At 48.4% G+C, this 57,671-nt stretch carries 48 protein-coding genes and 1 tRNA gene (1 of these 49 running past the window's edge); 6 read left to right on the top strand and 43 right to left on the bottom strand.

Annotated elements, in window-relative coordinates:
* Positions 1-613, top strand: the 3' portion of a protein-coding gene (locus KZE55_RS02880; protein WP_261313295.1) for an LCP family protein. 428 nt of this gene lie to the left of the window's left edge; only the last 613 of its 1,041 coding nucleotides appear in the window; the start codon falls outside the window, past its left edge; the stop codon is at positions 611-613.
* A 251-nt stretch (positions 614-864) separates the two neighbouring features.
* Here the strand turns inward: KZE55_RS02880 and smpB are convergent, their stop codons facing one another.
* From smpB to gap, 11 genes are all read right to left on the bottom strand, one after another.
* Positions 865-1,338, bottom strand: a complete 474-nt coding sequence (smpB, locus tag KZE55_RS02875; RefSeq protein ID WP_222259144.1) for an SsrA-binding protein SmpB — start codon at positions 1,336-1,338, stop codon at positions 865-867.
* A gap of 18 nt (positions 1,339-1,356) precedes the next feature.
* On the bottom strand, positions 1,357-3,726 hold the full coding sequence (gene rnr, locus KZE55_RS02870; protein WP_222259142.1) for a ribonuclease R: 2,370 nt from the start codon (positions 3,724-3,726) through the stop codon (positions 1,357-1,359).
* Positions 3,710-4,486, bottom strand: a complete 777-nt coding sequence (locus KZE55_RS02865; protein WP_222259140.1) for an alpha/beta hydrolase — start codon at positions 4,484-4,486, stop codon at positions 3,710-3,712. Before KZE55_RS02865 ends, rnr begins: the two co-directional genes overlap by 17 nt.
* Positions 4,487-4,554: 68 nt before the next feature.
* Complete coding sequence (gene secG, locus KZE55_RS02860; RefSeq protein ID WP_047769351.1) at positions 4,555-4,794, bottom strand: preprotein translocase subunit SecG; 240 nt, start codon at positions 4,792-4,794, stop codon at positions 4,555-4,557.
* 64 nt (positions 4,795-4,858) lie between these two features.
* Complete coding sequence (locus KZE55_RS02855; RefSeq protein WP_222259138.1) at positions 4,859-6,400, bottom strand: ClC family H(+)/Cl(-) exchange transporter; 1,542 nt, start codon at positions 6,398-6,400, stop codon at positions 4,859-4,861.
* A gap of 118 nt (positions 6,401-6,518) precedes the next feature.
* Positions 6,519-7,901 (bottom strand): amino acid permease, encoded by a 1,383-nt coding sequence (locus KZE55_RS02850; RefSeq protein WP_222259136.1) that lies wholly within the window; start codon positions 7,899-7,901, stop codon positions 6,519-6,521.
* Positions 7,902-8,092: 191 nt separating this feature from the next.
* Positions 8,093-9,817, bottom strand: a complete 1,725-nt coding sequence (gene ptsP / locus KZE55_RS02845) for a phosphoenolpyruvate--protein phosphotransferase (protein ID WP_222259134.1) — start codon at positions 9,815-9,817, stop codon at positions 8,093-8,095.
* Between the two features lie 185 nt (positions 9,818-10,002).
* Positions 10,003-11,325 (bottom strand): phosphopyruvate hydratase, encoded by a 1,323-nt coding sequence (eno, locus tag KZE55_RS02840; protein ID WP_222259132.1) that lies wholly within the window; start codon positions 11,323-11,325, stop codon positions 10,003-10,005.
* Between the two features lie 88 nt (positions 11,326-11,413).
* Positions 11,414-12,166, bottom strand: a complete 753-nt coding sequence (gene tpiA, locus KZE55_RS02835; RefSeq protein WP_222259129.1) for a triose-phosphate isomerase — start codon at positions 12,164-12,166, stop codon at positions 11,414-11,416.
* Between the two features lie 169 nt (positions 12,167-12,335).
* The gene (locus tag KZE55_RS02830) at positions 12,336-13,541 is read right to left on the bottom strand and encodes a phosphoglycerate kinase (protein ID WP_222259128.1); all 1,206 of its coding nucleotides are present in this window, start codon (positions 13,539-13,541) and stop codon (positions 12,336-12,338) included.
* An 85-nt stretch (positions 13,542-13,626) separates the two neighbouring features.
* Positions 13,627-14,640, bottom strand: a complete 1,014-nt coding sequence (gene gap / locus KZE55_RS02825; RefSeq protein WP_222259125.1) for a type I glyceraldehyde-3-phosphate dehydrogenase — start codon at positions 14,638-14,640, stop codon at positions 13,627-13,629.
* Between the two features lie 252 nt (positions 14,641-14,892).
* Here gap and KZE55_RS02820 point away from each other — a divergent pair.
* Positions 14,893-14,964: transfer RNA gene (locus KZE55_RS02820), tRNA-Arg, on the top strand.
* A 132-nt stretch (positions 14,965-15,096) separates the two neighbouring features.
* Here KZE55_RS02820 and KZE55_RS10225 read toward each other — a convergent pair.
* Positions 15,097-15,228, bottom strand: coding sequence for a hypothetical protein (locus KZE55_RS10225; protein WP_261313294.1), 132 nt, complete (start codon positions 15,226-15,228; stop codon positions 15,097-15,099).
* 665 nt (positions 15,229-15,893) lie between these two features.
* On the opposite strand from KZE55_RS10225, the gene clpP reads away from it, so the two are divergent.
* Entirely contained in the window at positions 15,894-16,487 is a 594-nt protein-coding gene (clpP, locus tag KZE55_RS02815; RefSeq protein ID WP_047769336.1) for an ATP-dependent Clp endopeptidase proteolytic subunit ClpP, read from the top strand.
* 69 nt (positions 16,488-16,556) lie between these two features.
* Here the strand turns inward: clpP and KZE55_RS02810 are convergent, their stop codons facing one another.
* The 24 genes from KZE55_RS02810 to KZE55_RS02695 form a co-directional block, all read right to left on the bottom strand.
* The gene (locus tag KZE55_RS02810) at positions 16,557-17,210 is read right to left on the bottom strand and encodes a histidine phosphatase family protein (protein ID WP_222259123.1); all 654 of its coding nucleotides are present in this window, start codon (positions 17,208-17,210) and stop codon (positions 16,557-16,559) included.
* 24 nt (positions 17,211-17,234) lie between these two features.
* Positions 17,235-18,101: a class II fructose-1,6-bisphosphate aldolase gene (fba, locus tag KZE55_RS02805; protein ID WP_222259121.1), complete on the bottom strand. Its 867-nt coding sequence runs from the start codon at positions 18,099-18,101 to the stop codon at positions 17,235-17,237.
* Positions 18,102-18,117: 16 nt separating this feature from the next.
* Positions 18,118-18,891 carry a triose-phosphate isomerase gene (gene tpiA / locus KZE55_RS02800; protein WP_222259119.1) on the bottom strand — a complete coding sequence of 258 codons (774 nt, stop codon included), beginning with the start codon at positions 18,889-18,891 and terminating at the stop codon, positions 18,118-18,120.
* Positions 18,892-18,906: 15 nt separating this feature from the next.
* Positions 18,907-20,682 (bottom strand): right-handed parallel beta-helix repeat-containing protein, encoded by a 1,776-nt coding sequence (locus tag KZE55_RS02795; RefSeq protein WP_222259117.1) that lies wholly within the window; start codon positions 20,680-20,682, stop codon positions 18,907-18,909.
* Positions 20,683-20,704: 22 nt separating this feature from the next.
* Positions 20,705-23,086, bottom strand: a complete 2,382-nt coding sequence (ppsA, locus tag KZE55_RS02790) for a phosphoenolpyruvate synthase (RefSeq protein WP_222259115.1) — start codon at positions 23,084-23,086, stop codon at positions 20,705-20,707.
* Between the two features lie 349 nt (positions 23,087-23,435).
* Complete coding sequence (whiA, locus tag KZE55_RS02785; protein ID WP_222259113.1) at positions 23,436-24,374, bottom strand: DNA-binding protein WhiA; 939 nt, start codon at positions 24,372-24,374, stop codon at positions 23,436-23,438.
* A 14-nt stretch (positions 24,375-24,388) separates the two neighbouring features.
* Complete coding sequence (locus KZE55_RS02780) at positions 24,389-25,375, bottom strand: gluconeogenesis factor YvcK family protein (RefSeq protein ID WP_222259103.1); 987 nt, start codon at positions 25,373-25,375, stop codon at positions 24,389-24,391.
* Between the two features lie 14 nt (positions 25,376-25,389).
* Positions 25,390-26,259: an RNase adapter RapZ gene (gene rapZ / locus KZE55_RS02775; RefSeq protein WP_222259854.1), complete on the bottom strand. Its 870-nt coding sequence runs from the start codon at positions 26,257-26,259 to the stop codon at positions 25,390-25,392.
* 162 nt (positions 26,260-26,421) lie between these two features.
* Positions 26,422-26,853 carry a 2-thiouracil desulfurase family protein gene (locus KZE55_RS02770; protein ID WP_261313293.1) on the bottom strand — a complete coding sequence of 144 codons (432 nt, stop codon included), beginning with the start codon at positions 26,851-26,853 and terminating at the stop codon, positions 26,422-26,424.
* Positions 26,854-27,106: 253 nt separating this feature from the next.
* Entirely contained in the window at positions 27,107-29,971 is a 2,865-nt protein-coding gene (gene uvrA, locus KZE55_RS02765; protein WP_222259101.1) for an excinuclease ABC subunit UvrA, read from the bottom strand.
* Between the two features lie 14 nt (positions 29,972-29,985).
* Positions 29,986-32,031 (bottom strand): excinuclease ABC subunit UvrB, encoded by a 2,046-nt coding sequence (gene uvrB, locus KZE55_RS02760; RefSeq protein WP_222259099.1) that lies wholly within the window; start codon positions 32,029-32,031, stop codon positions 29,986-29,988.
* 204 nt (positions 32,032-32,235) lie between these two features.
* Positions 32,236-33,963: a phospho-sugar mutase gene (locus KZE55_RS02755; RefSeq protein ID WP_222259097.1), complete on the bottom strand. Its 1,728-nt coding sequence runs from the start codon at positions 33,961-33,963 to the stop codon at positions 32,236-32,238.
* A 119-nt stretch (positions 33,964-34,082) separates the two neighbouring features.
* Complete coding sequence (trxB, locus tag KZE55_RS02750; protein ID WP_222259095.1) at positions 34,083-35,015, bottom strand: thioredoxin-disulfide reductase; 933 nt, start codon at positions 35,013-35,015, stop codon at positions 34,083-34,085.
* A gap of 135 nt (positions 35,016-35,150) precedes the next feature.
* A complete protein-coding gene (galU, locus tag KZE55_RS02745; protein ID WP_222259093.1) occupies positions 35,151-36,059 on the bottom strand; it encodes a UTP--glucose-1-phosphate uridylyltransferase GalU in 909 nt (302 codons plus the stop codon).
* A gap of 62 nt (positions 36,060-36,121) precedes the next feature.
* Entirely contained in the window at positions 36,122-37,138 is a 1,017-nt protein-coding gene (locus KZE55_RS02740) for an NAD(P)H-dependent glycerol-3-phosphate dehydrogenase (protein WP_222259091.1), read from the bottom strand.
* Positions 37,139-37,154: 16 nt separating this feature from the next.
* Positions 37,155-37,976, bottom strand: coding sequence for a prolipoprotein diacylglyceryl transferase (gene lgt / locus KZE55_RS02735; RefSeq protein WP_222259089.1), 822 nt, complete (start codon positions 37,974-37,976; stop codon positions 37,155-37,157).
* Positions 37,976-38,929 (bottom strand): HPr(Ser) kinase/phosphatase, encoded by a 954-nt coding sequence (gene hprK / locus KZE55_RS02730; protein ID WP_222259087.1) that lies wholly within the window; start codon positions 38,927-38,929, stop codon positions 37,976-37,978. Before hprK ends, lgt begins: the two co-directional genes overlap by 1 nt.
* A 13-nt stretch (positions 38,930-38,942) precedes the next feature.
* Complete coding sequence (locus tag KZE55_RS02725; protein ID WP_222259085.1) at positions 38,943-39,299, bottom strand: phage holin family protein; 357 nt, start codon at positions 39,297-39,299, stop codon at positions 38,943-38,945.
* Positions 39,299-39,640, bottom strand: a complete 342-nt coding sequence (locus tag KZE55_RS02720; protein WP_222259083.1) for a PspC domain-containing protein — start codon at positions 39,638-39,640, stop codon at positions 39,299-39,301. Before KZE55_RS02720 ends, KZE55_RS02725 begins: the two co-directional genes overlap by 1 nt.
* Before the next feature lie 55 nt (positions 39,641-39,695).
* Positions 39,696-40,812, bottom strand: a protein-coding gene (gene prfB / locus KZE55_RS02715) for a peptide chain release factor 2 (protein WP_396442464.1) whose coding sequence is annotated in 2 segments (ribosomal slippage) — positions 39,696-40,739 and positions 40,741-40,812 — 1,116 coding nt in all. Because the reading frame shifts where the segments join, the coding sequence is not laid out codon by codon here.
* A gap of 81 nt (positions 40,813-40,893) precedes the next feature.
* Positions 40,894-43,257 (bottom strand): preprotein translocase subunit SecA, encoded by a 2,364-nt coding sequence (gene secA, locus KZE55_RS02710; RefSeq protein WP_222259071.1) that lies wholly within the window; start codon positions 43,255-43,257, stop codon positions 40,894-40,896.
* A 244-nt stretch (positions 43,258-43,501) separates the two neighbouring features.
* The gene (hpf, locus tag KZE55_RS02705) at positions 43,502-44,044 is read right to left on the bottom strand and encodes a ribosome hibernation-promoting factor, HPF/YfiA family (protein WP_222259069.1); all 543 of its coding nucleotides are present in this window, start codon (positions 44,042-44,044) and stop codon (positions 43,502-43,504) included.
* Positions 44,045-44,176: 132 nt separating this feature from the next.
* Positions 44,177-44,683: a ComF family protein gene (locus KZE55_RS02700; protein ID WP_261313292.1), complete on the bottom strand. Its 507-nt coding sequence runs from the start codon at positions 44,681-44,683 to the stop codon at positions 44,177-44,179.
* A 148-nt stretch (positions 44,684-44,831) separates the two neighbouring features.
* On the bottom strand, positions 44,832-46,172 hold the full coding sequence (locus tag KZE55_RS02695; protein WP_222259065.1) for an ATP-dependent helicase ComFA: 1,341 nt from the start codon (positions 46,170-46,172) through the stop codon (positions 44,832-44,834).
* Between the two features lie 66 nt (positions 46,173-46,238).
* Here KZE55_RS02695 and KZE55_RS02690 point away from each other — a divergent pair, with 66 nt between their 5' ends.
* Complete coding sequence (locus KZE55_RS02690) at positions 46,239-46,883, top strand: YigZ family protein (protein WP_222259063.1); 645 nt, start codon at positions 46,239-46,241, stop codon at positions 46,881-46,883.
* 272 nt (positions 46,884-47,155) lie between these two features.
* On the opposite strand, the gene KZE55_RS02685 is transcribed toward KZE55_RS02690, so the two are convergent.
* The 5 genes from KZE55_RS02685 to KZE55_RS02665 form a co-directional block, all read right to left on the bottom strand.
* On the bottom strand, positions 47,156-47,416 hold the full coding sequence (locus KZE55_RS02685; RefSeq protein WP_222259061.1) for a hypothetical protein: 261 nt from the start codon (positions 47,414-47,416) through the stop codon (positions 47,156-47,158).
* Between the two features lie 12 nt (positions 47,417-47,428).
* Complete coding sequence (locus KZE55_RS02680) at positions 47,429-49,267, bottom strand: APC family permease (protein WP_222259059.1); 1,839 nt, start codon at positions 49,265-49,267, stop codon at positions 47,429-47,431.
* A gap of 182 nt (positions 49,268-49,449) precedes the next feature.
* Positions 49,450-51,069 carry a chaperonin GroEL gene (groL, locus tag KZE55_RS02675; protein WP_222259057.1) on the bottom strand — a complete coding sequence of 540 codons (1,620 nt, stop codon included), beginning with the start codon at positions 51,067-51,069 and terminating at the stop codon, positions 49,450-49,452.
* 60 nt (positions 51,070-51,129) lie between these two features.
* Positions 51,130-51,414, bottom strand: coding sequence for a co-chaperone GroES (gene groES / locus KZE55_RS02670; protein ID WP_222259055.1), 285 nt, complete (start codon positions 51,412-51,414; stop codon positions 51,130-51,132).
* Between the two features lie 366 nt (positions 51,415-51,780).
* A complete protein-coding gene (locus KZE55_RS02665; RefSeq protein WP_222259053.1) occupies positions 51,781-52,422 on the bottom strand; it encodes a redox-sensing transcriptional repressor Rex in 642 nt (213 codons plus the stop codon).
* Positions 52,423-52,653: 231 nt separating this feature from the next.
* Between KZE55_RS02665 and KZE55_RS02660 the strand changes: the two genes are divergently transcribed.
* Complete coding sequence (locus tag KZE55_RS02660) at positions 52,654-54,594, top strand: ABC-F family ATP-binding cassette domain-containing protein (protein WP_222259051.1); 1,941 nt, start codon at positions 52,654-52,656, stop codon at positions 54,592-54,594.
* A 62-nt stretch (positions 54,595-54,656) separates the two neighbouring features.
* Here the strand turns inward: KZE55_RS02660 and KZE55_RS02655 are convergent, their stop codons facing one another.
* Positions 54,657-55,832 carry a pyridoxal phosphate-dependent aminotransferase gene (locus KZE55_RS02655; RefSeq protein ID WP_222259049.1) on the bottom strand — a complete coding sequence of 392 codons (1,176 nt, stop codon included), beginning with the start codon at positions 55,830-55,832 and terminating at the stop codon, positions 54,657-54,659.
* Between the two features lie 12 nt (positions 55,833-55,844).
* Positions 55,845-56,630 (bottom strand): carbon-nitrogen family hydrolase, encoded by a 786-nt coding sequence (locus tag KZE55_RS02650; RefSeq protein ID WP_222259047.1) that lies wholly within the window; start codon positions 56,628-56,630, stop codon positions 55,845-55,847.
* A 201-nt stretch (positions 56,631-56,831) separates the two neighbouring features.
* Between KZE55_RS02650 and proC the strand changes: the two genes are divergently transcribed.
* The gene (proC, locus tag KZE55_RS02645) at positions 56,832-57,602 is read left to right on the top strand and encodes a pyrroline-5-carboxylate reductase (RefSeq protein WP_222259045.1); all 771 of its coding nucleotides are present in this window, start codon (positions 56,832-56,834) and stop codon (positions 57,600-57,602) included.
* The last annotated feature ends 69 nt before the right edge of the window (positions 57,603-57,671 follow it).

Here is a 57,671-nt window from a genome sequence, read left to right as displayed (position 1 = left end):
GATTAATTTTTACGCCCTTACTAACATGGGGACTCTAAAAACGGTCGTCAATGCCGTGGGCGGGGTTAACGTCAATAATCCTTTCGCCTTCACCTATGAAGGACACCACTTTAAGAAGGGGTGGCAACATCTAAACGGTAAGGACGCCCTGAAGTATTCACGGATGCGCTACGACGATCCAAATAACGATTATGGGCGACAAAAGCGGGGCCAACAAGTTCTCCAATCAGTCATCAGCTCTTTCAAGCAGCGGGGCTCTTTAAAGGCCGCCAATGAAATTATCACGGCCGCAAAAGACGGAGTCAGAACTGACCTCCCCCTTAACCACCTTTCTAGTCTCTACATCAATTACCACTCCGCAATGGGTCACACCAGTAAAGACCACCTCCAAGGTAAAGATGCCCAAATCGACGGGAACGATTTCCAAATTGCCACGGCCAGCGAAATTAACCACGTCTCTAAGGAGCTTTGCCAATCATTGGACCTTCCATTCCACCGGGTTGTTAACAATGAGACCCGGATGAACAAGGACCAAAAAAGCTGGAATGGCTACAACCAGCTTAACTACCACCTCCCGGATGGGGCCCACTACAATGTCCTGATTCAAAAATAAAGAAACAAGAGGGGTTGTGAGATAAGTTTCCTGTATAGCTGTGCTACAGCGCAGTACATAAAGAGGGCTCTAGTGTTCGGATTTTCCGAACACTAGAGCCCTCTTTATGTTTGACTTGCTTTACTTCGCCAGGGATTCCCTACAGGCTAGCTTCGTGTCTAGCGCTGTGTAACAAGCCCATCGATTACGGAGCACTCTAATGCTTTTCTACGCAAAGTCAAACAAAATATTTCTACGCTTCGCTTTCTTTCTTAGTAGTGCTTCATTACCCGTTCAATTTCACGATTTTGCTCACGGCGCTTAATTGCTTCCCGCTTATCATACTGGTGTTTCCCCTTGGCAACACCCATCAAAACCTTGGCATAGCCATGTTTGATGTACATCTTAAGAGGAATTAAGGTAACTCCCTTATCCTGCAGAGCGCCCACCAGACGGTGAATCTCCTTCTTATGAAGGAGGAGCTTACGGTTACGAAGCGGATCCTGGTTAAAGATGTTTCCATTATCGTACTCGCTAATGTGAACATTCATCAGCCAGGCCTCGCCGTTTTTTATCTGGGCAAAACCATCCTTGAGGTTAACCCGGTGGGCGCGAACAGATTTAATCTCCGTCCCAGTCAGCACCAGGCCAGCCTCAACCGTGTCCGTCACAAAATAGTCGTGACGGGCCTTTTTATTTTGGGCAATCAAGTTGTCATTATTCTTTTGTTGGGATCTTTTTGCCATTTTATCCCTCCGTTAATTTTAATGGCGCCGCCCTTGTGAATGGTGGTCGCGTGAATTATTGTGGTGACGCGTTTGCCCCCGGTTAATCTGCCGGTTATTAACGTGCCCATTGTGCTGGTTATGATCATGGCGCTTGACGTGACCATGGTTACCCCGCCGCCGATTCCGATTTCCGCGACGACGGTTATCATGTTCGTGAGGGACCCGGATCTTGGTCTTCGGCGCGTCCTGCGGGTTAACCAGCTCAAAGTCGATTTCCCGGAGGTCCTTGTCGACCCGCAGTAACTTAACCTTTACCGGTTGTCCGATTTGGAAGATCCGGTGGGTCTTGCGCCCAATCAAGGCCATGTGCTTTTCGGAGTACTCGTAATAGTCATCATTCATCACGCTGATATGGATAAGTCCTTCAACGGTGTTTTCTAGTTGGACAAAGAGGCCGAACTTCATGACGGAACTGACCACGGCATCGAAAGTTTCTCCAACATGGTCTTCCATGTATTCAGCCTTCTTCATGCTGTCAACGTCCCGCTCGGTGTCAATCCCTCGCCGTTCGGTGACGGATGTATGTTCCGCAATCTCCGGTAGTTTATCACGCCAAGCGGCCTTGGCCTTTTCACCCTTACCGTGTTGGGCATACCACTTTATCAGCCGGTGAACCGTGTCATCCGGGTACCGCCGAATTGGCGACGTAAAGTGGGTGTAATACTTAGCGCCCAGGCCAAAGTGCCCCAGTTCCTCGTCAGAGTACTTGGCCTGTTGCATACTCCGCAGCATCGTTACCTGAACCATCTGCTCTTCCGGCTTTCCGGCAACGTCTTTCAGGACGTTTTGCAGCATCTTGGGCTTAACATTGTTCACGTCACCATGGACGTTGATCCCAAAGACACTCAAGAAGTCAACAAACGACTTAATCCGGTCCTTATCCGGGGTCTCGTGGATTCGGTAAAGGAAGGGAACGTGCTCATCAAAGTAGTGGTGGGCAACCGTTTCATTGGCCGCCAACATGAATGATTCAATCATCCGTTCAGCCAGTCCCCGTTCACGGAGCTGGATGTCAATTGGGTGCCCCTTATCATCAACAATAATCTTTGCTTCCGGCGCTTCAAAGTCAATTGCCCCCCGCCGTTTCCGATTCTTCAAAAGAATCTTGTGAAGTTCTGCCATGGTTTCAAACATTGGCACGAGGTCCTTGTAGCGGTTAATTGTCTTTTGGTCATGGGCTTCCAGGATCCGGTTAACGGCCTTGTAGGTCATCCGGGCATGAGATTTCATGACACTGGGGAAAATGCGGTGCTTAACAATCTTCCCTTGGTCGTTGATTTCCATTTCACAACTCATTGAGAGCCGCTCTTCACCCGGGTTTAAGGAACAAATACCATTGGACAGGCGCTTCGGCAGCATCGGGACGACCCGGTCCGTCAGGTAAACCGATGTCCCCCGCTTGAAGGCTTCCTTGTCGAGCGGGGTCCCCGGTTGAACATAGTGGCTGACGTCCGCAATATGAACCCCAAGGTGGTAGTTACCGTTATCAAGCTTCCAAGCAACGACAGCATCGTCCAAATCCTTGGACTCAATGGCATCAATGGTTACCAGGGGCTGGTTGGTAATGTCCTTGCGCCCCTTCTTTTCTTCGGGAAGAACGTGCAACGGAATTTTATTTGCCTGCTCCATTGCTTCCTTAGGAAATTCATGGGGAACATCATGAGCATAGATAACCGAGAGAATATCAATTCCCGGTTCATCCTTGTTCCCGATTACCTCTGTAACGGCCCCGGTGAGGACCTGGGGTGACTCGTCGTCGGGATAGGTCTCAACGGTCGCGGTCACGACCTCGCCGTCCATGGGCTTGAGACCCTTGTCAGTGACAAAGAAGCGGAACTGACTTAGTTTCTTATCCTTCAAGAGGATCTCACCGATGTAGTTACCAACGGTTTCCTGCTTGAATTCACCCACGACCCGTTCGTAGTTGTGTTCCAGGATCTTGGTAACCATTGCTTCTGGGCCCTGGCCCGCTGCGGGGTCACCGGCCTTCAAGGCCTTGACTTCCACCTGGTCGCCATTAAGGGCATGCAAGGTGTGGTCGGGATTAATAAACATGTCAGGCAAGTCGGGGTCGTATTCTACGAAGCCGAAGCCCTTGTCGTTTCCATGGAACGTCCCCGTAATCGGTTCTTGTTTAATAACCGCCTCAAACTCGCCCTTATCGGTTACCCGGACCTTCTTATCCCGTTCAAGCTGGGCAAGGGTCTGGACGATTGGCGTGAATTGCTCGGCATTATCCATATCGAGCGCGTGCGCAATCCGCTCAGCGGAGTAACTGATTCCGGCGTTCTTCGTCAGGAAATCGAGAATATTGTCTTTTAATTTCGTCTTATTGTTGATTGTCATTTGTTACCTCAAATAAATTATTCAAATAGTTTTCAACGTCGCTAAAGAGCTGACGGTGTGCTGAATTTACGGTTAGTAAGTGGGTGGCATCCGGATAGTAGTGAAAGTCAACTGGTGTCCCCTGGGCAAGTAAACGGTCACGGAGCTGGGCCCCTGAATTGGGGTCAATCATTTCGTCCTTACCGCCCTGGGCAATAAAAAACGGCCGGTGAATCCGGTTAAGGTTGACGGCCAGTTGACGGGCAAGCTTTTTAATATCATTGAGCTGGGCGGGTAACCGCTCATTAAGCCATGCTAACCGTTCACTAATCAATTCCGGCTCTGTATGTACCCGCCGGTAGTACTTTTCGGCGAGTGTCGGAAAATATTGGGGAACATTTGAATCTCCCCAGGTTGTTATTGGTGAGGCAAAAACACCCCCACCAAGTAAGGACGGGTCCTCTTCTAAGGCCCACGTTGCCAGCAGGCCCCCTAGTGAAAGGCCAAAGATGGCAATCTGGTCCACCCCCGTGTCCCGCAGGTGGAAAATAGCCATCCGGGTATCATCCTGCCAGTCAGCCGGGCTCCCCTTTTTGAGGATCTCGCGGGGATCGCCCCCGTGTCCCGTAAAAAGTGGTGCACAGACCGTGTAGCCAGCCCAGTTAAGCTGCCGACCAAGCATCCGGACGTCGTTGCTATTACCCGTGTAGGCATGCAGCAGGATCACTCCCTTCTTCCCGCTGTGCGGAAAGAAGAAGGTTTCACCAGTATAGGTCTTCATCTCACCATCCCCACTTCTTAATAAAAAGACCCCCTGAAACTGCTCCAGGAGGCACAAACTTAGAAAACCTAATGTGACGATACGTAAACTAAGGCAAGCGCCAAGATGAAGAAAAGTGCCCCACAGATTGTGGTCACAATTTGCATGACGGCTTCAAATCCCCGGGCCTTGCGCCGGGAGAAAAGATCACCGGCACCACCAGTCAAGGCAGACATCGCATCGTTATCGTTTTTAGCTGGTTGCATCATTACACATGCAATCATGATTACACATACAATTAAAAAGATTGTCATTAAAGTATTATACAAGGATCTTCCTCCTAATTTATACCGGCTATATCTCTAATATCATATCATATTACAACCGTGATTTCTATACATTCGCATAGTGCGCCGCCCGGCTGATCCGTTTATAGGCCTGGTTATTATTTGTTTGGACGGCGTGAACGATGATTGTGTCACCGGCAGCAAGAACCGTCTGGCCATTCGGAATAATCCGCTCTTCACCCCGGTAGATGGTCGTGACGATACTCGAGTACGGCCAAACAAAGTCGGCAATTTTCTTACCGTCCAGGATGGATCCCGCGTAAATCGTCACTGACATCTCAACCTCGTGTTGAACAGCAGGGGTGTGCTTACCGATAAAGTTATTGAACATTGCGGTATAAACCGGCTCCCCATGAAGGCCATCAACAACCAGGTAAGCGACCATGGCCACGATTGCCAGGGGCATCAGGTGGGCCAGTGAGCCGACCATTTCCGTAATCAGCAAAATGGCGGTAAAGGGGGCCTTACTGATGCAGGCAAAGTAACCAGCCATCGCGTAAATAATAAAGTTCGGTAGGTAGCGAACCGGCAGCAAGCCCAAGCGAACCATCAAAGCACAGTAGACGGCCCCCAGTACAGCTCCCAGGGTCAGGATCGGTAAAAAGATTCCCCCGGGAAGCTGTGAGCTATAACTAATCATTGAAAAGACAAAGCGGAGGACGAAAAGTCCGACAAATAGGCTCAACGAAAACGGGAGGTTGGTCAGCCCGGTGATCAGCTGGTTCCCCCCACCCAGGGTGAGCGGGAAGTACCAGGCAACCGGCATGACTAACAGAAACGGTAATACGGGATACGCGTAAGGGGGAACCCACTTCAGCTTCCCGGTCCACTTATCAAGGTTCAAAATGATCACCTGGTAGAAACGCCCTAACAGGCCCAGTACCAGGCCAAGGACGACCAGCTGCCAATAGAGGCCTGTCGGTAGCATGTGGTGATAGGGCACCGCTAATACCGGCTGCAAGCCAAAGAAGGTCATCGACACCATGTTGGAGCACAGGGAACTGACAAAGGTCGCCAGCCAAATCAAAGGCGAAAAGTTGTGGTAAACCTCCTCCAAGATAAAGATCGTGCTGGCAATCGGGGCGTTAAAGGCAGCGGCCAAACCGGCAGCGGCCCCACTGGCAATCCCCAGCTGGCGGTTTAGCTTGCCAGCGTGGAAGCTCTCGGCCAACCCCTGGCCAACTGCGGCCCCGAGTTGGATTGACGGTCCTTCCCGACCGAGGTAGAGCCCGGACCCAATCGCCAGGATTCCCCCGATGAACTTTCGCCAGAGGACCGGCCACCATTTTTCGTCAAACTGACTAGTCAACTGCCCCTCAATCTGCGGAATCCCGGACCCCTTGATATTCGGGTAACGCTGGGTCATGATTCCCAGGATTAGAGCCAAAATCACGGAAGCCAGTGCCCACCAAATCAGCCCCGTTGGGTGGTGGTGAAAGTAGCGGAAACTAACCGTGACAAAGCCCAGCAAGTGTTGGATGGATAGGCGAAAGACGCTAACCACGAGGCCCGTCAAAAGGCCAATTAAGATGGCGCACAAAACCTGGACGAGCTGGTTATGACGATGAATAAATTCTCCTCTGTTCATAAATAGGTCCCTTCAGAATAAGCTAAAGGATATTGTACTACAAAAGCGGCCAAGTGCCACGCCCCCGCAAATAAAAAAAGAGCACCGTCATTATACTAGTGCTCCTTAGTCTAAATTTTTAAGCCTTTTCCCGGCTCAAGCCATGCCGCAAGAGGTAAATCAGGACTGCCAGGATGAGAACCACTGCCCCCACAATGACCGATACCCGGGTATCCGGGTTGATGAACATGAAGACCACAATGACGATCAACATGATAAAGGCGAAGTAGTTGGAGAATGGGTACAGTGGCAGCTTAAACGGGTGATTCGTCATTAAATCGGGGTTGTTGTGCCGGAAGCGCAGTTCCGCCAGTAGGATGACAAACCAGGGAATCATCCCCGGAAGGACAGACGAGCTGAAGACAATCACGAACATGTCTGCCGTAGACTTACTGTAAATAGACGCAACAATATCAACGATAAAACCAACTAGGATTCCACCTGAAATTCCTAAGATAGCGGCATCTGGAACGACCCGCTTGGAAAGGCGACCAAAGATACTTGGTGCATCCCCTTCGTGAGCCAATTTAAAGAGCATCCGGCTGGAACTGTAAATTCCAGAGTTTGCCCCCGAAAGCGCCGCCGTTAGCACAACAAAGTTAATAATGGAAGCGGCCGCCGTAATTCCCACCTTGGCAAAGGTAGAAACGAATGGTGAACCAACACTGCTCAGCTTATTCCACGGGTAAATTGTAACAATTACAAAGATTGCGCCAATGTAGAAAATCAAAATTCGGAACAAAACGGACTTAACGGACTTAACAATTGCCTTTTGGGGGTTGGCAACTTCACCAGCGGAAATTCCCAGCAGTTCAATTCCTTCGTACGAACCAACAATAATCGACATGGAGAAGAAGAATCCGCTCACCCCGCCAGTAAAGAAGCCACCGTGGGACCAGAGGTTGCTAAAGCCGGTTGGCTTGCCGCCGTTCCCGAAGCCAAAGAAGATTACCAAGAAGCCAAGAATAATCATGAAGATAATTGTAATCACCTTAATCATTGCAAACCAGAATTCCAGTGAACCATAGGCTTTCGCACTGGCAAGGTTAGCCAGAACCAAGAAAATAATGATGACAATTCCGGCAATCCAGGTATGCATGTGGGGCCACCAATATTTAAGGTATTCCGTGGCGGCCACTACTTCCGACATCCCAACGACAATGTATTCGAAGACGTTTGCCCACTTAGCGATGTAACCAGCTAAAGGGTGAACGTACTCGGTTGCGTAGTCAGCAAACGACCCGGTCCCGGGGTTAATGTAAATCATCTCCCCGAGCGCCCGCATCACGATATACAAGATTAAACCAACAAAGGCGTACGCCAGCAGGACAGACGGTCCCGTCCACTTGATTGTGGAAGTGGCCCCCATAAATAGACCGACCCCGATGGCACCACCAAGTGAAATCATTTCCATCTGGCCGGCAGTCATCGACCGACGCAACTTCGGTGCTGAATTCTTCATACTAATCGATTCCCTTCCGTAATCAGTTAACAGTTACAAAGTATATTATAGTTTCCCGTGATTTTCTATATTCTTCTCATCATTTTTTAACTTATTAGTGGAAAGTTCAGTTGACACTTTATTTAAAAAGCAAAACAGCTGGTAAAAATAATTTAAATTAGCTTCACTAGCTATTATTGTCATTTCTTCGCTTAGTTGTTAGCCAGCCAGTCACGGACCAGTTGCTCGACTTCTTCATTAGTGACGCAATTATTAACTGCCTCATTAACCAGGTCGCTGCACTTCTGCGTGTCGAGCTTGCTCATCATCATCCGGGTTTGGAGGATTGAAGGAGCGGACATGGAATACTCATCCAGCCCCATCCCCATTAACAGGGGTAGTGCCAAGCGGTCACCCGCCATCTCGCCGCACATCGCCACCTTGGTATTATGACGGTGACCGGCATCAATCACGTGTTGGATCAGCCCCAGGAAGGCCGGATTGAGTGGCTGGTAGAGGTTAGCCACCGCATCATTCCCCCGGTCGGCAGCAAAGTTGTACTGAATCAGGTCATTCGTCCCGATGCTGAAGAAGTCAACCTCCTTTGCAAACTGGTCAGCGTTGATTGCCGCTAGGGGAACCTCAATCATCATTCCCAACTTGATGTCGTCACCGAGCCCCGGCTGGTCCGCCTGGAGCTCTGACCGGCACTCATTAAAGATTTTTTCTGCTGCCCGCAGTTCAGCAATCGTCCCGATCATCGGAAACATGATGGAAAGGGGGCCAAACTGCGAAGCCCGAATCAGAGCCCGTAGTTGGGTTTTAAACATGTCCGGGTGCTGAAGACTAATCCGGATAGCCCGGTAACCTAAGAAGGGGTTCATTTCCCGTGGCAAGGGAAGGTACGGCAAGGGCTTATCGCCCCCGATATCAAGGGTCCGCACCACAACGGGTTTGCCTTCCACCCCGCTTACGGCTTGGCGGTAGGCAGTAAACTGCTCTTCTTCGGTTGGCATATGGTCGCTTTCCATGTAGAGAAATTCCGAGCGAAAGAGGCCAACCCCATCCGCTCCCTGCCGGGTAGCATCTGCAACATCATCAGGATTACCAATATTAGCCTCAATGGCGAAGCGCTGACCGTTTTTGGAGACAGAGGGCGCATTAACTAGCTGGGCCCAGTTTTGCCGCTCCTCCGTCAGTTCGTGAGCCTTGTCCCGGTAGCTCGTAACCTTGTCCTGAGTTGGTTCGACGAAGACAACCCCGCGAAGGCCATCGACAACCATCAGTTGGCCATCCCGGGTTAATTCGGCCGCGTGTTCCGTCCCGACCACCGCCGGGATCCGCAGCGTCCGGGCCATAATAGCGGCATGGCTGGTCCGCCCACCGATATCTGTAACAATACCCTTGATGAATTTCTTATCCATCTGCGAAGTATCAGAGGGGGTCACTTCATGGGCAACAAGGATTACCGGATGATCGATTGTTGAAATGTCCGGGAGCTTCTTGCCCATCAAGTTAGCCATGGCCCGTTTGGCAACATCCTTAACGTCACCAGCCCGTTCTTTAAAGTAGGGGTCGGTCATCTGGACCATGGTCTGAGCAAAGCGGCTGGTTACCCGGTCAACCGCCTCTTCGGCACATAGTTGCTGCTGGTCAATCAGCTGCTTAACCTGGCCGAGTAACTCGGGGTCCGAAAGAATGGCGATATGGGCATCAAATACTTGGAGGTCTTCATCAGCGAGGCGCCCGCGAGCGTTTTTCTTAATGCGCCGTAATTCATCGGTGGATTCATTGAACGCCTGTAGCACCCGCTTGTATTCCGTCAAGGTATTATTGACCCGCCGCTTCTGGTAATGTAGGTCGGGTTCCACCAGGCGGTAAACCGGGGCAATTCCAATCCCTTCACTAGCGGCAATCCCTTTAATCTCTTTGGCCATCGTATTTCCTCCTCTGTTGGTCGGTCCTAAACGACCATTCCTTAACATTATAGCGCAGGTCAACCAAAAACGAAGCGGTTTCAATAATTTAGTCTGCCAGCATTATCATTTAAAAACAAAAGTAGCCTCACCAACCTGGTCGTTCTCCAGATTAGTAAGGCCACCTGGCCAATTAATTACTTAAATTAACGGTTTTCAATATCTTGACGAGCTTGTTCACTCAGGTTGTAGAAGGAGTGAATGCCCTTGTATTGAGCAACATCGCCAAGGTTGTCTTCGATCCGCATCAATTGGTTGTACTTAGCAAGACGGTCAGTCCGGCTCATGGAACCAGTCTTGATTTGACCGGCGTTAGTAGCAACAACCAGGTCAGCGATTGTCGTATCTTCAGTTTCACCAGAACGGTGGGAAACAATAGCCGTGTAGCCGGCTTCCTTAGCCATTTCGATAGCTTCAACAGTTTCGGTCAAAGTACCAATCTGGTTCAACTTGATCAGGATGGAGTTAGCAGCACCCATCTTGATACCCTTCTTCAGGTAATCAGTGTTGGTTACGAAGAAGTCGTCACCAACTAATTGAACCTTCTTACCAAGTTCCTTGGTTAAGGTTACCCAGTCATCCCAGTTGTTTTCGTCAATTGGGTCTTCAACAGAAACGATTGGGTACTTTTCAATAATTCCAGAAAGGAACTTAATCCATTCGTCAGTGGTGTATTCTTCACCGGTGGACCAACGAAGCTTGTACTTCTTGGTGTCGTCATCCCAGAGTTCGGAAGCGGCCACGTCAAAGGCGATGGCAATATCCTTACCTGGCTTGTAACCAGCATCCTTAATAGCCTTCAGGAGGTATTCGAATGGTTCTTCATTGTTAGCAAAGTCAGGAGCAAATCCACCTTCGTCACCAACAGAGGTTACCTTACCAGCGTCTTCCAATTCCTTCTTCAGGGCGTGGAAAGTTTCGGAGCCCCAACGAATGGCTTCACGAACAGTTGGTGCACCAACTGGCATGATCATGAATTCTTGGAAGTCAACCTTGTTATCGGAGTGGGCACCACCGTTGATAACGTTCATCATTGGTGTTGGCAATACGTGCGCATTGAAACCACCAAGGTAGTTGTAAAGAGGTACTTGCAATTCATCAGCAGCGGCCCGTGCAGCAGCTAATGAAACGGCCAAGATAGCATTGGCACCAAGCTTACCCTTGTTAGGAGTACCGTCTAACTTAATCATTGCCTTGTCGATGGCGATTTGGTCAGTAACTTCCATCCCCACGATTTCTTTAGCAATAACGTCATTAACATTAGCAACGGCCTTCAGTACACCCTTGCCGCCAAAACGGTTCTTGTCGCCATCACGAAGTTCAACGGCTTCGTGTTCACCAGTAGAAGCACCTGATGGAACAATTCCACGGCCAACACCGCCAGCTTCAGTATAAACTTCAGCTTCAACGGTTGGGTTACCACGTGAATCAAGAACTTCACGTGCATAAATATCTGTAATAAGTGACATTTGATGAATCTCTCCTCTGTCTTAAATTCGATAGCAATCGCGCTACTTCATTAACATTGTATTATTTTGCACAACTAAAAACAAGCATTTAATGGTTAACTATTTCTAAAAAAGTTTCTGCGTCCAGACTATCCGCACCAACAAGGACACCATCAATATCAGCGGTCGCCATCAGTGCACTGGTGTTTTCTGGAGTGACACTCCCACCGTAAAGAATCCGGACGTCATCGGCCACCGCATCACCGTACATATCGCTAATTGTTTGGCGAATCAGGTAACACCCCTCCTCAGCCTGGTCAGGATTGGCACTCTGACCACTACCAATTGCCCAGCTGGGCTCATAGGCAACGGTAACTTTACGAATATCGTTGGTGGTTAGTCCCTTTAAGTCAGCAAGAATCCGGCCGACAACCCAGTGGACCTTATCATCCTTAGCAATCCGGCGTCCCATCGTGTCATCACAGCAGACAATCGGGCAGAGGCCATTGTCAAGAGCCGCTTTCACCTTTTTATTGATCAGTTCATCGTCCTCATGAAAATACTTCCGGCGTTCAGAATGGCCAAGAATAACATGGTGGATTCCTGCCTGGTACAGAGCAAAAGGACTCGTTTCCCCCGTATAGGCCCCAGCATTCTTGTAAAAACAGTTTTCCGCCATTAATTTCAGTGGTGAACCGGTTGCCGCCCGCATCATTGGCATCAGGCACAGAGTTGGTGCCGCCAGGGCCGTTTGCAATTGGTTAGCTGGTGGCAGCCGATCCTTAATTTCTTTAACAAACGTAACGGCTTCATCAACGGTCTTGTTCATTTTCCAGTTACCGGCAATAATCGGAATACGCATAAAATCCCCCCTATTTTGGTGGGTGATCAGTACCCTTGAGTAACTGCCCACGTTGCCGTTCTTAAATTTCCTGGACATTACATAAAGAGGTTCCACCGCTTCACAATCTTCAGCGGTGGAACCTTATTTATTATCACAGGAGGCCAAAAGTGTCCTCTTGTCTAATCAATTATTTTTCAGAAATTGCGGCAATTCCTGGCAAAGTCTTCCCTTCGAGGTAGGTCAGTGAAGCACCACCACCAGTAGAAATGTGGGTCAACTTGTCAGCAACACCCAACTGCTTAACGGCAGCAGTGGAGTCCCCGCCACCAACGATGGTAGTTGCGTCGTCTAGGGTACCGAGGAACTTTCCGATTTCCAGTGTTCCCTTAGCAAAATTAGACATTTCAAAGACACCCATTGGGCCGTTCCAAACAACCGTCTTGGCGTCCTTTAGAACGTCTTCATACAGTTTGATAGTCTTAGGGCCAATGTCAAGGGCCATCCAGCCATCGTCAATATCGCCTTCAACAACCTTGGTGTTGGCGTCATTATTAAACTTGTCAGCAACCACATTGTCAACTGGTAGTACCAGCTTGTCGCCAGCCTTATCCAGGATTTCCTTGGCAACATCAATCTTGTCCTTTTCAACTAAGGAGTTACCAACCTTAATTCCCTTGGCAGCGTAGAAGGTGTAAGCCATCCCACCACCAATGATGATCTTATCAGCCTTGTCTAACAAGTGGTCAATAACACCAATCTTGTCAGAAACCTTGGCACCACCAAGGATAGCAATGAATGGGCGTTGTGGGTCATCAACAGCGTTCCCCAAGAACTTGATTTCCTTTTCCATCAGGTAACCAGCGGCAGCCTTGCCTGGCATGTTGGTGGCAATTCCAACGTTAGAAGCATGCTTCCGGTGAGCAGTACCAAAGGCATCATTAATGAAGACATCACCGAGTGAAGCCCAGTACTTACCTAATTCAGGGTCGTTACCAGATTCACGCTTGACATATTTGCCATCCTTAACATCTTCATAACGGGTGTTTTGAACCAGTAGAACATCACCGTTATTCATGTTGTCAATGGCATCTTCGAGTTGCTTACCTTCAGTTACAGGAACAAAGGTAACTGGCTTATTCAGTAGGTTGGAAAGCCGTTCAGCAACCGGGCGCATTGACAGGCCTGGCTTGTCTTCCTCCATCTTAACCCGACCTAAGTGGGAGAAGAGGATTGCCCGACCACCGTGTTCAATGACATACTTGATCGTTGGCAAAGCAGCCACGATTCGGTTGTCATCACCAACAACGCCATCCTTAATCGGCACGTTAAAATCAACACGCATTAATACTTTTTTACCTTCTAATGGTAAATCTTCAACAGTAAGTTTAGCCATGTTTATTAGCTCCTCCTTTAAGAAAAAAAGTGGTTGGAGTTTCCTCCTCCCACCTTTTGTTTAGTACTTTTAGCTAAATGTCGGATTAGAGTTCAGCAAAGTGAAGCAGGGTCCGAATCATGTTGCTAGTAAAGCCGTTTTCGTTGTCGTACCATGCAACGGTCTTAACTAATTGAGTACCATCTTCAGCTTCCATGATTTCAGTTTGAGATGGGTCAAATACAGAACCGAAAGTAGAACCAATGATATCACTAGATACGATTGGGTCTTCAGTATAACCGTAAGCAGGGTTGTTCTTAGTAGCTTCCTTCATAGCGTCGTTAACTTGGTCAACAGTGACCTTCTTGTTCAGAACAGAAACAAGTTCAGTCAAAGAACCAGTAGGAACAGCAACACGTTGTGCGTGACCAGAAAGCTTACCGTTCAATTCAGGAATAACCAGGCCGATAGCCTTAGCAGCACCACTTGAGTGAGGAATAGTGTTAATAGCTGCAGCACGGTTGTTACGGAACTTCTTGCCACGTGGTTGGTCAAGGACAGCTTGGCTACCAGTGTAAGCGTGGATAGTAGTCATCGTACCAACCTTGATACCGAAGTTCTTGTTAAGGAAGTATGCCATTGGGGCAAGGCAACTAGTGGTGCAAGAACCCGCTGAAACAATCTTGTCATCAGCCTTTAAAGTATCCAAGTTAACACCAGGAACAACAGTTGGAATGTTACCAGCAGGTGCGGAAATCAGAACACGCTTTGCGCCGGCATCCAAGTGTGCTTGTGACTTTTCTGCAGAAGTGTAGAAACCAGTACATTCAAGGACAAAGTCAACACCGTCGTTCTTTACCCAAGGAATGTTACGTGCGTCACGTTCTGCGTATACAGGGTATTCCTTACCATCAACAACGATACCCTTGTCAGTAGCGGAAACTTCACCGTTAAACCGGCCTTGGGTTGAGTCGTACTTAAGCAGGTAAGCCAACATTTCTGGTGAAGTCAAGTCGTTAATAGCAACAACTTCAATGTCATCAGTGTTGAGTTCGTGAATACGACGGAATGCTAAACGACCGATACGGCCGAAACCATTAATACCAATTTTTACAGTCATACTGCAAATTCCTCCTTTAGGAAAAACATAATAAGTGTCTCATCTAACGAAATTAATGGTTGAAAACCACCACACTATTCCGTCAGACAAGGTACAAAGCCTTACGCTCTTAATAATACTCATCTTGTTTGGAATTGTCTATTCAATCACCTCAGAAATTTAGTTTTTTCTTGTGAAAACGTTATCTTGATTAAAAAATTCAAATAATGCTTGCATTTTAATATTGGATAAGATATTATAGTATTCGTTGACGCGCCCTTAGTGTAATGGATCGCACGTGAGATTCCGGTTCTCGAGATCCGAGTTCGACTCTCGGGGGGCGCACTTTTGTTTAAGAAAAGCTGACGGATTTATCTTCCGCCAGCTTTTTTATTTTACAAAGCGAACCCCGAAAAAAGGAGGGTAGGAAACGCTTCTCTGCGTTTCCTACCCTCCTTTTTATATTAAAATTACTTTTTACTTTTCTTCAGCTGGCTTTTCCTTAGCCCACTTACGAATAGCTTCAATCTTCTTTTCTTTTAATGCTCGCTTGTACTTAGGAGCAACTGGGCGACGGCCTTGTACGCCGTATGGGTGTGCTTTACGCATAGCTATATGCCTCCTTATTGTGTTCGTAAATGAATTAACGTTCCAATTATACCGGGCTACGGTATAAAAAGCAAGTCCTGACAAAATTATGCTCCCTAACGATGAATTTTCTCTCTAGTAACCATCATTTTCTGAGAAACGACAACCCTTACCAGACAGCACTTCAGGATAACAGCCTAGACCAATTTATAAAATATCTTGAAAAATATTGCTATATTAGGTATTGCAAATCAGACCAATTTAGTGTACTATTCTAAATGAACTTAAAGAGCGAACTTAAAAAGAAATAAAATAACTGACTGCTCTAGGAGGATTTTATTATGACTAATACTAACGAATTAAATGTTTTTGTAACCACCACTGATTGGAAGGCCCTTGACCACCAAAGTGCTAATGCTGAGTTGAGCCTGTTATGCGCTAACATTAATAAGAAATAATAAATACCAGCAGCTGGCCCGCGTTGGCCAGCTTTTTTATTTACACTTTATTAAATAATGATAAAGGTCAATCATCTTTCTTCCTTGTTATGGGTGAAAATGGCATAATATTAGCGGTCAGTATAAATAGGTGGTAAATTATTTGACCTTTTTTGACCAATCGAGTATAGTATTAATATCAGTTAGCAACTATTGCTAACGAGTGCTAATTAACAAGGAGGCCACAATATGAACTTAGTTCCAACTGTCATTGAGCAGTCTTCACGTGGCGAACGTGCCTATGATATCTACTCACGGCTTCTGAAGGACCGGATTATCATGCTTTCTGGTCCAATCGAAGACGACATGGCAAACTCAATTGTTGCGCAGCTCCTCTTCCTGGATGCGCAAGACTCAACTAAAGACATTTACCTATACATTAACTCACCTGGTGGTGTTGTTACTTCCGGAATGGCCATCTACGACACGATGAACTTTATCAAGTCAGATGTGCAAACAATCGTTATCGGGATGGCGGCTTCAATGGCCAGTGTCCTGGTTTCATCCGGAACAAAGGGTAAGCGGTTCGGCTTACCACACTCCCAAGTCTTGATTCACCAGCCATCTGGTGGCGCTCAAGGTCAACAAACTGAAATTGAAATTGCGGCAACCGAAATTCTGAAGACCCGGAAGATGATTAACGGCATCTTGGCAAAGAATTCTGGTCAACCAATTGAAAAGATCAACCGTGATACTGAACGTGACCACTACTTAACCGCTCAAGAAGCGGTTGACTACGGTCTGCTTGACGGGATCATGGAAAACAACTCCAGCTTGAAGTAATTTGATTACTGAATTGAAAAAATGCAAGCGGGAAGGAAACCTTTGTGGATTTCCTTCCCGCTTTTTCTATTAAATTGCGAACTGATTATAGCCCGCCACGCGTGCGTGGTGGTCTTTGATAATTAACTTCATTAATGCCCCATTAGCGGGGTTTTCGTACTGATCCCGATTACCAAACACCGTCGCCAGGTACTGAATGATAGAACCATGACTAGCAACAACGACATTACTTTCTGGCGGCAAAGATGCGAAGAGATCGAGCATCTGACCTACCCGTTGGTCCAACTCGGCACTATCCTCAGCCAGGTGGGCCGGGTCGGCCTGCTTGAGAAGATCATGGGCCTTCTTGACCCCAAACTCAGCCACTAAATCACCAATCCGGCGGAACCGTTTGCCGCCGAGGTAACTGGCCCAAATTGCCCCCTCTTCATTACTGTGCCCTTCGAATGACCCGTAGAAGACCTCCCGAAAGTATTTTTTCTGCGTTGGGTGACTGATATTAGGGAATTTAAGCTGGTCAATTATGATTTGGGCGGTGTCAATCGCCCGCTTCAAATCACTGGAAAAGAAGTAGTCAATCTTCAATGGTGCCAGCACCTTGGCGATTTTGACCGCGTCATCGTGTCCCTTAGCGGTCAATGGGGTATCTGACCACCCCTGGAGCCGGGCAAAGCGATTAAAGTAGGTCTCCCCGTGTCGAATAAAATATACAGTTGTTGCCATCGTTATTCTTCCTCCACAAGTTGATTAAGCGACCGCGGGGGTCCCCAGCCACTCGATCATTTCCTTCATCTTATTGGTAATTGCTTCCGTCCCCGGTAAGAGCAACTTCCGCGGGTCATATCCCTTGTGGTCCTTGTCAAGGTCGCGGGCCGCCTCAATATAGGCCCGGGTGGCATCTTGAAAGGCCAACTGGAACTCAGTGTTGATATTCACCTTTGCAATTCCCATTGAAATTGCCTTTTGAACCTGTTCCTTGGGGATTCCTGAGCCGCCATGCAGGACAAGGGGAATATCAACAGCATCCGCAATGGCAGCGAGGCGGTTAAAGTCCAGGCCCCGCCAGCCAGCGGGATAGATTCCATGGATATTACCAATTCCACACGCCAGCTTGTCGACTCCCAGGCCGGCAAACGCCCGGGCATCCTCCACTGAAGCCAGTTCCCCACTATTAGTGTCTTGGTTCTCACCAACCTTGCCGATTTCGGCCTCGACGGAAATTCCCCGCTGGTGGGCCGCACGGACGACTTCCTTTGTCCGCGCATAGTTCTCCTTTACCGGTAACTTATGTCCATCATACATCACTGAGGAGTAACCGAGTTCAATACATTTCATGGCGGCATCATAGTCACCATGGTCAAGGTTCAAAATTACCGGGACTGTAATGTTCATCGCGTCCATCTGGTCAGCAACCATGTCACGGACAAACTTAAAGCCGCCCATGTACTTTGCCGCTCCCATTGATACCTGGACCAGGACGGGCGTCTTAGTTTCATTTGCTGCCCGTAAAATTGCCCGAGTCCACTCCAAATTATTTATATTATAGGCCCCGACCGCGTAGTGCTTTGCCCGGGCGTCCGCAAAAATCTTGTTACCATTATCAAAGTATGCCATTATGTTATTTCCTTTCTTACATCACATTTGAAACTGGTTGTTGCCAGTTCACCATTTCCAAGAAGTCATCGGGCCGCAAGCTAGCACGACCAATAAGGGCACCATCTACATCCGGTTGGGCCATGATGGCACTAATATTTTGCGGATTTACGCTTCCCCCATAGAGAATCCGTACCTGGTCGGCTAGCAGGCTACCATACAGGTTACAAACGGTTTGTCGAATCCGCTGACAGCCCTGCTGAGCAACCTTGGGATTAGCGGTTTGGCTACTGCCCACTGCCCAACTCGGTTCATAGGAAAGGACAATCTTTTGAAGGTGGGCCGGTGCCACATCCCTTAAGACCCCTTTCAGCTGGTCAAAGACGTAGTGAATTTCACCATTGACCTCTGCCTGGACCATCTTGTCATCGGTACAGATAATTGGGGTAATTCCTGTCGTCAGCGCCGACCGGACCTTTTGGTTGATAATCTGGTTGTCTTCATGAAATAAACGCCGGCGTTCCAAGTGCCCCAGCATGACATAGGATGCCCCGGCATCCGCCAAGGAACGGGCACTAATTTCGCCCGTATACGGTCCCGCCAGTTCACTAGCAGCATTCTGGGCAATAATTTGGAGGTTGGTACCCCGGGCAGTCTGTTTCATGCTCGACAGGGCCACCGCCTGGGCCGCGATCCCCACTTCTTCATCCGATACTTGGGGAAGGGCAGCCTTAATCTGGTTAATAAAGGCGACTGATTCTTCAATGTTCTTATGCATTTTCCAGTTTGCGATAATAAATGGTTTGCGCATTTTGTCCTCCTTCAGTTAGGCCATTGCCCGAAACAGGCAGGACGTGTATTCAGCCTTGTGGTCTAATGGACCTGGGGTTACCCGGTAGCCTTCCCGGTGATGGCCAGCGAAGTCAGTATCAATTGTCCGTGCTGACTTCTGTCCCACCATGGTGAGGAGACGACAGATGTCTTCAGCTAATACTTGACTTAGGTCTCCCTTCAAGAAAAAGCCCCGACGCCGGTTTTCAACCACTAGCTTGACCGGACGCGTAGTACCAACAAAGCAGTTCCCTTCCTTATTAGCATTTAGCCGGACCAGCTGGTTATCGCGGGTGGTAAAGAACTTGTTTGGCCCTTCTGCTTGACCCAGCTTTTTATGATGTTGGTCGACCTGTTTACCAATCAATGCCTTCATCGCAGAACGCAATTCCTTCTTAACAAAGAGGTTGTTGTAAAAGTAGGAGGTCAACTTATTTTGCGCGTCCCCCTGGTTGATACGGTGGTAAAGCAAGTCACCGGACTGCTCAGCCTGGTTGGACTGCCAGGCAACTCGTCCATTAATAAGGTTGTGAGTTAGCAGAATTTCATAACTTTCCAGACGAAGGGCACAGTCTGACAGAAGGAAGTTATTATCAATGGTCGTCAAGCCAACTGAATTTTCTACCTGAATATCCTCACCCAAGCGAGCCAACAGGTCCTGCTGATTCTTGTCGGTTAGCTTGAAATCACCGGGTAGGCTATTGTTATACATCAAGTTCCGACTGACCTGCGTCTTTTCTACCCGGCCTCCCAGCCAGATTCCCCGTGTGCAGTCGTGGATACAGTTTCGCAGGATCTTAGCACCAATTGCCGGAAGCAGGTTAATGGCACTGACGGTTTCACCAACGAGGTTAAAGCGGGTATTGATGCGGAAGAAATGATTGTGTTCAATTACTGGTGCTGGGTTGCCATCAACCCCCAGGACCCCGGCCTGACCACAGTCAAAGATCCGGTTGTTCTTAATGTAATGCTTAACGGGGTGACCTTTTAGTTCCTTGTCAGCTGGCACTACTGGGTAACGTCCCAAGGAAATTCCGGCACACTTAGCGTGGGAAACATTACAATTCAAAATTTTCCACCCCTGGGCATGGTTAGTCCCGACTACCGCTTTGTTATAGTCGTCCCCGGCCCACCGACTAGCGGCTTTAGTCAGGGTAAAACCGGAGAGTACTAGGTAGTCAATCTGTGCTTGTTGGGGGTAGAAACAGGTCTCCCGGAAGGTTACTTCCACGTTGGACCGGTTCGGATCCTTTCCCTGGAAGTTAGCGTAGATAACCGTCGTGTTCATCTTCTGGTCCTGGCATGTATACCAAACATACTGCCGTTCTGGATTTTGGTTGATTGTGCCCATCTTCGGTGCCTTAACCTTAGCCAGACTATCGACCTCGTAAAGGGCCCGGTTATTCAAGAAGACTTCCCCGGTATGCTGGAAGTCGCCATCTGTCTGAACATGGGTCGTGTAGGGATTATACTTACCGAAACGCTGGTTAGCAATCACCGTCCGCCAAACATCGACCCCGACCGGTTCCCAATCGTTGATCTTTTCGGCCCCAGTGATGATCGTCAGGTTCTGTTTCACTGCTTGGTAAAGGATGGGCTTATCCTTAGTCCCCGTAAAACGCGGATCAACACTTTCCCGATAAACACCGGGCATTACCTTAACGAGGTCTCCAGGACGGGCAATAGCGGCTGCTTCCTGGATGCGTTTGAATGGCAGTTGCTTTGTTCCGTTTCCATCGTGTTCAGCATGGACATCAACATAAATTTGCATTTTTATTTTCCTTTCTTCTGTTTTACCAGTTAATTTCATCAACTAATTGCCGGCCCCGACCAGTCGCCTGGTCGAGAAGGATTCGTTGCTCAAAGTGGGCCACGTTTTTCTTCGTTTCCTTGACCATATCCGGGTTGACGGATACGTAGTCAATCCCGCTGCGAATCAGGAACTCAGTGAATTCAGGGTATTCCGAAGGGGCCTGACCACAAATCGAAACCGTTTTGCCATCGCGGTGAGCAACCGTGATGAGGTGGAAGATGGCCCGCTTAACTGCTAAGTTCCGTTCGTCAAACAGTGACGAAACGGTGTCATTATTGCGATCACAGCCAAGGATTAGCATCGACAGGTCATTGGAACCAATCGAGTAACCATCAACATAACGGTTGAACTGATCCGCCAAAATAATGTTGGACGGGATCTCTGCCATCATGTAAACCTTGAAATCGGCACTCCGTTTCAGACCGTTCTTAGCGATTAGTTCAGTTATCTTGGCCATTTCATCGACCGTCCTGACAAAGGGAATCATGACGTTCAGGTTGGTCAAGCCGAGTTCCGTTCGGACCTTCTTCACCGCCGCTAATTCGAGTTTAAATGCTTCAATAAAGTGGGGATCATAGTAGCGAGCCGCGCCCCGCCAGCCGAGGAGGTCGGCAGGTTCATGCGGTTCGAACTCTTCTCCGCCCTTTAAGTGGCGGTACTCACCGGACTTGAAATCTGAGAAACGGAGGATCATTGGCCGGGGTGCCATCGCCCGGGCAACCTTAGCAATTCCAGCAGCCAGACCATCGACGACCTTCTCTGGATGCCCCGTCTTGATTAAGTAGAGGGGGTGCTCATGAATGGCGGTTGTCCAGATGAACTCTTCCCGCATCAGACCGATCCCATCCGCTGGCAGACTAGCATACCGCTTGGCGAGGTCGGGATCACCCAGGTTCATCATTACGCGGGTAGCTGTCGGGGCAAAGTATTCGACTGCCGCTGTAGATGCTGCAGGTGTTTGCTCTTTTGGTGCCAGTTCCTTCATGAGGTCCCCAGCATAGACAACCCCATTTTTGGCATCTACCGTCACCTGATCACCATCGTGGAGGATATCCATCGCAGCGGTCCCACAAGCGGCAGTCCCAACCAAGCAAGGGATCTGCATTTCCCGCGAAACAATCGCCGCGTGACAGGTCATCCCCCCGTTATTAGTGATTATAGCTGCCGCCTTCTTCATCGCGGGAACCCAGTCCGGTGACGTCATTTTGGTCACCAGAACCTCGTCATTTTGGAAATCATCAATATCCCGCGGGTCGGCAATTACGTGAACCTTCCCGCTGGCTAAACCGGGGCTGGCTGGTAATCCCTTTAGAATTGGCTGGGCATTTTTCATCTTTACTTCCCCCGTTTCTTTCTTTTCCTTTTTTTTGTTTGACCACACCGTCTCCGGGCGGGCCTGTACTAGCCATAACTTGTTGGTTGGTCGGTCGAGGGCAAATTCCATGTCCATATAGCAGCCATAATGTTTTTCAATCTGCTTAGCATAACCGGCGAGTTCTTTGACTTGGTCGTCAGTAAGGGCGGCCTGCTTTGCCCGGTCGGCTGGTACCTTCCGTTCATAGGTTCCACTACCGGGTCTTTGTAGGAGTTCAATTGGCTTGTTAGTGATTGTGCGATCAATAATTTTGCCGCTGTCCTTATCGATAACGTAATGGTCTGGGGTTACCTTACCCAGTACGATGTATTCACCTAGGCCCCAAATAGCATCAATTACCATCTGTTGGTCATTTCCGTTCGCCACGTTAACTGAAAACATGATTCCGGCTGCCTTAGAGAAGACCATCATCTGGATTGCGGCTGATAAGGCCACCTTCTCGTGGGGAAAATGCTGCTTATGCCGGTAGTAAGTTGCCCGGTCTGTAAAGAGCGATGCGTAGCACTCCTGGACCTTCTTGACCACCAGGTCGGCGCCCTGAACATTGAGGTAGGTTTCCTGCTGACCCGCAAATGAGGCGTTCGGCAAGTCCTCGGCGGTGGCACTAGACCGGACCGCCACGAAGGGATTCGTTTGCTCCATCTTGACCGCCAATTGCTGGTATGCTTTTTTTATCGTCGTTGCTAACTCGGCGGGCATCTCCGCATTAACAATCAAGGAGCGAACATTTGCACATACCGTATGCAGTTCATCTGTATCCTCGTAGTCCTTGATCGTCGCTAGCAATTGGTTAATTTGTTCGTTCAAACCAGTTGCCGCCATAAATGCCTTGTAAGCATGGGTCGTTGTCGCAAAGCCATACGGTACCGGGATTCGAGTCGCCGAGGTCAATTCTCCTAGAGAGGACGACTTACCACCAACGAGGTCTACATCCTGGCGATGCAATTCATCAAACCATAAAACATCCTTTTGCTCTCGCTCTACCATTGCGGCATCTCCTTTTCTTGAGTGTGCTTATTTCCTAACTGGTATTTGCCAAACTGTCAACCATATTCTTTAAAAGTGTCTATTTGGGCAACGGTTTGCACTGGCGTGATGATACGACAGAGAGATTAGTAAATTTTTCTTTTTTACCCCCTTTTTACCAGCACTTGTTCATTTATTAATTTGGATTCTTTTCCAAAAGCATTAATTGGTATGGCTAATTTTGCTTTATTTAACAGCAAAATAGATAAATTGGTCTAATAAACAGGGCGTAATAAGGCAAAAAAAGACGTCATGGATTTGGTAAAATTCCCTATCCATGACGTCTTTTAAAAGGTGCCCTGAGTAATTATTAAATTGTCTTGCTCGTCCGTAGCTCATCAGCGTACGCATTCAACTTCCGCAAGCGGTGGTTGACCCCGGACTTCGAAATGGGCCCGCCAGGAACAAGCTGGCCAAGCTCCTTTAGGCTAACCTCCTGGTGGTTCAGCCGTGTCTGCGCAATCTCGCGAAGCTTATCCGGTAGGCTTGCCAACCCAACCGTGTTCTCAATCAACTTAATATTTTCAATCTGCCGGGTTGAGGCGTTGGCGATTTTGTTCATATTGGCGTTTTCACAATTAACCAGCCGGTTGACTGAGTTCCGCATGTCCCGAACGATTCGGACGTTTTCAAACTGGAGCATCGAATTTGTCGCCCCAATGAGGGACATGAAGTTAGCAATTTTTTCGGCTTCCTTCAGGTAAACGATGTAGCCACTTCGTCTGGCCGTCGTTTGGGCGTTCAGGCCGAACTTATTCATCATCTGGGCAATCATCTCGTTATGTTCCTCGTACAAGGAATAAATTTCCAAGTGGTAACGGGAAGTCTCCGGATTATTAACTGATCCTCCAGCAAGAAAGGCCCCCCGTAAGTAGGAGCGGACCATCCATTCGTCCTTCAGCAATTCTACCGGTACCCGTTCCTTGATCTGCAGGTTCTGTAAGATCCCCAGGTCATCCAGTACCCGCTGAGCAGAGTAGCGAAGGCGGACAATGTACTGGTTGTTCTTTTTCAGTTTCATCTTCCGGCGAACCACAATGTCACTCTCCACGTGGTAAAACTGCTTCAGTAAGGAATAAATTCGCCGGGCAATTGCCGGGTTCTCCGTTTGAATATTAAGGACCAGCTGGTGGTTGGCAATAGCAATACTACCGTTCATCCTAATCAGCGCCATCAGTTCCGCCTGCGCATTCTTTTGGTGAACCTTGATCGACGTTAATTCCTTCTTGACATCACTAGCGTATGACAAGGCGGTCACCCCCTTTAATCGTGGACTTCATGCAAGCGATTCATTAATTCAGCAACGACCCGGTCACGGTCATGAAAGGCCCCGTTATCCTTTAGCCGCAGGAAATTCGAGCTGATTACCCGGCAGCCCTGCTGGCGCAATCCTTGGAAGTCGTGGCCGACCGGCTGGGAAATTTCATTCCACTGCTTGAAGTCCAAGTAGTTCTTCGGGACTGGCTGGATATTTACCAGGACAGTATCAATAAAATTCTTTCCCAGATGGTCATTTAAGACCCGGACGTGGTCGGCATCAGTAAAGTGGTCCGTCTCACCTTTTTGGGTCATGATATTACAAATATAGACGACCTCAGCCTTACTCTCACAGATTGCATCGCCAACCTCCTTGATCATCAAATTAGGGAGGATACTGGTAAACAGGCTTCCCGGCCCGATTACGATCTGATCAGCCTCATGAATCGCCTGGATGACTTCGGGAACTGGTTTAACCGGGTGACCATCCTGGTCGTTTGATGGGGTGACCCAGACCCGCTTGATCTGCTTATGAGCAGCGGAGATTTCCGATTCCCCGCTGAGCTTTGTTCCATCGGTAAACTCCGCATTCAAAGTCAGTGGCTCATTAGCCACCGGATAAATGTGACCCCGAATCCGCATCATACTGGACAGTTCTTGAACGGCTGGGAAGATACCATCCTTCATCTCCGAAAGAGCAGAGATAATTAGGTTACCGATAGCGTGACCAGCAAAGAACTGGTCCGAGCTCCGGAAACGGTACTGGAAAACATCCAATTCCAGCTGGGGCAATTCCGACAAAGCCACCAGGACATTGCGGATATCACCAGGCGGGACAACGTTGATGTAATTGCGCAAAATTCCTGACGACCCACCATCATCGGCAACGGTAACAACGGCGGTCACGTCCGCATCCTGGTCCCTCAAGCCACGCAGGATGACGGGCAACCCCGTTCCACCACCAATCACCACTATTTTCGGTTTATGGAACATTAAATCTCTCCTTCCTATTTGGCCTTGTCGGCATCACGATGGTACAAGTTAACATGGTACCCAGCAGTCTGAAGGTCCTTCGCAAGTTTGTTGGCAATTGTCACTGAGCGGTGTTGCCCCCCGGTACAACCGATGGCGACCGTTAAACTGCTCTTCCCTTCCCGAATGTACCCTGGTAGGGCATTCTTCAAAAGAGAGAGGAGATGGGCATAAAACTCCTGGGCCCCCTTGTTTTTCATCACGTATTCCTGGACCGCCCGATCATTCCCGGTCAGGTGCTTGAGCTCCGGAACATAGAAGGGGTTCGGCAAAAAACGCACATCCATTACAATATCGGCATCCAAGGGGAGCCCGTATTTAAAGCCGAATGACATGACTTCGACGAAGAAGTTGCTACCCTCACCATGACTAAAGAGCTTATTAATCCTTAACTTAAGGTTCCGCGGGGTTAGATCAGTCGTATCAATGATTACGTCTGCCCGACTTTTTAACTCGGTTAACAGTTTTCTTTCCCGTTCAACCCCATCCAAGATTCTTCCCTGGCGTGCAAGGGGGTGCAGACGACGCGTTTCTTCATAGCGGGAAACCAGGGTAACGTTATCAGCGTCAAGGAAGAGGACCCGGACAGCCAGGTCATCGCGCTGGCGTAGCTTTTTCAAGCTTGGTAAAACCTGGTCATAGAAACCGCGGGAGCGTAAATCGGTAACCATCGCAATTTTATTGAATTCCCCCGATTCTTCAATCACGTCAACGAACTTTTCAGCTAAACTGGGCAACATATTATCAATCACGAAGTAGCCAAGGTCCTCAAAGTTGTGGATGGCCAGTGTCTTGCCGGCACCACTCATTCCAGTGATGATTACGACTTTCATTTTCTCCGTCATCATCAATCCCCTCTCCTCTTAATACAATACTTAGCAATTGTAACACATCGTGCCGGGCGTGTCCTCTCCAGACTCCTTTATGACCGTAAATTATCGTTTTCCAGCAGGTCGACCGTCCCCTGGTCTAAATAGGGCCGCAAAGTGTCAATGGTCAGGTCTTCATCACCGAACACCGTAAATCCCCCTTTGGTGGAGCAGGGCCGCCGTAACGCCCAAGCCAGGTATCCGCTTGCCAGAGAAGGAACCGTCATAGACGAGCTTGGTTCCACAGGCAGGACTCTTTTGCTTTAGAAAGGCCACATGAACATCATTATTCTGGGCAATCTGCAGGACCCGGTGGGCGCTTATTAGGTAGCGTTTTGTAACGTCGATCCCGTCACGGTTAACTACCCGGGCGCGACCAGCAAGGACGTCATCCCCCGTTCCGCCCTGAATCTCCGCTGGGGTGCGGGGGGTCTTCAGCCCGCTCATAATCTCTGGACAAACCGTAATTGCCTTTCCTAACGCCACCAGTTTGACTGCTAAGTCATTCTGCGCGTTCCCACCATCGTAGCGGACGTTAAAGCCCGCTAAACATGCACTGATTAAAATCATTTTTAGGCCCCCCTGCCATTAAAAAACAAGGTGACTGGGAGAAAAATATTTTTTCTCGCCAGCCACTCTTGCAACTCCGAATATTATAACGTAGTTACGGGAAACCAAACAGGCTAGCTTCATGTCGTAAGCGCGTCCCTCGCGTCTAGCGTGGCACCAACTACGAACGGAGGTCGACGCTTTCAGCGGCAACCTCCGTCCTATGCTAGCCGTACGGGACGCCAAGGAGCTTATTTCTCGGTCTCTTTTATACTTACTTTTTCTTCTTTGCTGCCCGCTTTTGGGCCCATTTACTGTCCCGTTCTAGCATTTTTTTCAGGTACTGGCCGGTATAGCTTTCCTTAACCTGGGCCACTTCTTCAGGTGTTCCGGTCGCCACAACGTAGCCACCGGCGTCCCCACCTTCTGGTCCCAGGTCAATCAGCCAGTCGGCCGACTTGACCACATCAAGGTCGTGTTCAATTACCAGTACGGTGTTGCCAGCGTCGACTAGTCGTTGGAGAACACTCAGCAATCGTTTGATATCGTCCATGTGTAAACCTGTTGTCGGTTCGTCGAGGATATAGAAGCTCTTCCCGTGAGATTGACGGTGCAGTTCGGCTGCCAGCTTCATCCGCTGGGCCTCCCCACCAGACAAGGTTGTTGCCGGTTGGCCTAGGTGAACGTAACCGAGGCCGACGTCCTCAATTGTCTGCAGTTTCCGCCTGATCTTTGGAATTGCACTGAAGAACTTGAGGGCCTCAGACACCGTCATATTCAGTACCTGGGCAATGTTCTTTCCCTTGTATTCCACTTCCAGGGTTTCGGAATTGTAGCGGGTACCGTGGCAAACCTCACACGGGACGTAGACATCTGGCAGGAAGTTCATCTCAATCTTAAGAATCCCATCACCATGACAAGCTTCACACCGGCCACCCTTAACATTGAAACTGAAGCGGCCCTTGGTGTAGCCCCGCACCTTCGCCTGGTTGGTCTGGGCAAAGAGTTCGCGAATATCATCAAAGACACCGGTATAGGTTGCCGGGTTACTGCGGGGGGTCCGCCCAATCGGTGACTGGTCAATGTTAATCACCTTTTCAATATTCTTAATTCCACTAATTGAGCTGTACTTTCCCGGCTTAGCGGAATTATGGTTAAGTTTTTGGGCGAGGACCCGCTTGAGAATCAGGTTGACCAGGGTCGACTTTCCGGAGCCGGAGACCCCGGTGACACAGATGAACTTACCCAGCGGGAAATCAACATCAATTTTCTTCAGGTTATTAGCACAGGCCCCCTTCAAAAGCAGGTGCTTGCCATTACCCTGGCGGCGCTTTGTGGGTACCGGAATAAACTTTTTACCCGCTAGATACTGGCCAGTCAGGGATTTACGTGACCGCATGATCTGCTTCGGAGTACCGGCGGCCATGACTTGACCCCCGTTTTCACCGGCGCCCGGACCAATATCAATGATGTAGTCGGCTGCCCGCATCGTGTCTTCATCGTGTTCAACCACAATCAGGGTATTTCCCAAGTCACGCATGGCCTTTAAAGATGAAATCAAGCGATCATTATCTCGCTGGTGGAGACCAATCGATGGTTCATCAAGTACGTACATTACTCCGGAAAGGTTGGAACCGATCTGGGTCGCCAGTCGAATCCGCTGGGCCTCCCCACCAGAAAGTGTTCGGGCCGACCGGCTAAGTGTCAAATACTCAACCCCGACGTTTTTCATAAAGGTCAGCCGGTCAAGAATCTCCTTCAGGATGGGACGAGCAATCTGTTCGTTCTGTTCCGACAGCTTAACCCCCTTGAAGAAGTTAATTGCCTTGCTGATTGAGAGGTCAGAAACCTGGCCAATATTTTGTCCGTCAATCTTGACGGCCAGTGCCCGCTGATTTAGCCGGTAACCGTGGCAAGCTGGACACGGTAACTCGGTCATGTATTTGCGCATTTGCTCCCGGGTAAAGTCGGAATTGGTTTCCTTATAACGGCGGCTAACATTATTAACGACCCCTTCAAACGGGACATCGACGTCACGGACACCCCCAAAGTCATTTTCGTAGTGAAAGTGGAACAGCTTGTCACCATTCCCGTAAAGAACCTGCTTCTGCTGTTTCTTGGGCAATTTGTTAAACGGTGTGTCCATGTCAATTCCCACCGACTGACAGAACTGGGCTAACAGGGCCGGGTAATACTGGGATGAGATGGGGTTCCACGGAACCATTGCCCCTTCATTAAGGGTCTTTGTTCGGTCGGGAACAACCAGGTCAACATCGACCTCAAGCTTTGAACCAAGGCCCTCACACTCCGGGCAAGCCCCCATTGGCGCGTTAAAGGAAAATAAACGGGGTTCCAGCTCGCCAACCGTAAAGCCGCAGATTGGGCAGGCATACTTCTCAGAAAACGGAATCGGGTCGCCCCCGATGACATCAGCGATTGCGTACCCACTACTCAAGCGCAGGGCCGCCTCAAAGGAGTCAAACAGGCGGGACCGAATACCATCCTTTACAATGATTCGGTCAATCACCACGTTAATGGTGTGCTTCTGGTTCTTATTAAGTTCGGGGACCTCATCTAAATCATATGTCTCACCATCGACCTGAACCCGGACAAAACCCTCCCGCTTGATGGTTGCGAGGACTTTCTTCTGGGTTCCTTTCTTAGCCTGCACAACTGGTGAGAGAATTTGCAGACGGGTCCGTTCGGGTAATTCAAGGACCCGGTCCACCATCTGTTCGGCAGACTGGCTGCTAATCGGAATGTGGTCGTTTGGACAGATAGGCGTCCCCACACGGGCCCAGAGGAGACGAAGGAAGTCATTGATCTCCGTTACCGTCCCCACGGTCGACCGGGGGTTGTGGGAAGTTGTCTTTTGGTCAATTGAGATTGCTGGTGAAAGGCCATCAATCGAGTCAACATCCGGTTTATCCATCTGCCCCAAAAACTGCCGAGCGTAAGCGGATAGACTCTCCACGTACCGGCGTTGCCCTTCCGCATAAAGGGTATCAAAGGCCAGCGAGCTCTTTCCTGATCCCGATAAGCCGGTGATAACTACCAACTTGTTCTTCGGAATCTTAACGTCAATATTTTTCAGGTTATGAGCCCGGGCCCCATGGATTATGATCTTATCATTTGCCAAGAAGTATCTCTCCTTTACTTAACCTTTCGACCAAGTTTGGTCTTCTTCTTCGTCATCTGGGCCTTTAATTCCATTACCGTATCACGCAGGGTAGCCGCTTGTTCAAAGTCGAGTCGCTTAGCTGCCGCCTGCATCTGCTCAGTTAATTCAGCGACCATCTTTTGTTGAGCATCCTTAGATAACTTGGCAAAGTCCTTGGTCGTAAACTCGCTCTCGTCTTCCTTTTTGCCGGTGTCTTCCGTCTTCTTCGTTGCCGATATGGCCTCTTGAATTGGCTTGACGATCGTGTGCGGCGTGATGTGGTGTTCTTCGTTATACTTCATCTGAATAGACCGCCGCCGCTTGGTCTCGTCGATTGCCTTCTGCATTGACTCGGTTACCGTGTCGGCATACATGATAACTGCACCATGTTCGTTTCTGGCGGCCCGCCCAATCGTTTGAATCAGGGACCGCTCATTCCGCAGGAAACCTTCCTTGTCCGCATCGAGGATGGCAACCAGGGAAACCTCCGGAACGTCTAATCCCTCCCGGAGAAGGTTGATTCCGACCAGGACATCAAACTTACCGAGACGGAGGTCACGGATGATTTGTGTCCGCTCCAAGGTCTTGATGTCGCTGTGCAAGTACTTTACCTTTAAGCCGAGGTCCTTCAGATAGTCCGTCAAATCTTCGGACATCTTTTTAGTCAGGGTTGTCACGAAGACCCGCTCATGGCGTTCAACCCGCTTGTTGATCTCACCGACCAAGTCATCAATCTGGCCCATTACCGGCCGGACTTCAATCGTTGGGTCCAGAAGACCAGTTGGCCGAATGATCTGTTGGGCAATGTGGTCAGTCTGGTTCAACTCATACGGTCCGGGAGTTGCCGACATGTAAACCACCTGGTTGACCCGCTGCTCAAATTCACCAAGCTTTAGCGGCCGGTTGTCAAGGGCACTGGGTAAACGGAAGCCATAGTCGATCAGCATCTGCTTCCGCGCCCGATCTCCGTTGTACATCCCCCGAACCTGCGGCATCGTCTGGTGCGATTCATCAACTACCAGCAGGAAGTCTTTTGGGAAGAAGTCCAGGAGGGTAAATGGTGGTTCCCCAGGCTGGCGGCCATCCATATAGCGGGAATAGTTTTCAATACCGTTCGTATAACCCATTTCCCGCATCATCTCAATATCATAAGTGGTCCGCTGTTGAATTCGTTCGGCCTCCAAGAGCTTCCCCTCGTCGGTAAACTTCTTGACCTGCTTTTTCATGTCCTCTTCAATTTCTGGAAGGGCCCGGTCCATAATTTCATCACTGGTCATAAAGTGGGTAGCCGGGAAAATGGAGACCTTATCACTGTCGCCAATAACTTCACCGGTGAGGGCGTCCACTTCTCGAATCCGGTCGATTTCATCACCAAAGAATTCAATTCGCAGGGCCCGTTCGTCACGCGAGGCCGGGAAAATTTCCACGACGTCACCATGGACCCGGAAACGGCCCCGTTGAAAGTCGATGTCATTCCGGTCAAACTGGATGTTGACGAGGTCGCGTAAGAGTTTATCACGCTCAATCTGCTGACCAACGTGAAGGGAAATAACACTATTCTGGTATTCCCGGGGGTCCCCCAAACCGAAGATACTGGAAACTGAGGCCACGACAATCACGTCGTTTCGTTCCAGCAAAGAAGTCGTGGCGGCATGACGGAGCTTATCAATTTCGTCGTTAATTGAAGCGTCCTTTTCAATGTAAGTGTCACTGGAAGGAACGTAGGCTTCTGGTTGGTAGTAGTCATAGTAAGAAACGAAGTATTCAACCGCATTGTGGGGGAAAAACTTCTTCATTTCGCCGTAAAGCTGTCCAGCCAAGGTTTTGTTGTGGGACAAGATCAAAGTCGGCTTATTCACGTTAGCAATTACGTTGGAAATGGTAAATGTTTTCCCTGTCCCGGTGGCCCCTAACAGGATTTGAGCCTTATCACCGTTTTGGATTCCCTTGGTTAACTGGGCAATTGCCTCCGGCTGGTCCCCGGTTGGTTGATAATCGGAAACAAGTTCAAACTTTTTATCTGGTTGTCGATAAATCACAAAACTTTCCTCCCCAAAGCCAATTTCACTTTATTTACGAATGATCTAAATGGTTGATTTCTCAGTCATTTATCCCCTTTTGCACCATTTAAGTTTATCATGCAAACATGCATTCGTCTATTAATCTGCAAGCTCAAAAAAGCGCCAGTATCCGGCGGTAAACCGTTTACTGGCGTCATGCTTTTATTCAATTGGCGAGACGATTTACTCTTCAGCGAATGCCTGCAGAGCCTTTTCAAATTCAGCAAGTTTAGCATTGGCCTTATCCAGTGAATCATCGCTTGTTCCAATATAGAACTTCAGTTTTGGCTCCGTTCCTGATGGCCGGATAGCAATCCAGGTCTCATCGTCAAGCAGGTAGCGGAGTACGTTTGATTCTGGAATTCCCAACTCACTCACTTGGCCGTCAGCAGTTGTCTTGGTCCCCTTGGAGAAGTCTTCAGTAGCAACAACCTTGTGACCCGCAAAATCAGCCGGTGCTTCCTCCCTAAACTTCTTCATCAGTCCCTGAATCTTTGCCGGACCGTCAACTCCAGCGTAAGTATTGGCAATCGTCTTTTCACGGAAGTATCCGTACTTCTTGAAGAGTTCTTGCAAGCCATCGTACAGGGTCATATTCCGGCTCCGGTAGTATGCGGCAACCTCAGCCAGCAGGGTCAGTGATTGGATAGCATCCTTATCCCGAACAAATGGCTTAATCAGGTAGCCATAACTTTCTTCAAAACCAAACATGAAGGTGTGGTCGGCCTTCCCAGTTTCGTATTGGTGAATCTGGTCCGCAATCCATTTGAACCCGGTCAAAACGTTGATCATTGAAACACCATAGCTTTCCGCAATCTTAGCAGCAAAGTTAGTGGAAACAATTGACTTAACGGCGGCTGCGTTCTTTGGCAAAGTTCCCGCCTGCTTGTGGGCTTCCAGGATGTAATGCAGCATGATCGAGGCAATCTGGTTCCCCGTCAGCAGTTGATATTCACCGTTTGGTTGGCGAACGGCGCACCCTAAACGGTCAGCATCCGGGTCAGTCGCAATTAAGACATCAGCGTCAATCTTTTTGCCGAGCTTGATTGAACGAACAAATGCTTCAGGGAATTCTGGATTGGGGTGCTTCAAACCTGGGAAGTCACCATTTGGTTGAGCTTCAGTTGGCTCAATCGTAAAATTGGTAAAGCCAGCTTGCCGCAGCGCCCGTTCACCAAGCATCCGACCAGTCCCACACAGTGGTGTGAAGACGAACTTCATATCCTTGCCATATTCCTTTGCCAGTTCAGGGTTAACCGTAACTTCCTTGGCGTGTTGTAGGTAAGCGTGATCAACATCTTCACCCATTACAGTTTCCAAACCATGATTTAACATTTCCTGTTCATTCGCAAGCTTGATGTCAAAGATATCATCAATCTTGCGAATGTAACCGGTCATCATATCGGATTCCTTTGGCGGCATCTGCCCACCATCTTCACCATAAATCTTGTAGCCGTTATATTCCATTGGGTTGTGACTAGCAGTGATCATAATCCCGGCATAGGTCTTGTTGTGGCGAACAGCGAAGGAAAGTTCAGGAGTTGGCCGGACGTTATCGTAAATGTAAACTTTGATTCCGTGAGCCCCTAATACTCGGGCAGAATCATGGGCAAATTGGTAAGAGTTATGACGAGAATCATAACCAATTGCTACCCCACGTTGCTTGACTTCATCCCCCAGTGATTCCATCAGGGTTGCCAATCCCTCGGTAGCCTGACGAACCGTGTAGATGTTCATCCGGTTAATGCCGGGACCCATCAGTCCCCGCATTCCAGCAGTACCAAATGACAGTGGGCCATAAAAGGCGTCCTCAATCTCCTTGTCATCGCTCATTGCGTCTAATTCTTGCTTAAGCTTAGGATCGAGGTCGGTCCGTTCTTTCCATACTTGGTAGGTGTCTTTCCAGCTCACAATAAAGTCCCCTTTACTTCTTTAATCTGTAATCAGTATACCGCATCTTGGGGCTGATGCGTGCCTTTACTATATATTTTACTAAACTTTTACTAAGCAAATAACTCACCGCCAATTTCTTATTTTAGTCCCTTAATGTATTGATAGACCTGCTGACCAGCGATGGCACCGTCACCAACGGCCGTGGCAATCTGGCGGAGCGGAGTCTCACGGACATCCCCAATTGCGAAGATGCCAGGAATAGCCGTCTTCATCGTTGAATCCGTCTTGACCCAGCCATCACTATCAAGGATACCAAGATCAGTAAATGGCTTGGTCATTGGAATGTTACCGACGTAAATGAAGATCCCGTCGGCGGCCATCTCCTTATTTTCACCAGTTTGGTTATTGTGGGTCTTGACCCCCCGCACCTTAACGTCGTCACCAACGATTTCGGTGACACTGGTGTGGTATACGAAGGTCATCTTATCATTCTTAGCTGCTTCATCCTGAAGCATTGGTTGCGCGCGGAGTTCTCCCCGACGGACCAGCACCGTTACCTTAGAAGCCAGTTGTGTCAGGTACAACCCCTCCTCAACAGCCGAGTCACCCCCACCGACAACAACTAAGTGCTTCCCCTTAAAGAAAGCACCGTCACAGACAGCGCAGTAGGACACGCCACGACCACTAAACTGTTCTTCACCGGGTACCCCGAGTTTCCGGTGATCAGATCCCGTGGCAATCACAACGACCGGAGCAGTAAAGGTATCGCCCATGTCCGTGGTAACTTCCTTTAGCTGCCCATTCGTAGCAATCTTAGTTACCGTCCCGTAAGCATATTCGGCGCCAAATTGTGTTGCCCCCTGGTACATCTTCTCTGCCAGTTCGGGCCCTTGGACATCTTTGAAGCCGGTGTAGTTGACGATGGAAGCCGTATTGTTCAGATTACCGCCGTAAGCTCCCCGGTCTAGCATCACCACTTTTAGGTTTGCCCGGGATGCGTAAAGGGCCGTCGTCATCCCACCGGGGCCCGCGCCAATAATAATTACATCGTATTTCTTGCTTTCTGCCATTTTCCTTCCTCCTCGCCTTTTTACTATCGTTATCATACCCGAGCAGGGAAATATTGTCTAGAATTTTGCTTATTAAAAGTAAGAGACCGGCGGATTACTATTCGTCAGCCTCTTACTTTTAATAATGTATCAGGATTACTTCTTAGCCTTCTTATCTTGGGCCGTCAACTTGGCACCCAGGTTCTTGATGTAATCTCGTAATTCATCCTTAACTTGTGGGTGGTTAAGGCCGTATTCAATGTTGGTCTTAATCCAGCCAAACTTATTACCAACGTCGTAACGGTCACCCTTGTATTCACGGGCAAAGACACGTTGAGTTTGGTTCATCGTGTCAATGGCATCGGTCAGTTGGATTTCGCCACCCTTGCCCGGCTTGGTCTTTGCCAGCACATCAAAGATTTCAGGAGTGAAGACGTAACGACCAATGATAGCCAAATCGCTCGGTGCGTTCTTCGGGGCTGGCTTTTCAACAAAGCTAGTGACGTTGTACAGACCAGGGGTAACTTCCTTGCTTGGGTTAATAACACCGTACTTGGCAGTATCTTCGTGTGGAACCCGCATAACCGCCAAGGTGGAAGCACCAGTCTGGTGGTAGCTTTCAATCAGTTGCTTGGTCAATGGTTCACCATTGTTGTTGATGTTGTTAAGGTCGTCACCTAGCATTACAACAAAGGGTTCGTCACCAATGAAATCCCGAGCCGTTAATACAGCATCTCCTAAGCCCCGTGGGTGGGATTGACGAATGAAGTAGATGTTGATATCGGTCGTTTCTTCAACTAGCTTTAGCATCTCGTCCTTATGCTTAGACCGCAGGTTATCTTCCAGTTCGGGATTTGAATCGAAGTGGTCTTCAATTGACCGCTTGTTCTTGCCGTCGACAACAACAATGTCTTCGATTCCTGACTTCCGGGCTTCTTCAACAATAAATTGAATGGTTGGCTTATCAACAATTGGCAGCATTTCCTTAGCAAGTGCCTTAGTTGCGGGAAGAAAACGGGTCCCTAAACCGGCAGCAGGAATAATTGCCTTTCTAACACGTCTCATAACAACATAATTCCTTTCATACTTCAGTTTCTCTCAAATCTTCAGTATGTATTTTACCATACTTATTCGTTTTCTGATGTCAAGTCACGGTCCATTAACTGATCAATCGCCGTCTTAATTGACTTACCGTTATATAAAACATCATACAGGGCCTCAGTGATGGGCATCTTGACTTGCCGTTTCCGGCTCAATTCATAAGCAGCCTTGGTCGTGTAGACTCCTTCAATCACCATGCCCATGTTGGCAACCACATCGTCCAACTTTTGACCCTGCCCCAGCTGGTAGCCAGCTCGCCAGTTTCGTGAGTTCTTACTCGTCGCGGTAACGACAAGGTCACCCACTCCGGACAAGCCAATAAAGGTCATTGGGTTAGCCCCAAAAGCAACGCCTAAGCGACGAATTTCCGCTAGTCCCCGGGTAATTAACGCTGCCCGGGCATTATCGTGGTAACCCAGCCCCTGCAGAGCACCAGCACCAATGGCAATGATGTTCTTTAGGGCCGCACCGAACTCGGCACCGATAACGTCATCGTTGGTGTAGACCCGGAAGTAAGAATTACTGAAGAGCCGCTGGACCTTTTGAGCCGCTGCCAGGTCAGCACTTGCCGCGGTAACCGCCGTCATATCCTTAATAGCAACGTCTTCAGCGTGACTCGGCCCGGAGAGGACAACAATGCTAGCCCGGTTTTTTTGAGCAATTTCCTCTTCAATCATCTGTGAGGGCCGCTTGTAAGTACTTTGCTCTAATCCTTTGGTAGCATGAATAATTAACGGCCGTTGGCCCAATTCGGCAAGGATGGTATTCAACTTACCGGCTATCTGGCGGAGGCCCTTGGTTGGAATGACAATCAGAATAACGCCGGCATCTTTTACCGCTACCGTCATGTCCGTGGTAGCAACCAGTTTATCAGAGTATACAAGGTCCTTCATGTATTCCGGATTAACGTGTTCGTTATTCAACTGGTCGACCTGGGCCTGGTTGCGGGCCCACAGCTTGACATCATGACCATTTTCCACCAACATATTTGCCAATGTACTGCCCCATGAGCCAGCACCTAAAACCGCAATTTTTTCTGCCATAATTATTCTCCTCAATTTAATTCTTGTTACTCGACCAATACCACGCTGGCTTCGCCTTTCGCCGCCGCACTACCATAATCACAGGGGCACTAACGAAGAAAAGTACTGACAGGACCTGAGAAATCCGGAGGGAACCTAACATTAAGCTATCCGTACGCATTCCCTCAATTACGAAGCGCCCTGCCGCATACCACATTACATACGAAAGGAATACCTCGCCCCGTTTAAAAAGATGGGGACGGTGGCGCAGAAGCATCAGAAGTGCGAAGCCGATTAGATCCCAAAGTGACTCGTACAGAAATGTCGGTACCCGGTAAGCACCGCCAACGTCCATCTGCTGGATAATCCAGTTCGGGATGTGTTGGGCAACCAGCGCCGCCCTCGTCGTTACCCGGCCAAAAGCCTCCTGGTTCATAAAGTTACCCCACCGACCAATCCCCTGGGCCATTATCAGGGCCGGGGCAATGACATCAACCATTGTCCACATCGACAAATGTTGGGCACGGCAAAAGCAGTAGAGAGTCAGGAAACCACCAATTATCGCGCCATAGATAGCGATCCCCCCATCCCAAATTGCGATTATTTCACCGGGATGGTGCACATAATAAGGCCACTGGAAAGTGACGTAGTATATGCGGGCACAGATGATTGCCACGGGAATCGCCCACAGGAGGTAATCGTAAAAGTAATCCTCCGCGATTCCCTGCCGCTTACCTTCCCTAATGGAAAGGGCCAAAGCAAGCACGACCCCGCAGGCAATAATTACCCCGTACCAGTGAATCTCCACCGCGCCGAACTTCAGTACGATCGGGTTAAGGGCCCCAGAAAACGTTGCCATTATTTTCCCTGCTCCTTACTGTCGCGGGCGGAGTTTTGCTTGATCAACCGGTTAAGTTTTTCATCAAACGTCTTAGTAGCATCGTAGCCCATTGTTTCGGCACGGTAGTTCATTGCTGCGGATTCAATGATAATTGCGAGGTTCCGCCCGGTCTTAACAGGTACCGAGACCTTCGGAACAATTACTCCTTGAATTGTTTGGTTATCACCCCGGTCACCAAGACGATCAAACTTAACATCAGGTGTCCAGGTTTCCAGGTGGACAATTAGGTTGATGTTGTCCTCGGGCATGATTGCCCCGGTTCCGTAAAGGGTGGACACATCAATAATCCCAATCCCCCGAATTTCCATCAGGTGTTGGAGAATCGCTGGGGCAGTCCCAACCAGTGTCTGTTCGTCTCGGGCATAAACTTCTACCCGGTCATCGGCAACTAACCGGTGTCCCCGCCGAACCAGTTCCAGCGCGGTTTCACTCTTACCGACACCGGAATCACCGGTAATCAGGACACCAACCCCACTGATGTCTACCAGTACCCCGTGGAGTGACTTCCGGGGAGCTAGGCGACCCAACAGGTACGAGGTCATGTTACTGAGGATCTGCGATGACGTCAGGTGGGTCCCTAGAATGGGAATCTTAGCATATTCAGCCGCCTGCTTCAGCTCTGCCGGAATCGGCAGGTTGGTAGAAATCACAAAACACGGAGTCTGGGGGGTACACATCCTAGTCATATATTCAGTCATTTGGTCATAGCTAAGGTCCTTGGAAAAGGAGATCTCCGTAATCCCCAGGAGTTGAATCCGCATAGCTGGATAGTGCTTAAAATAGCCAGCAAACTCAAGGGCCGGCCGAGAAATGTCACTGGTCGTAATTGTTCGACCTAAGTAGTCGTTTCCCTGTAAAACTTTTAATCTTACTTTATCAACTAATTCTTGAACGGTAACATGGTTTGCCATGTTCAATCACTCCTTAGTATTCTGACTGGTGACTGGTAATCACCGTGTTGCAGATGGCCATGATGATTGCAATCAACATGGCGGACCAAAACGATGAAAAATGAAAAAGGGCGGGGCCAACAAACATCGACGTTAGCTGTAGCATTGCCCCATTAATCACAATGCTGAAGAGGCCTAAGGTCAAAATATTAATTGGCAATGACAAAACAACCAAAATTGGTTTAACTAATACATTGAGAATTGCCAGGACAAAGCTTGCTAACAAGGCAATCCAGGCACTACTGATGTAAAACATCCCTGTTCCCGCAAACAAGCCGGCAAGGGCAATGAATAAAATTGTATCAATTAAAACTCTTTCCCAAAAAGTCATTATGATCTTCCATTTCTTTTAATATCTTTTTCTTCAACATCCGTAAGCGTTCGTCGTGAACGGGAGTCCGCAGATGTCAAATTACTTCCCTGCTGCATATCATTAATGGCTCTAAAGAAGCCTAAGATGCCGGGGTGAGTTGGATCAGGCGGGATAATAACCATCATAATGATGTAAATGATAATTCCCGGAACAATTCCACTCAAGATGCTTAAAATAACATACGCAACTCGGAAAATATTCGGCGAACAATTAAAGTATTGCCCAAAGCCACCAAACACGCCCGCAAGAATCCGGTCGCTTGCTGACCGAGTTAATTTTTTATGTTGACTTTCGCGCATCAAAACACCCTCCTTTTTAAATACTACCTGCTTTTATCCCTGACTGCAATCAGGCTTACTGAGGATTTTTCTGGCTTAATTTCCACTGAAGATAAGCGCTGATAAACGGATCGAGGTCCCCATCCATAACCGCTTGACCGTTATGAGTCTCATAGTTAGTCCGGTTATCCTTAACCAGCGTGTAAGGGTGAAAGACGTAGGATCGAATCTGGGACCCCCAACCGATATCTAATTGTTTGCCTTCAATCTCTGCTCGTTTCTTGGCCTTTTTCTCTTCTTCTAATTCATACAACTTAGACTTCAGCATATTCATCGCTGTCACGCGGTTTTGTAACTGTGAACGTTCGGCTTGCGATGAAGTAACGATCCCTGTTGGTAAGTGAGTAATTCGAACTGCCGATTCAGTCTTGTTAATATGCTGTCCACCAGCCCCACTTGAACGGAAGGTATCAACTCGCAAGTCAGACGGGTCGATGTCAATGTGAACACTATCATCCAATTCAGGCATTACATCAACTGAAGCAAAGGAGGTGTGCCGACGACCAGCCGCATCAAACGGGGAAATCCGCACAAGCCGGTGGACCCCTTTCTCACTCCGGAGATAACCAAAGACATTATGTCCCTTGATAAGGAGGGTAACACTTTTCAGTCCTGCAGTTTCACCGGCCTCGTAGCTTGCCGTTTCCACCTTGAAGCCGTGCTGTTCACCCCAGCGAATGTACATCCGCAAGAGCATGGCGCCCCAGTCCTGAGCTTCGGTTCCTCCAGCACCGGGGTGAATCTCAAGGATGGCGTTGTGACTGTCATATTCCCCATCCAGAAGCTGGTTGAGGCGGTACTGTTCAAGCGCTTTTTCGGTATGGGCAAACGAATTTTCAAATTCCTTCTCAAGGTCCGGATCGGCTTCCATTTCCAAAAGTTCAACGTTCGTCTGCAAATCATCAATTTGTTGCTTTAACCGAACATAAGTATCCCGCTTATCCTTGAGTTCGTTAGTCTCATTAATCAGCTTCTGGGCCTTGACATTGTCATCCCAAAAACCGGGTTCGGCCATCCGGTGCTCATCTTCTGCAATCTGTTCATCTAAGGCATCGAGGTCAAAGAGACCTCCCGAAGCGGGCAACCTCTTGTTGCATTGCTTCTATCTTTTTCTTTGCTTCACTTAATTCCACAAACTATTCCTCCAATTACAAACATACGGCAGCGGTACCGCCATGGGTTACCTTACTGCCGTACCTAGTAGCAATTTTTGATTAACGGGTTACATTCTGCCGGATTTCCGACTTCATGAATAACCGCGTTGTTTCGTATTCGATATCCGCAATCATCTGCTCAAACATGTGGTAGCCGGCCGTCTGGTATTCAACCAGCGGGTTCAGCTGACCATAACCACGGAGCCCCACTGATTGACGGAACTGGTCCATCACATCAATGTGGTCTGTCCAGTGGGAATCAACCACCCGCAAGAGAACGACCTTTTCGAATTCGAGCATTTGTGAAGGATCGTAGAGAATCTTCTTCTTTTCCTCATAGATCTTCTTAGCAAAGCCCATCAGGAAGTCAGTAATTTCTTCCTGACTCTTTCCTTCCAGGTCCTTAACGGAAATGGTGTCCGGCTTAACAATTACCTCCTCGGCAAAGTCGACGATTCCTTGAAGGTCCCATTCTTTGCGGTTCCCCAAGGTGTGTTGTTCCACTTCTCGTTGGATGGTCCGCTTGAAGATTGGCATTAGGACCCACTTCAAAGACTTGGTCTCAGTAATTACTTGCTGACGTTCCTTGTAGATGATTTCCCGTTGTTCACGCATTACATCATCATACTGCAAAACGTTCTTCCGGGAGTCGTAGTTGTTCCCTTCAACCCGCTTCTGAGCAGATTCAACCTGCCGCGTCAAGAAGCGACTCTTGATTACCGCGTCGTCACCTTGGACCTTCATCCGGTCAAGGAAGGCCTTGATTCGTTCACCACCGAACCGTTTCATCAAATCATCTTCCAATGACAGGTAGAACTGAGAAAGGCCCGGATCACCCTGACGACCAGAACGCCCACGCAGCTGGTTATCAATCCGCCGCGATTCGTGCCGTTCGGTTCCGATAACCGCCAGGCCACCAAGTTCACGAACACCGGGACCCAACTTAATGTCGGTTCCCCGTCCGGCCATGTTTGTCGCGATGGTAACCGCACCCCGTTGACCGGCATTCTTAATGATTTCGGCTTCCTTAGCGTGGTTCTTCGCATTTAAGACAACGTGGGGAATGTGCTCTTGATCTAAAAGGTGCGACAAGTATTCTGAAGTTTCAACCGCAACCGTCCCGACCAGGATTGGTTGTCCCTTCGCATGGAGGCTCTTAATCCGCTTAACAACCGCTGCAAATTTACTTTGCAAAGTCGGGTACAGGAGGTCTGGTTCATCTTTTCGGATGACCGGCCGGTTAGTCGGAATGGTAATGGTCTCCATATTGTAAATTTCACGAAATTCTTCCTGTTCAGTTTTCGCCGTCCCGGTCATCCCGGCAAGCTTGTTGTACATTCGGAACAAGTTCTGGTAGGTGATATTGGCCATGGTCTTGTTCTCTTCCTGAATCTTAACGCCTTCCTTAGCTTCAATTGCTTGGTGAAGACCATCAGAGAAGCGCCGGCCTTGCATAACCCGTCCAGTGAAGGAATCAACGATCAGGACTTCACCATCGGAAACCACGTAGTCCTTATCCAGGTGCATAATGTAGTTGGCACGCAGGGCTTGGTCGAGGTGGTGGGTCAAAGCCGTGTTCTCTGGATCATACAGGTTCTTCAAGTTAAAGTACTTTTCCGCCTTCTTAATCCCCTCATCCGTCAGGGAAACAGTCTTAGACTCCAGGTCTACCTTATAGTCGACCTCATTCTTTAGTTGCTTGACGAAACGGTCCGTTTGCTTGTAAAGCTTGGAAGTCCCCGTCCCTGGTCCAGAAATGATCAGTGGCGTCCGGGCTTCATCGATCAAAATCGAGTCCACTTCGTCGACGATGGCGTAGTTTAATCCCCGCTGAACCTGGTCCTCCTTATATACCGCCATATTGTCACGGAGGTAGTCAAACCCGATCTCACTGTTAGTCGAGTACATAATGTCCGCCTGGTAGGCTTTCCGCTTCTCGTCCGGGCTCATCTCAGAGTTATTGATACCAACACTACAGCCCAGCCAGTTATAAAGCTGACCCATTTCAGTTGCATCACGTTTGGAAAGGTATTCGTTAACGGTAATAACGTGAACACCCTTTCCAGAAATGGCGTTGAGGTAAACGGGCATCGTGGCGGTCAAGGTCTTCCCTTCACCGGTCTTCATTTCCGCAATGTTACCTTCGTGGAGGACAATCCCCCCCATGATTTGAACGTGGAATGGGTAAAGGCCGAGGACCCGCTTAGCTCCTTCCCTGGCAACCGCGAATGCCTCGGGAAGCAGCTTATCCAGCGATTCCCCCTTTTGGTAGCGTTGACGGAACTCATCCGTCTTTGCTTTTAATTGATCATCGCTTAAGTCCGCCATCGGTTTTGCGTAGGCTTCGACTTTATTTGCGATTTTATTAATCCGCCGTAATTCACGGCGATCGCTTTCAATCCATTTTTTTAAAATGTTGGCCATAAAAGCGTCCTTCCTAATTTATTTGACTTGTTAGGTATGAAAAATACGCTACTCAAGCCAATTATATTTTTAATTCTAACTGTAATATTTTAACACGTTGAAGGAGGATTGAAAACCAAATCAAATCGATGTTAAATAATGCTCCCGAATTGCATCCCCATTAAGCAAAATAGACTCCGGTAGCTGGGGAATTCCCCCTACCGGAGTCTGTTCATAACGAGATTAAACTCAGCGATCAGGCGGTTTATTCAGCTTCAATTAAGCCGTAACGGCCATCACGACGCCGATAAACAATGCTGGTTCCATCGGTTTCCGCGTCTTGGAATACGAAAAAGTCATGACCTAACATGTCCATTTGTAGAACGGCTTCTTCAGGATCCATTGGTTTCAGTGAAACTTGCTTTGTCCGCACAATCTTTAATTCATCGCCACTAGCTGCTTCATCGTCAGATGGTACAAATTCAAGGTTCTTAAATCCCTTTTCACGGGACTTGCGGTTAACCTTAGTCTTGTACTTACGAATTTGCCGTTCCAACTTATCAGTAACCAGGTCGACACTTCCATACATGTCGTTAGAAGTTTCTTCTGCCCGTAAAGTTAAGTATGGTAATGGGATAGTAACCTCAACCTTGTAAGTACGGTTAGGGTAAACCTTCAAGTTCACGTGGGCGGTAGCTTCAACACTATCCTCAAAGAATTTTTGAAGCTTAGTAATCCGTTTAACAACATAATCACGGATTGCATCAGTAACTTCGACATTTTCACCACGAATATTGAACTTTAACATTGTACTTCTCTCCTTTCAGTCCAAGCAAACGCTTGATCTGATATCAGAAGGACCACTCTTCTCATATCCTACTTTTATTATAGTGTACTTGTGATTAATTAACAAATTTATTCACAAATCCTTTAAAAGAATTTAACGCGCTAAAGATATACTTATAACCTCCCGGGCGCCGGCCTTGTGAATTAACGTGGCGGCATGGTAAAGGGTCCGTCCCGTGGTGTAAACATCATCAACAAGGAGGACCTTTTGGTTAATTAACTGGCGGTCATCCACCAGATGAAACGGCTGCTTAGTTGCTAACCGTTCCTGACGGTTTTTCCGTGACTGCGCTTGTTTGCTTTGCTGGCGGGTCTGCAAACACTCAGTAACCACTATCCCCGTTATTAGCCCGCTCACCTGGTTAAAGCCACGTGTTTTCATCGTGGTTGGCGTTACCGGAATTGGCACTACCCGTTCGGCCTTAATTTCCTTGATTGTCCGCACAAATTCATCATGAAAGACGCGCCGCATCACGTAGTCGCCATTAAATTTGTACTGTCGCATAAACGCCTTCATTGCATCGTTGTACTGGTAAAGTGCCCGGTGGTGAAGGTGCCAGCCATATTTTTCTTGCCACGCCTCGCATTCTGTACAGAGCATGGATACCCCCTGGGGCCGGCCACAACCAGGGCACCGACCTTCCCCGATTTTAACAAATCCCTGCTGACACTGTCGGCAAATAACTGGAAACCTGATTTTATCCGGCCAGAGAAGGTCCCTAATTGTTAAACGGTAGGTCAGTACTTTTTTACAGATGAGACACTTCACTTTGACACCGCCGTCCCTTCCTGTTCATCGTGTTGATCTGCCTGATGGCCTGCTGAACATTTTTCCGGTGGGCACTAACCCAAAAGCCAACGTGACCCGTTGGTCGTTTAGCACTCCGGCCTGCGCGTCCAGCAATTTGCACCAGTGCCGCGGTAGAAAAGATTTCATCATCTGCTCCCAGAACCAGGACATCAATCTCCGGAAAAGTTACCCCCCGTTCCAGAATGGATGTTGTAATCAAGAAGTTGTACTGGTGATCCCGCATCCCCTGAACCTTAGTCAGCCGGTGGGGGTCATTCGCGTGAACGGTCGTAAACTTTAACCCGGCAAGTAACCGGCGACAGGCCCTTGCAACAGGAGCCAAGTCATCAACGTGGGGAACAAACAGGAGGAAACGGTGCTTATTAGCCACCGCTAACTGTATTCGGTGCAACAGACTTGCCGGCAAAGCCCCCTTTTTGACTTGGCGCCGCCACCGGGGAGCCAAGTAGCGATGAATGATGGGCAGCAAGGCGCCGTGATAACGCAAGGGTAAGTAAGTAACTGCCAGTTGCTGGCGGCGGACCTGCTTGATCATCCCCGCGCTTGGCGTCGCCGTCAAATAAAGGATTCCTCCGGTCTTTTTGACTGCTTGACGGCTAGCAAAAAACAAGGCGGGGCTAGCAGCGAAGGGAAAAGCATCCACCTCGTCGATAATCAGGTTGTCAAAGGCGTGGTAGAAGCGTAACAATTGGTGGGTTGTGCAAATCGTTAGCTGGGCATAATGGTACGGCAACTCCTGGTGGGCGTGTAGAATCGCCATATCCGTACTAGCAAAGGCCGCCTGCAGGCGCGGGTAAAGTTCCAGGCAAACATCTACCCGAGGTGAGGCGATAGCAATTCGTTCTCGGCGTGCCAAACAAACTGCCAGTCCCAGGAAAATCATTTCGGTTTTACCGGCCCCCGTCACTGCCCACAGTAGTTGTCGTTGGTGACCCTTCATCCGGGACGTCACCTGCTTAGCCGCCCTTGCCTGAAGTGGCGATAATTGACCGTGCCAGCTCAAAACCGGCTCCTTAACCGTAAATTGATTTGGCTCAGGAACATGATAAAATTTATCTAGTGTTGATACCCGTCCTAAATTAATGCAGTGGGGACAATAATATTCGCCATTAGGTAATGCTGCTAACCGTTTGGGCGTTTCGGTATTACACCGGTAGCAGCGAACAGTCTGGGTAGAAACCGCGATTGTCGGTAAGATCTTGATTGCCGAGTCAGGTTTTTGCTGCTGGTCAACCCAGTTCACTAAAACTCGCCGGCCATAGTAATCACTCTTATCCATTTAATCCCCTCCACTAATTAATTACGTTAACAAAGTAATCACGCACGAAAGAAGAGCAATCAAATTATGAACGAACCATTTCTGACTATTGCCAAAGACACTGCTTTTGAACTGGTAATTAAGAAGTCCCGCTTCATCTGCTCACTGAAGCGGGTCAACAGTGAGTCCGCGGCTCAAGAGTTTATCAAAAAAATCCAAGCGCAAAATAAAAAGGCAAACCATAACTGCTTTGCCTATATGATTGGTGATAATGACCAGGTCCAACGAGAAAGTGACAATGGGGAGCCTAGTGGCACGGCAGGGGTACCAATCCTCGAATCTCTTCAATTAGCTAAACTACACAACGTGGTGGCCGTCGTTACCCGTTACTTTGGTGGTATCAAGTTAGGAGCTGGTGGCCTGATCCGGGCATATAGTAACGTCACGACAAAGGCAATTCACCAGGCAGGGTTGGTCCAGCGCATCCAACAAGCAACGCTAAACATCACAGTCTCTTATCGCCAACACGACCCCCTGCTTTATTACCTTAAAGAAAATCGTCTTGAGCTGGCTAACGAACAGTACGGAGCTAACGTTGTTACGAGCGTTTTCGTCGATATCGATCAAATCAAGGCCACCATCCAGGACCTCACAAACCGCTTTAATAACCAATTAGAGATTAGTGAAGGTGAGAGGCGCTTTAATGAGCTTCCCTTTGAACCGCAAAAATAATTCAACTTCCAAACGGGAGTGAGACAGCACTAGATTGCTAGTTCGCTTTTCGACGCGAAGTTAGCCTGTAGGGAACTCCCGTCGAAACGAAGCAAGTCTTTAGAAAGCACAAAGAGGACTCTGGCGCTCGGAAGATCCGAACGTTAGAGCCTCTTTGTGTACTGTGCTATAGCATTTTCAACTATATAGGAGACTTATGTCACTCCCCCTATCTTTAGGGTAACAAAAAGTCCGGAACAATTATTTTCGTTCTGAACTAATTCTTAGGTTGTTTAAGTTAAAACAACTTCTAAAATATCAAGGACAATGATAAAGGCAAGTAAACTACCTAAGCCCCATAGTAGGTGGCGAGTATGGGGGTTACCCGCCTTAATTTTTTGCCAGTTAAAGCCCACATATGCAACTAGGATCAGCATACAACCAACGATTCCAGATAGTCCGGAATGAAAGCCCCGGTTATCAATCGAATAGCCGGCAGCGAATACCAACCCCAGTGCAAAGGCAAGCCCAAGTAGCGTCTCTTTTATCTTCATACTAGCCACCAGCTATTCATGTAAGTGGTAGTTGTAACTAGCAACGATGATATTTTCCCGCGAATTCAGCACTGCCCGTAGGCGAACACTGGTCTGGTTATGCAGTGCCAGTTGCCATGGGTGCTTAGGAATGAACTGGGGAACCAGAACCGTGGTTGAATAGTTCCGGGCCTCCGCCCGCTTAGCGATGACATCAACAAACCGCAATGTTGGTTTAGCAATTGACCGGTATGAGGAGTGAATATCTACGAAACGAACGTCAGGATATTCTGCTTTAAATTCATTAGCAGTCTTATGCTCTTTCCCCGGGTTCTCATCAAAGGAAACATGCATGGCGATAACGTAGTCGCCAATTGACCGGGCGTAGTTAATCGCCCCTCGGGTCACCCGAGTAACGTTACCGACCAGAACGATGACCGTGGCACCATCATAATCATGGAGCTGGACCTTCGTCTTTTCGGCCACCCGGAGTTGGGCAGCAACCTTAATGTAGTGCGAATGAATCCGGTGGAACATGTACAACAACAATGGCATGATGATTAGGTAAGGCCAGACATTATTGAAATGTTGCCAGAATAGGAAAGCCACCAGGCAAAGGGAAATTACGGCACCGATAAAGTTAATAAAAGCTTTTGCTAGCCAAATCCCCTGCCGGGTCCGGAACCAGTGAATAATCATCCCTGACTGGGAGAGCGTAAACGGTACAAAGACCCCCACAGCATATAGTGGAATCAGGTTATTCGTTTGCCCATGGAAAATCATGATTAAAATAATTGCCCCGATTGCCAGAGAAATAATTCCGTTAGAATAACCGAGCCGGTCTCCCCGGTCCATGAATGCGTGGGGCATGTACTTATCCTTAGCCATATTGAAGGCCAAAATTGGGAAGGCCGAGAAACCCGTATTAGCGGCGACTGCTAAGATCATTGCCGTTGATAGTTGTAACAGGTAAAAGCCAAGGCCGTGTCCCCCAAAGATTGTCAAAGCAATCTGAGAAAGGACGGTTGTTCGGCCATTCGGTACAATCCCAATGAAGAAGCTGAAGAAGATAATGGCAATAAAGAAGGTTGCCAGGATGGCACTCATAATTGCCAGAGTCGTTGCTGCGTTCTTCTCCTTTGGTTTATTAAAGTTCGGCACGGCATTGCTTACTGCTTCCACCCCCGTCAGTGAGGAGGAACCAGCCGAGAACGCCCGAATAAAGAGGACGTAGGACATCCCGGCAACCGGGGTTCCATAGTCCGCTGGTGCCTGGTAATGGATATGGCCAGTCATAATGTTGTAAATACCGACCGCAATCATAATAAAGATCATGATTACAAAGAAATAGACGGGCACCGTCAGGAAATTAGCACTTTCACTCATCCCCCGCAGGTTCATAAACATAATCAGTAAGACAATGATAATTGCAATTGGAATCAAAAACCGGTATAAGGCGGGGACGGCCGAGGTAATCGCTTCAACCCCAGAAGTCGTCGATACCGCGACGGTCAACATGTAGTCAACCAACAATGAGCCCCCGGCAAATAGGCCCCCATTGCTTCCCCAGTTCTCGGTGGCAACCACGTAGGCCCCACCACCGCTTGGGTATGCATGGATGATTTGCTGGTATGACAAGGTAATGGCCAATAGCAAGATCAGCACAATCGCGGCAATTGGAATTGAGTACCATAGTGCCGCTGCAGACAGTGCAACCAAGACCGTTGTAATTTGTTCAGGACCATAGGCAACTGACGAAATAGCATCTGACGAAAGTATTGCCAAAGCTTTAAACTTCGTAAGGTGCGTCTGCCCCTCATCAAGGGTTTTTAATGGTTTCCCAATTAATACACGTTTAAGATAACGCCACATAGCTATCCTCCCTACACATATATTTTTACTTTGATATTATTCCTTATGACTGAACAATGTTACAACTAATTATCCTACTTTGCAATTACCATTGCGACGATTATTTTACTTTTTGAGAAAATTTCCCGGGAAATAAAAAAAGAGGACTGAATAGTCCCCCTTCTTTATAGTTGAGTTTGTAATTACATCATAGCCGGACCTGGTTGTGCAGGTGCTTGTGGCTTGTCGTTAGCTTCTGGCTTGTCAGCAACAACGGCTTCCGTAGTCAGCAATAATGCGGATACAGAAGCAGCGTTTTGTAAGGCAGAACGGGTAACCATTGTTGGGTCAACGATTCCGGCCTTAACCATATCTTCGAACTTGCCATCAGCAGCGTTGTAACCAATACCGTCGTCTTGGTCCTTGAGTTCATTTACAATAACAGAACCTTCAACCCCGGCATTTTCAGCAATTTGACGAACAGGTGCTTCCAGAGCGGAAGTTACGATCTTAACACCAGTTAACTCATCACCAGTTGCGTCAATCTTTTCCAGAGCAGGAATGATGTTTACTAAGGCCGTTCCACCACCAGGAACGAATCCTTCTTCGACAGCAGCCCGCGTTGCGTTCAAGGCATCTTCGACACGGTACTTCTTTTCCTTCAATTCAGTTTCGGTTGCGGCACCAACCTTAACAACGGCAACACCACCAGAAAGCTTTGCCAACCGTTCTTGGAGCTTGTCCTTGTCAAAGTCAGAAGTGGTCTTGGCAATGGCTTGCTTGATTTGGTCAACCCGTTCGGCAATGGCTTCCTTAGCGCCGGAGCCATCAACAATGGTAGTGGCGTCCTTAGTAACCGTAACCTTGTTAGCTTGACCTAATTGATCAATCGTAACGTCCTTCAGGTTCATGCCCAGGTCATCAGAAATGACCGTACCACCGGTCAATACAGCGATATCTTGCAATTGGGCCTTCCGCCGGTCACCAAAGCCAGGAGCCTTAACGGCACATACGTTGAAGGTACCACGAATCTTGTTCAAAACAAGGGTTGGCAGAGCTTCACCGGTAATGTCATCGGCAATGATCAACAGAGCCCGGCCTTGCTGAACAACGTTTTGCAGTAATGGCAAGATGTCTTGAATATTGCTGATCTTCTTGTCAGTAATCAGGATGTATGGGTTATCCAAGTCAGCTTCCATCTTATCATTGTCAGTTACCATGTATTGAGACATGTAACCACGGTCAAAGCTCATCCCTTCAACCACGTTAACACTCGTGTCAACACCACGAGAATCTTCAATGGTGATAACACCATCGTGGCCAACCTTTTCCATGGCGTCAGCAATTAACTTACCAACTTCAGGGTTAGCAGCTGAAATAGAAGCGATTTGTTCAATGTCACTCTTGGTCTTAACGTCGTGTGACATCTTCTTTAATGCATCAACTGCAACTGCAGTAGCCTTTTCAATCCCGCGACGAATACCAACTGGGTTAGCACCAGAAGTAACGTTCTTCATTCCGGCATTGACAATTGCTTGGGTTAAAACGGTAGCAGTAGTAGTACCGTCACCAGCAATGTCGTTGGTCTTGGAAGCAACTTCGGCAACCAGCTTAGCACCCATGTTTTCGAATGGATCTTCTAATTCAATGTCCTTAGCAATCGTAACACCATCATTAGTGATGTTTGGATTACCATACTTTTGACCTAAAACAACGTTCCGACCCTTCGGACCCATGGTGGTCTTAACAGTGTCAGCTAACTTATCAACACCGGCAAGCATTGCACTCCGTGCGTCTTCAGCAAATTTAATATCTTTTGCCATTAATTGTCACCTCAAAAATAGAATAGATTTTATTTAAGCGATTATATTATGATTCAACAACTAGTCGAGAACTGCGACTAAGTCCTTTTCGTGAACAACCAGGTATTTTTCACCGTCGTATTCAACTTCATTGCCGGCATACTTGTCAAACAATACCCGGTCGCCTTCCTTAACAGCTGGAGCAAGCTTTTGTCCATTGTCGAGGGTCCGACCCTCACCAATGGCAATAACCTTACCAGTAGTTGGCTTTTCCTTTACGTTGGAAGCAAGGACAATTCCGCCAACTGTCTTTTCTTCTTCAGTTTCAGCTTTAAGAACAACGCGATCTCCTAATGGTTTTAACACGTTAATCCCTCCATCTTGTTAATTTATTATTTGCTTTTAGCACTCTCACTTGTTAAGTGCTAACCGCAATTTCTACTATACCATCTTTCTTTTAAAAAGCAATAATAAAGTTTGACTAATTTTGACTTTTAAATTTATGCCAACATTCACACATAAACAAAAAGGGGTTGTGACATAAGTCTCCTATATAGTTAAAAATGCTACAACGCAGTACACAAAGGGACTCTAGTGTTCGGAAAATCCGAACACTAGAGTCCTCTTTGTGCTTTATAAAGACTTGTTTCGCGTCGAAAAGCGAACTAGCAAGCTAGTTCTGTTTCACTCCCTCTTCCAAACTAGAAAAGGCAATACAAGCTCACCATTTTCCTAGTCGTTGTCATTAGAGTAGTTCTTAATGAAGTAGATTAAGGTTTGTAATTCATTTGTCAAATCAATATTTTGGACCTGAACACCTTTTGGAACGGACAGGCGAACAGGTGAGAAGTTCAAGATTCCTTTTACCCCCGCATCGACAAGCTGGTCAGTAACGTCCTGGGCCTTGTCTCCTGGTACAGTTAAGATAACGATATCAATCTGCTGTTCTTGTAACTGCTTTTTAATATCGCTAGCCGGGTAAACGGGAATCCCGCTCTTAATCTTGTTTGCCAGCTCTGGTTTGTTGTCAAAGGCAGCACTGATTCGCAGGTTAGTATCTTGGTGGAAGTTGAAGTTCAACAAAGCACTCCCTAAACTGCCGACTCCAACCAGAGCAACACTTACCAGGGAATCCTGGTGCAAGATTACCTTAAAGAACTTCAAAAGACTGGCAACGTCATAGCCGTAACCCCGCTTTCCGAGTTCACCAAAGTAAGAGAAGTCCCGCCGAATGGTTGCGGAATCAACCTGAACAGCCTCCGATAATTCAGTCGAGGAAACCCGTTCCTTCTTTGCGTTTAGTAATATCGTCAAATAACGATAATAAATTGGTAAGCGTCGTGCTGTTGCGCGTGGTATCTTTTTGGTAGCCATCTTTGTCCCCCTGTTTCTTTACTCCAACCATGGTTATTCTCCCGGTCAATTACCGGATTCTTAGGATTTTTAACTGGTTGGGTACACTTGTGAAATTCGTTTCCTAATTATTCTAGCAATTTTCATTAATTTTGTGAAGCGGTATACAAAACAATTTCACCTTTTTAAATAAATTGAAATGAAATCTGCTAAAATAAACACTGTTATCATATGATTTAGCGAGGTTTCAAAATGATTCTTTTGCAAGCAAATGACGTCATGCGTCGTTTTGGCGCGGATGTATTGTTCCATAATATTAACCTGCAGGTCCAAGACCACGGGCGAACCGCCTTGGTAGGTCGCAATGGTGCAGGAAAAACAACCCTCTTAAAAATGATCGCTGGAATTACCACTCCCGACGAGGGGACCATCAGTAAGGTCAAAAATTTAAGCATTGGTTACCTAGCCCAGGACCAAGGACTTGATAGCCAAAACGCAATTTGGGCAGAACTGGATACCGTCTTTGCCCCTCTTCATGAGCAGGAAAAGAAAATTCGTCAGTTAGAAGAACAGCTGGCGAGTCTCGACACCACTAGTTCTCAATACCAACAAGTTATGACTACTTATGACCGCCTGCAAACCAACTATAAGAAGGAAAGCGGCTTTGAATATGAGTCCCGGATGCGGGGAATCCTGACGGGCTTTGGCTTTGGCGAGGAGTATTACAATACGCCCGTCAACGCCCTTTCCGGTGGTCAGAAAACAAAGCTAGCACTGGCCAAGATCCTCCTCCAGGCCCCCAATTTGCTAATTCTTGACGAACCGACCAACCACCTGGACATGAACGTCTTGGCCTGGTTAGAAGATTACCTAAAGAGTTACCAGGGGGCCCTGCTAGTGGTATCCCACGACCGTTACTTCTTAGACCACGTGGTTAAGGATGTATACGACCTGGATAACCGCACACTAGTTCATTACACCGGTAACTATACCCAGTTTGTCCAACACAAGCAGGAACGACTGAAGGCAGAATGGAAGCACTACGACCAGCAGCAAAAAAAGATTGCCAAACTAGAGGACTTTGTTAACCGCAACATCGTCCGTGCTTCAACCACTAAACAAGCCCAGGCGCGGCGGAAACAGCTTGAAAAGATGAACCGGCTTGAGCGGCCAACCACTGATGATAAGTCTATTCACTTCCACTTTCATAGTGACAAAGCCAGCGGTAACGAGGTGTTAGACGTTGACCACTTGAAGATTGGCTATGAAAACCAGGTTCTGGCCGGTCCCCTCTCCTTCACCGTTCGCAAGCCCCAGCGAATTGGGATTATCGGCCCCAATGGGATTGGTAAGTCCACCCTTTTAAAGACTATCCTGCACCGCATCCCCGCCATCAGTGGAACCATCAAATTGGGTGCCAATCTTGATATTGGTTACTATGACCAGGAACAGCAGCAACTGCACGCGGACAAGACGGTCCTCAATGAAGTGTGGGACGACCATCCGGAAGTCCCCGAAAAGGATATTCGATCCTTACTAGGCAGCTTTCTCTTTGTGGGAGACGATGTTTACAAGGTTGTCCACGATCTCTCCGGGGGTGAAAAGGCCCGGCTAGAACTGACAAAGCTTTCTTTCAAGCCAATCAACTTCTTGATCCTCGATGAACCGACCAACCACCTGGATATCGACAGCCGGGAAGTCCTCGAAAGTGCTATCAACGAATTCACCGGCACAGTTCTCTTTGTTTCCCACGACCGATACTTCATCAACCAGGTAGCCACCGATATCCTTGACATGCAAAAGGACGGTGTCACCCACCACGTCGGCAACTATGACGACTACCTTGCCCAGGGAGCGGCGGCCCCAACGCCAACAACAACAACAACTCCGGGCAGCAAAAAGAAGGCTACTGCCTCCAAGGGTAAGCAATCCTACAAGCAAAGTAAGGAACAACAGCGGGCCCGGCGGAAATTACAACGGGCTGTTGACGGTCTAGAAGACCGGATGGGCCAGCTTGAAAAAGAGCAACAGTCAATTGAGGAAAAGATGGCCCAGCCAGACATTGCGACCGACATCGGTAAACTTACCGACCTCCAAAAGCAGCTCGACCAACTTAAGGATAAATCAGACAAGGTGGAGCTTGCCTGGACGGAAGCTGCCGAGAAGCTTGAAAAATTTGACCAACAAAACTAATGACGCTAATGCAAAGAGGCAGGCGAGAAAAAATGTTTTCTCGCCTGCCTCTTTTATCTTCTTTAGAATAAATTCAACTTGCCAATCCGGGCAACCGCTTCTTCCAAACGCTCAGGTGCCATCAGCAGACCGATGCGGACATAGCCCTCACCGTGCTTACCAAAACCATTTCCTGGTGCTACAGCTACCCCGGCCTTTTCCAACAGAAGGTCAGCGAATTGCTCACTGGTATAGCCCTTCGGAACCGGCATCCACGCATAGAAGGTTCCCTGGGGCACAAACGCCTGCCAGCCAATTTTCTTGGCCGCGTTCACGAAGGCATTCCGCCGCTCTTCATAACGGTGAACAATCTGAGCAACGGCCTCGTCTCGTGCCGGATCCTTTAAGGCATCAATGGCTGCGTATTGCAAAGCCGGGAAAAGGCTGACAAAGAGGTGGTCCTGAATCAAGTTGAGGGCCCCAATAATATCAGCATTGCCGACCGCAAAGGCCACTCGCCAGCCGGCCATGTCAAAGGTCTTTGAGAACGTGTAAAATTCGATTCCAACGTCCTTAGCCCCTGGTATCTGCATGAAGCTAAGCGGGGCCTTACCGTCAAAGCCAATTGCCCCATAGGCAAAGTCGCTGATGATACCCACATGGTACTTCTTGGCCCAGGCAACCAACTCTTCATAAAACGCGCGAGTTGCGACCGCCCCCGTGGGATTGTTTGGATAATTAAGGTAGAAGAACTTGGCCTTACGGGCAACCGCTTCCGGTATCGCCGTTAAGTCGGGAAGGTAGTTATTCTCCGCTAAGAGGGGAACGGTGGTAAACTTCACGCCGCCCAACGCCGCACCGGAGAAGTAATCCGGATAGCCAGGATCCGGTAATAAGTAAGTATCCCCCGGATTCATCAGTGCCCACGGTAGTTCCACCAGACCAATTTTCGAACCACCGAAGATGGCAACCTCTTTTTCCGGGTCAAAGTGGGCCCCATACTTTTCCGCGTAAAAATCGGCAGCTGCCTGCTTAAAGGCCGGCAAACCTTGGAATGAAGAATACTTATGGGTCTTAGGGTCGGCAACCCACTTTTGGGTACTCTTAACGATGTAATCGGGTGTCGGCTTATCGGGGTTCCCCTGACCCAAGTTAATCACGTCAACATCCGCGCTGATTTTCTGGTTGACCTTGGCGACCAGGTTAGCGAAAAACTGTTTTGGTAATGTATCTAACAGGTGTGATTGTGCAAATTCCATGCGTTATCCCTCCTACTTGTAAAGTTCCGGACGACGGTCAACAAAGACCGGAATCGGCCCCCGCACCTTCTGAAGTTGGTCTAGGTCAATTTCAGCCATAGTCACCCCATCCTTCTCACCAGCATCGACAATAATTTTTCCCAAGGGGTCAATTACCAGGGAGTGACCGTTAAAGTGGTTATCAGGATCGTCCCCAACCCGGTTAACAGCGACAACGAAGGCCTGGTTCTCAACAGCCCGCGACTGGAGCATTATCTTCCACTGCTCAATTCGTTGGGCGGGCCATTCCGCAGGGAAATACAGGATGTCGGCGCCGTGCCGCGCTACTGTCCGGACCCACTCAGGGAACCGCAGGTCATAGCAAATAAAACCAGCACTAGGTACCCCGGCTAAACGGAAGTAGTTCTCCTGGTCACCGGCAGTCAGGTACTTGTGTTCATTCATTAGACGAAAAAGGTGGACCTTGTCGTAGCGTCCCACGATCTGGCCAACCGGGTCAACCACCAGGGTCCGGTTAAAAAAGTGGTCCCCTTCTTTAACTGCAACGGAACCACCAACAATCCCAACCTGGTATTGTCGGGCGAGCTTATAAAATAATCGCTTCGTTTCCTGTCCCTGGTCGTCAGCAAGTTCATTCAGTTGGTCGAGCGCGTAACCGGTGTTCCACATTTCGGGGAATACCACCACGTCCGCCCGTTCCTTTGCCGCGGCTGCGGTTAACTCCGCAACTCGTTCACGATTCTTTTGTGGTGCCGCAAAGGAAATATTAAACTGGGCCAATGCAACTTTGACTTTCATTTTGTCACCTCATTCATTCGCTATCAGTGTGAAAAGTGGCGGTCAATTGCCCGCCGTTCCTCCTTTATCACTTAGCGCTTTCCCGTAATCATCAAGTGCATTCTAATTATTTTCTAATCAATTGTCAACCAATTACTAATAATTCCCGTCCCCGACATTTTAAGTTACAATAAGAAGTAACTAATCAAGGAGGCGTAGAAAATGAAAATCGCTATTATTGGTGTTGGTAACATGGGCTCAGCAATCATCCGTGGGCTGGTCAACCAACACCAGGACACAGTTGTTGCAATGAATCCGGAAAATCCCCGGGTAAGTGCTCTGGCAAAGGAACTGGGCTTCAAGCTCTTTAACCAGTATAACCAGCTGGTAGCCGATCAACCGGATGTCGTTATCCTAACCACTCCGGCCCCGGTCACAACCAAGGTTGCTGCCGAATTGGCCGGTCTTAAGTCGTCGACAATTATTATTTCTTCCGCGGCTGGCGTTAAACTCACTGACCTTGCCAAGGCGCTACCAAACCGTTCCTTAGCGGCAATCATTCCCAACACCCCGGTTGCTGTTAATGCCGGCGCAATTGGCTTGGCTTACGGTCAAGATATTTCTGCAGACGTTAAGGAAAAAATTCAAAAAGCTCTGGGGCAGCTTGGTGACCTGATCGTCGTTCCCGAAGATCAGCTGGACATCGTGGGGGTTGTCGGTGGCTGTGGCCCGGCCTTTGTCGATGTCTTCATGGACGCAATGAGCGATGCAGCCGTTAAGTATGGTCTAAGTCGGCAAACCGCCTACCAGCTCGTAGCCAGCATGGTCAAGGGGAGTGGTAAACTTGCCGCTGATAGCAAGCAGGCACCAGCCTTACTGCGTGACAAGGTAACCTCCCCTGGTGGTACCACCATCCGGGGCGTTGAGGCCCTCGAAAAGGCTGGCTTCCGCTACGCCGTAATCGATGCGGTTAATAAGGCTAAGGGATGTTAAAAGTTGTCATCACCTAAATCAGGTGGTGAAGTTATTGCATTTAAAAGGAGCCTAGGACGCGGCTTTTTG

It is taken from the genome of Limosilactobacillus panis, assembly GCF_019797825.1.
Taxonomy (GTDB): domain Bacteria; phylum Bacillota; class Bacilli; order Lactobacillales; family Lactobacillaceae; genus Limosilactobacillus; species Limosilactobacillus panis_A.
Note: the sequence above shows the minus strand (reverse complement) of the source record. Positions and strands in the feature narration are given on the sequence as shown.

Excerpts from the sequence above, each read along its gene's own strand:
- lgt (WP_222259089.1), bottom strand. The coding sequence starts at position 37,976 with ATGGCAACGTTTTCTGGGGCCCTTAACCCGATCGTACTGAAGTTCGGC.
- hprK (WP_222259087.1), bottom strand. The coding sequence starts at position 38,929 with ATGGCAAACCATGTTACCGTTCAAGAATTAGTTGATAAAGTAAGATTA.
- ppsA (WP_222259115.1), bottom strand. The coding sequence starts at position 23,086 with ATGGTAGAGCGAGAGCAAAAGGATGTTTTATGGTTTGATGAATTGCAT.
- ptsP (WP_222259134.1), bottom strand. The coding sequence starts at position 9,817 with ATGGCCAAAGAGATTAAAGGGATTGCCGCTAGTGAAGGGATTGGAATT.
- KZE55_RS02725 (WP_222259085.1), bottom strand. The coding sequence starts at position 39,299 with ATGACTTTTTGGGAAAGAGTTTTAATTGATACAATTTTATTCATTGCC.
- tpiA (WP_222259119.1), bottom strand. The coding sequence starts at position 18,891 with ATGCGCAAACCATTTATTATCGCAAACTGGAAAATGCATAAGAACATT.
- KZE55_RS10225 (WP_261313294.1), bottom strand. The coding sequence starts at position 15,228 with ATGCGTAAAGCACACCCATACGGCGTACAAGGCCGTCGCCCAGTTGCT.
- trxB (WP_222259095.1), bottom strand. The coding sequence starts at position 35,015 with ATGGCAGAAAGCAAGAAATACGATGTAATTATTATTGGCGCGGGCCCC.
- KZE55_RS02660 (WP_222259051.1), top strand. The coding sequence starts at position 52,654 with ATGATTCTTTTGCAAGCAAATGACGTCATGCGTCGTTTTGGCGCGGAT.
- galU (WP_222259093.1), bottom strand. The coding sequence starts at position 36,059 with ATGAGACGTGTTAGAAAGGCAATTATTCCTGCTGCCGGTTTAGGGACC.
- KZE55_RS02770 (WP_261313293.1), bottom strand. The coding sequence starts at position 26,853 with ATGATTTTAATCAGTGCATGTTTAGCGGGCTTTAACGTCCGCTACGAT.
- smpB (WP_222259144.1), bottom strand. The coding sequence starts at position 1,338 with ATGGCAAAAAGATCCCAACAAAAGAATAATGACAACTTGATTGCCCAA.
- KZE55_RS02855 (WP_222259138.1), bottom strand. The coding sequence starts at position 6,400 with ATGAACAGAGGAGAATTTATTCATCGTCATAACCAGCTCGTCCAGGTT.
- groL (WP_222259057.1), bottom strand. The coding sequence starts at position 51,069 with ATGGCAAAAGATATTAAATTTGCTGAAGACGCACGGAGTGCAATGCTT.
- tpiA (WP_222259129.1), bottom strand. The coding sequence starts at position 12,166 with ATGCGTATTCCGATTATTGCCGGTAACTGGAAAATGAACAAGACCGTT.
- KZE55_RS02780 (WP_222259103.1), bottom strand. The coding sequence starts at position 25,375 with ATGTTCCATAAACCGAAAATAGTGGTGATTGGTGGTGGAACGGGGTTG.
- KZE55_RS02830 (WP_222259128.1), bottom strand. The coding sequence starts at position 13,541 with ATGGCTAAACTTACTGTTGAAGATTTACCATTAGAAGGTAAAAAAGTA.
- rapZ (WP_222259854.1), bottom strand. The coding sequence starts at position 26,259 with ATGACGGAGAAAATGAAAGTCGTAATCATCACTGGAATGAGTGGTGCC.
- KZE55_RS02680 (WP_222259059.1), bottom strand. The coding sequence starts at position 49,267 with ATGTGGCGTTATCTTAAACGTGTATTAATTGGGAAACCATTAAAAACC.
- rnr (WP_222259142.1), bottom strand. The coding sequence starts at position 3,726 with ATGACAATCAACAATAAGACGAAATTAAAAGACAATATTCTCGATTTC.
- KZE55_RS02690 (WP_222259063.1), top strand. The coding sequence starts at position 46,239 with ATGAACGAACCATTTCTGACTATTGCCAAAGACACTGCTTTTGAACTG.
- KZE55_RS02685 (WP_222259061.1), bottom strand. The coding sequence starts at position 47,416 with ATGAAGATAAAAGAGACGCTACTTGGGCTTGCCTTTGCACTGGGGTTG.
- KZE55_RS02850 (WP_222259136.1), bottom strand. The coding sequence starts at position 7,901 with ATGAAGAATTCAGCACCGAAGTTGCGTCGGTCGATGACTGCCGGCCAG.
- clpP (WP_047769336.1), top strand. The coding sequence starts at position 15,894 with ATGAACTTAGTTCCAACTGTCATTGAGCAGTCTTCACGTGGCGAACGT.
- KZE55_RS02720 (WP_222259083.1), bottom strand. The coding sequence starts at position 39,640 with ATGCGCGAAAGTCAACATAAAAAATTAACTCGGTCAGCAAGCGACCGG.
- eno (WP_222259132.1), bottom strand. The coding sequence starts at position 11,325 with ATGTCACTTATTACAGATATTTATGCACGTGAAGTTCTTGATTCACGT.
- KZE55_RS02665 (WP_222259053.1), bottom strand. The coding sequence starts at position 52,422 with ATGGCTACCAAAAAGATACCACGCGCAACAGCACGACGCTTACCAATT.
- gap (WP_222259125.1), bottom strand. The coding sequence starts at position 14,640 with ATGACTGTAAAAATTGGTATTAATGGTTTCGGCCGTATCGGTCGTTTA.
- KZE55_RS02650 (WP_222259047.1), bottom strand. The coding sequence starts at position 56,630 with ATGAAAGTCAAAGTTGCATTGGCCCAGTTTAATATTTCCTTTGCGGCA.
- hpf (WP_222259069.1), bottom strand. The coding sequence starts at position 44,044 with ATGTTAAAGTTCAATATTCGTGGTGAAAATGTCGAAGTTACTGATGCA.
- KZE55_RS02740 (WP_222259091.1), bottom strand. The coding sequence starts at position 37,138 with ATGGCAGAAAAAATTGCGGTTTTAGGTGCTGGCTCATGGGGCAGTACA.
- KZE55_RS02700 (WP_261313292.1), bottom strand. The coding sequence starts at position 44,683 with ATGCTCTGTACAGAATGCGAGGCGTGGCAAGAAAAATATGGCTGGCAC.
- KZE55_RS02695 (WP_222259065.1), bottom strand. The coding sequence starts at position 46,172 with ATGGATAAGAGTGATTACTATGGCCGGCGAGTTTTAGTGAACTGGGTT.
- KZE55_RS02655 (WP_222259049.1), bottom strand. The coding sequence starts at position 55,832 with ATGGAATTTGCACAATCACACCTGTTAGATACATTACCAAAACAGTTT.
- proC (WP_222259045.1), top strand. The coding sequence starts at position 56,832 with ATGAAAATCGCTATTATTGGTGTTGGTAACATGGGCTCAGCAATCATC.
- KZE55_RS02810 (WP_222259123.1), bottom strand. The coding sequence starts at position 17,210 with ATGGCAACAACTGTATATTTTATTCGACACGGGGAGACCTACTTTAAT.
- KZE55_RS02795 (WP_222259117.1), bottom strand. The coding sequence starts at position 20,682 with ATGCAAATTTATGTTGATGTCCATGCTGAACACGATGGAAACGGAACA.
- KZE55_RS02865 (WP_222259140.1), bottom strand. The coding sequence starts at position 4,486 with ATGAAGACCTATACTGGTGAAACCTTCTTCTTTCCGCACAGCGGGAAG.
- fba (WP_222259121.1), bottom strand. The coding sequence starts at position 18,101 with ATGGCATACTTTGATAATGGTAACAAGATTTTTGCGGACGCCCGGGCA.
- secA (WP_222259071.1), bottom strand. The coding sequence starts at position 43,257 with ATGGCCAACATTTTAAAAAAATGGATTGAAAGCGATCGCCGTGAATTA.